The organism is Bradyrhizobium oropedii, from assembly GCF_020889685.1.
In the GTDB taxonomy this organism is placed as follows: domain Bacteria; phylum Pseudomonadota; class Alphaproteobacteria; order Rhizobiales; family Xanthobacteraceae; genus Bradyrhizobium; species Bradyrhizobium oropedii.
This window is the reverse complement of the sequence record NZ_JACMYO010000020.1, coordinates 1-57,671: the sequence shown is the minus strand read 5'-3', so window position 1 is coordinate 57,671 and position 57,671 is coordinate 1. Positions and strand designations below refer to the sequence as shown.

The 57,671-nt window shown below is 64.5% G+C and carries 50 protein-coding genes and 1 pseudogene (1 of these 51 running past the window's edge); 34 read left to right on the top strand and 17 right to left on the bottom strand.

What is annotated here, in order from left to right; all coding sequences use genetic code 11:
* Positions 1–460: the 5' portion of a creatininase family protein gene (locus tag H8A95_RS08445; RefSeq protein WP_229182750.1), read on the bottom strand. It extends 347 nt beyond the left edge of the window; only the first 460 of its 807 coding nucleotides appear in the window; its start codon is at positions 458–460; its stop codon lies beyond the left edge, outside the window.
* A 145-nt stretch (positions 461–605) separates the two neighbouring features.
* Here H8A95_RS08445 and H8A95_RS08440 point away from each other — a divergent pair, with 145 nt between their 5' ends.
* From H8A95_RS08440 to H8A95_RS08410, 7 genes are all read left to right on the top strand, one after another.
* Positions 606–1,649, top strand: coding sequence for an ABC transporter substrate-binding protein (locus tag H8A95_RS08440; protein WP_229182749.1), 1,044 nt, complete (start codon positions 606–608; stop codon positions 1,647–1,649).
* A gap of 16 nt (positions 1,650–1,665) precedes the next feature.
* Entirely contained in the window at positions 1,666–2,469 is an 804-nt protein-coding gene (locus H8A95_RS08435) for an ABC transporter ATP-binding protein (protein WP_229182748.1), read from the top strand.
* The gene (locus H8A95_RS08430) at positions 2,466–3,254 is read left to right on the top strand and encodes an ABC transporter permease (protein ID WP_229182747.1); all 789 of its coding nucleotides are present in this window, start codon (positions 2,466–2,468) and stop codon (positions 3,252–3,254) included. Before H8A95_RS08435 ends, H8A95_RS08430 begins: the two co-directional genes overlap by 4 nt.
* Complete coding sequence (locus H8A95_RS08425; RefSeq protein WP_229182746.1) at positions 3,254–4,237, top strand: 2-hydroxyacid dehydrogenase; 984 nt, start codon at positions 3,254–3,256, stop codon at positions 4,235–4,237. The genes H8A95_RS08430 and H8A95_RS08425 overlap by 1 nt, the downstream gene beginning before the upstream one ends.
* Entirely contained in the window at positions 4,237–4,932 is a 696-nt protein-coding gene (locus H8A95_RS08420; RefSeq protein WP_229182745.1) for an AprI/Inh family metalloprotease inhibitor, read from the top strand. The genes H8A95_RS08425 and H8A95_RS08420 overlap by 1 nt, the downstream gene beginning before the upstream one ends.
* 202 nt (positions 4,933–5,134) lie before the next feature.
* Complete coding sequence (locus tag H8A95_RS08415) at positions 5,135–5,521, top strand: YciI family protein (RefSeq protein ID WP_229182744.1); 387 nt, start codon at positions 5,135–5,137, stop codon at positions 5,519–5,521.
* Between the two features lie 84 nt (positions 5,522–5,605).
* Positions 5,606–6,889, top strand: a complete 1,284-nt coding sequence (locus H8A95_RS08410) for an RNA polymerase sigma factor (RefSeq protein ID WP_229182743.1) — start codon at positions 5,606–5,608, stop codon at positions 6,887–6,889.
* 17 nt (positions 6,890–6,906) lie between these two features.
* Here the strand turns inward: H8A95_RS08410 and H8A95_RS08405 are convergent, their stop codons facing one another.
* Entirely contained in the window at positions 6,907–7,347 is a 441-nt protein-coding gene (locus H8A95_RS08405) for a styrene oxide isomerase (protein WP_229182742.1), read from the bottom strand.
* A 250-nt stretch (positions 7,348–7,597) separates the two neighbouring features.
* Here H8A95_RS08405 and H8A95_RS08400 point away from each other — a divergent pair, with 250 nt between their 5' ends.
* Positions 7,598–8,626, top strand: a complete 1,029-nt coding sequence (locus H8A95_RS08400; RefSeq protein WP_229182741.1) for a putative zinc-binding metallopeptidase — start codon at positions 7,598–7,600, stop codon at positions 8,624–8,626.
* Entirely contained in the window at positions 8,623–9,657 is a 1,035-nt protein-coding gene (locus H8A95_RS08395) for a D-alanine--D-alanine ligase family protein (protein WP_229182740.1), read from the top strand. Before H8A95_RS08400 ends, H8A95_RS08395 begins: the two co-directional genes overlap by 4 nt.
* A 9-nt stretch (positions 9,658–9,666) precedes the next feature.
* Here H8A95_RS08395 and H8A95_RS08390 read toward each other — a convergent pair whose 3' ends face one another.
* The gene (locus H8A95_RS08390; protein ID WP_229182739.1) at positions 9,667–9,981 is read right to left on the bottom strand and encodes a hypothetical protein; all 315 of its coding nucleotides are present in this window, start codon (positions 9,979–9,981) and stop codon (positions 9,667–9,669) included.
* Between the two features lie 609 nt (positions 9,982–10,590).
* Here H8A95_RS08390 and H8A95_RS08385 point away from each other — a divergent pair.
* A complete protein-coding gene (locus H8A95_RS08385; protein WP_229182738.1) occupies positions 10,591–11,541 on the top strand; it encodes a L,D-transpeptidase family protein in 951 nt (316 codons plus the stop codon).
* Positions 11,542–11,565: 24 nt separating this feature from the next.
* On the opposite strand, the gene H8A95_RS08380 is transcribed toward H8A95_RS08385, so the two are convergent.
* Both H8A95_RS08380 and H8A95_RS08375 read right to left on the bottom strand, forming a co-directional pair.
* The gene (locus H8A95_RS08380; RefSeq protein WP_163154281.1) at positions 11,566–11,793 is read right to left on the bottom strand and encodes a hypothetical protein; all 228 of its coding nucleotides are present in this window, start codon (positions 11,791–11,793) and stop codon (positions 11,566–11,568) included.
* Between the two features lie 656 nt (positions 11,794–12,449).
* On the bottom strand, positions 12,450–12,626 hold the full coding sequence (locus tag H8A95_RS08375; protein ID WP_229182737.1) for a hypothetical protein: 177 nt from the start codon (positions 12,624–12,626) through the stop codon (positions 12,450–12,452).
* Positions 12,627–13,023: 397 nt separating this feature from the next.
* Here H8A95_RS08375 and H8A95_RS43750 point away from each other — a divergent pair, with 397 nt between their 5' ends.
* Positions 13,024–13,152, top strand: coding sequence for a hypothetical protein (locus tag H8A95_RS43750; protein ID WP_274617391.1), 129 nt, complete (start codon positions 13,024–13,026; stop codon positions 13,150–13,152).
* 16 nt (positions 13,153–13,168) lie between these two features.
* Here the strand turns inward: H8A95_RS43750 and H8A95_RS08370 are convergent, their stop codons facing one another.
* The 4 genes from H8A95_RS08370 to H8A95_RS08355 are packed head-to-tail and all read right to left on the bottom strand — an operon-like array spanning position 13,169 to position 16,774.
* Positions 13,169–13,924 carry a GntR family transcriptional regulator gene (locus H8A95_RS08370; protein ID WP_163154279.1) on the bottom strand — a complete coding sequence of 252 codons (756 nt, stop codon included), beginning with the start codon at positions 13,922–13,924 and terminating at the stop codon, positions 13,169–13,171.
* Between the two features lie 6 nt (positions 13,925–13,930).
* On the bottom strand, positions 13,931–14,911 hold the full coding sequence (locus tag H8A95_RS08365) for a Gfo/Idh/MocA family protein (protein ID WP_229182736.1): 981 nt from the start codon (positions 14,909–14,911) through the stop codon (positions 13,931–13,933).
* On the bottom strand, positions 14,908–15,795 hold the full coding sequence (locus H8A95_RS08360) for an NAD(P)-dependent oxidoreductase (protein ID WP_229182735.1): 888 nt from the start codon (positions 15,793–15,795) through the stop codon (positions 14,908–14,910). Before H8A95_RS08360 ends, H8A95_RS08365 begins: the two co-directional genes overlap by 4 nt.
* Positions 15,796–15,814: 19 nt before the next feature.
* Positions 15,815–16,774 (bottom strand): Bug family tripartite tricarboxylate transporter substrate binding protein, encoded by a 960-nt coding sequence (locus H8A95_RS08355; protein ID WP_229182734.1) that lies wholly within the window; start codon positions 16,772–16,774, stop codon positions 15,815–15,817.
* 136 nt (positions 16,775–16,910) lie between these two features.
* Here H8A95_RS08355 and H8A95_RS08350 point away from each other — a divergent pair, with 136 nt between their 5' ends.
* From H8A95_RS08350 to H8A95_RS08340, 3 genes are all read left to right on the top strand, one after another.
* Entirely contained in the window at positions 16,911–17,300 is a 390-nt protein-coding gene (locus H8A95_RS08350; RefSeq protein ID WP_229182733.1) for a carboxymuconolactone decarboxylase family protein, read from the top strand.
* A gap of 60 nt (positions 17,301–17,360) precedes the next feature.
* The gene (locus tag H8A95_RS08345; RefSeq protein WP_229182732.1) at positions 17,361–18,722 is read left to right on the top strand and encodes a class-II fumarase/aspartase family protein; all 1,362 of its coding nucleotides are present in this window, start codon (positions 17,361–17,363) and stop codon (positions 18,720–18,722) included.
* Positions 18,723–18,837: 115 nt separating this feature from the next.
* The gene (locus H8A95_RS08340; protein ID WP_229182731.1) at positions 18,838–20,094 is read left to right on the top strand and encodes an aminopeptidase; all 1,257 of its coding nucleotides are present in this window, start codon (positions 18,838–18,840) and stop codon (positions 20,092–20,094) included.
* Positions 20,095–20,269: 175 nt separating this feature from the next.
* Here H8A95_RS08340 and H8A95_RS08335 read toward each other — a convergent pair whose 3' ends face one another.
* The 3 genes from H8A95_RS08335 to H8A95_RS08325 are packed head-to-tail and all read right to left on the bottom strand — an operon-like array spanning position 20,270 to position 23,123.
* Positions 20,270–21,202 (bottom strand): GNAT family N-acetyltransferase, encoded by a 933-nt coding sequence (locus tag H8A95_RS08335; RefSeq protein WP_229182730.1) that lies wholly within the window; start codon positions 21,200–21,202, stop codon positions 20,270–20,272.
* Positions 21,203–21,213: 11 nt separating this feature from the next.
* A complete protein-coding gene (locus H8A95_RS08330; protein WP_229182729.1) occupies positions 21,214–22,263 on the bottom strand; it encodes an amidohydrolase family protein in 1,050 nt (349 codons plus the stop codon).
* Positions 22,264–22,307: 44 nt separating this feature from the next.
* Positions 22,308–23,123: an MBL fold metallo-hydrolase gene (locus tag H8A95_RS08325; protein WP_229182728.1), complete on the bottom strand. Its 816-nt coding sequence runs from the start codon at positions 23,121–23,123 to the stop codon at positions 22,308–22,310.
* Between the two features lie 164 nt (positions 23,124–23,287).
* On the opposite strand from H8A95_RS08325, the gene H8A95_RS08320 reads away from it, so the two are divergent.
* Positions 23,288–24,226 (top strand): alpha/beta fold hydrolase, encoded by a 939-nt coding sequence (locus tag H8A95_RS08320; RefSeq protein WP_229182727.1) that lies wholly within the window; start codon positions 23,288–23,290, stop codon positions 24,224–24,226.
* An 8-nt stretch (positions 24,227–24,234) separates the two neighbouring features.
* Here the strand turns inward: H8A95_RS08320 and H8A95_RS08315 are convergent, their stop codons facing one another.
* Together H8A95_RS08315 and H8A95_RS08310 are read right to left on the bottom strand one after the other, a co-directional pair.
* Entirely contained in the window at positions 24,235–25,755 is a 1,521-nt protein-coding gene (locus tag H8A95_RS08315; protein ID WP_229182726.1) for a permease, read from the bottom strand.
* Positions 25,752–26,504 carry an ABC transporter ATP-binding protein gene (locus H8A95_RS08310; protein ID WP_229182725.1) on the bottom strand — a complete coding sequence of 251 codons (753 nt, stop codon included), beginning with the start codon at positions 26,502–26,504 and terminating at the stop codon, positions 25,752–25,754. The genes H8A95_RS08315 and H8A95_RS08310 overlap by 4 nt, the downstream gene beginning before the upstream one ends.
* Positions 26,505–26,797: 293 nt before the next feature.
* Between H8A95_RS08310 and H8A95_RS08305 the strand changes: the two genes are divergently transcribed.
* The 6 genes from H8A95_RS08305 to H8A95_RS08280 all read left to right on the top strand — a co-directional run bounded on the left by H8A95_RS08305 (position 26,798) and on the right by H8A95_RS08280 (position 33,682).
* Positions 26,798–27,673, top strand: coding sequence for a branched-chain amino acid ABC transporter permease (locus H8A95_RS08305; RefSeq protein ID WP_021080282.1), 876 nt, complete (start codon positions 26,798–26,800; stop codon positions 27,671–27,673).
* 9 nt (positions 27,674–27,682) lie between these two features.
* Complete coding sequence (locus H8A95_RS08300; protein WP_229182724.1) at positions 27,683–28,834, top strand: branched-chain amino acid ABC transporter permease; 1,152 nt, start codon at positions 27,683–27,685, stop codon at positions 28,832–28,834.
* On the top strand, positions 28,831–29,589 hold the full coding sequence (locus H8A95_RS08295) for an ABC transporter ATP-binding protein (protein WP_092119690.1): 759 nt from the start codon (positions 28,831–28,833) through the stop codon (positions 29,587–29,589). The genes H8A95_RS08300 and H8A95_RS08295 overlap by 4 nt, the downstream gene beginning before the upstream one ends.
* Positions 29,590–29,599: 10 nt before the next feature.
* Positions 29,600–30,379 carry an ABC transporter ATP-binding protein gene (locus tag H8A95_RS08290; RefSeq protein WP_229182723.1) on the top strand — a complete coding sequence of 260 codons (780 nt, stop codon included), beginning with the start codon at positions 29,600–29,602 and terminating at the stop codon, positions 30,377–30,379.
* 129 nt (positions 30,380–30,508) lie between these two features.
* Positions 30,509–32,347 carry an AMP-dependent synthetase/ligase gene (locus H8A95_RS08285; protein ID WP_229182722.1) on the top strand — a complete coding sequence of 613 codons (1,839 nt, stop codon included), beginning with the start codon at positions 30,509–30,511 and terminating at the stop codon, positions 32,345–32,347.
* 135 nt (positions 32,348–32,482) lie between these two features.
* Positions 32,483–33,682 carry an ABC transporter substrate-binding protein gene (locus tag H8A95_RS08280; RefSeq protein WP_229182721.1) on the top strand — a complete coding sequence of 400 codons (1,200 nt, stop codon included), beginning with the start codon at positions 32,483–32,485 and terminating at the stop codon, positions 33,680–33,682.
* 151 nt (positions 33,683–33,833) lie between these two features.
* Here H8A95_RS08280 and H8A95_RS08275 read toward each other — a convergent pair whose 3' ends face one another.
* Positions 33,834–34,580, bottom strand: coding sequence for a transglutaminase-like cysteine peptidase (locus tag H8A95_RS08275; protein ID WP_229182720.1), 747 nt, complete (start codon positions 34,578–34,580; stop codon positions 33,834–33,836).
* A 595-nt stretch (positions 34,581–35,175) separates the two neighbouring features.
* On the opposite strand from H8A95_RS08275, the gene H8A95_RS08270 reads away from it, so the two are divergent.
* From H8A95_RS08270 to H8A95_RS08260, 3 genes are all read left to right on the top strand, one after another.
* Positions 35,176–39,333 carry a VCBS domain-containing protein gene (locus H8A95_RS08270; RefSeq protein ID WP_229182719.1) on the top strand — a complete coding sequence of 1,386 codons (4,158 nt, stop codon included), beginning with the start codon at positions 35,176–35,178 and terminating at the stop codon, positions 39,331–39,333.
* Between the two features lie 107 nt (positions 39,334–39,440).
* Entirely contained in the window at positions 39,441–41,675 is a 2,235-nt protein-coding gene (locus tag H8A95_RS08265; protein WP_229182718.1) for a CHASE2 domain-containing protein, read from the top strand.
* Between the two features lie 128 nt (positions 41,676–41,803).
* Positions 41,804–43,117 (top strand): IS701 family transposase, encoded by a 1,314-nt coding sequence (locus H8A95_RS08260; protein WP_229182717.1) that lies wholly within the window; start codon positions 41,804–41,806, stop codon positions 43,115–43,117.
* Positions 43,118–43,327: 210 nt separating this feature from the next.
* Here H8A95_RS08260 and H8A95_RS08255 read toward each other — a convergent pair whose 3' ends face one another.
* Entirely contained in the window at positions 43,328–44,935 is a 1,608-nt protein-coding gene (locus H8A95_RS08255) for an ABC transporter substrate-binding protein (protein ID WP_229182716.1), read from the bottom strand.
* Positions 44,936–45,178: 243 nt separating this feature from the next.
* Between H8A95_RS08255 and H8A95_RS08250 the strand changes: the two are divergent.
* The 7 genes and pseudogenes from H8A95_RS08250 to H8A95_RS08220 all read left to right on the top strand — a co-directional run bounded on the left by H8A95_RS08250 (position 45,179) and on the right by H8A95_RS08220 (position 52,588).
* A pseudogene (locus H8A95_RS08250) lies at positions 45,179–46,797 on the top strand (ABC transporter substrate-binding protein).
* A 203-nt stretch (positions 46,798–47,000) separates the two neighbouring features.
* Complete coding sequence (locus tag H8A95_RS08245; protein WP_229182715.1) at positions 47,001–47,954, top strand: ABC transporter permease; 954 nt, start codon at positions 47,001–47,003, stop codon at positions 47,952–47,954.
* A gap of 91 nt (positions 47,955–48,045) precedes the next feature.
* A complete protein-coding gene (locus H8A95_RS08240) occupies positions 48,046–48,933 on the top strand; it encodes an ABC transporter permease (protein ID WP_229182714.1) in 888 nt (295 codons plus the stop codon).
* A 4-nt stretch (positions 48,934–48,937) separates the two neighbouring features.
* A complete protein-coding gene (locus H8A95_RS08235) occupies positions 48,938–50,011 on the top strand; it encodes an ABC transporter ATP-binding protein (protein WP_229182713.1) in 1,074 nt (357 codons plus the stop codon).
* Complete coding sequence (locus H8A95_RS08230; RefSeq protein WP_229182712.1) at positions 50,008–50,205, top strand: hypothetical protein; 198 nt, start codon at positions 50,008–50,010, stop codon at positions 50,203–50,205. Before H8A95_RS08235 ends, H8A95_RS08230 begins: the two co-directional genes overlap by 4 nt.
* On the top strand, positions 50,202–51,614 hold the full coding sequence (locus H8A95_RS08225; protein ID WP_229182711.1) for an amidase: 1,413 nt from the start codon (positions 50,202–50,204) through the stop codon (positions 51,612–51,614). Before H8A95_RS08230 ends, H8A95_RS08225 begins: the two co-directional genes overlap by 4 nt.
* A complete protein-coding gene (locus H8A95_RS08220; RefSeq protein ID WP_229182710.1) occupies positions 51,611–52,588 on the top strand; it encodes an ABC transporter ATP-binding protein in 978 nt (325 codons plus the stop codon). Before H8A95_RS08225 ends, H8A95_RS08220 begins: the two co-directional genes overlap by 4 nt.
* On the opposite strand, the gene H8A95_RS08215 is transcribed toward H8A95_RS08220, so the two are convergent.
* Positions 52,585–53,493 (bottom strand): LysR substrate-binding domain-containing protein, encoded by a 909-nt coding sequence (locus H8A95_RS08215; protein WP_229182709.1) that lies wholly within the window; start codon positions 53,491–53,493, stop codon positions 52,585–52,587. The two genes, H8A95_RS08220 and H8A95_RS08215, sit on opposite strands and share 4 nt — an antisense overlap.
* A gap of 109 nt (positions 53,494–53,602) precedes the next feature.
* Between H8A95_RS08215 and H8A95_RS08210 the strand changes: the two genes are divergently transcribed.
* The 3 genes from H8A95_RS08210 to H8A95_RS08200 all read left to right on the top strand — a co-directional run bounded on the left by H8A95_RS08210 (position 53,603) and on the right by H8A95_RS08200 (position 57,626).
* Entirely contained in the window at positions 53,603–54,397 is a 795-nt protein-coding gene (locus H8A95_RS08210; protein WP_229182708.1) for an acyl-CoA thioesterase domain-containing protein, read from the top strand.
* 158 nt (positions 54,398–54,555) lie between these two features.
* A complete protein-coding gene (locus H8A95_RS08205; protein WP_229182707.1) occupies positions 54,556–56,307 on the top strand; it encodes a type I secretion system permease/ATPase in 1,752 nt (583 codons plus the stop codon).
* Positions 56,308–56,315: 8 nt separating this feature from the next.
* Positions 56,316–57,626, top strand: coding sequence for an HlyD family type I secretion periplasmic adaptor subunit (locus H8A95_RS08200; RefSeq protein ID WP_229182706.1), 1,311 nt, complete (start codon positions 56,316–56,318; stop codon positions 57,624–57,626).
* Positions 57,627–57,671 lie beyond the last annotated feature (45 nt).

Here is a 57,671-nt window from a genome sequence, read left to right as displayed (position 1 = left end):
GCGCACCGAAACGCGACCAGCTCGTGGTCACCACCAGCATCTTGTGTTGCGCGCGCAGATCCTGCGCCACCAGCGACATCGCGGCGGAATTGCCGCCATGGCTGGTCACGATCACGAGCTTCCTGACCCCGGCGCGCGCCACGCTCTCGCCGAGCGCCATCCAGCTCTTCAGCGCCACATTGGTCGGAAGCGTCAGCGTGCCTGGAAAATCGATGTGCTCGGTGGAGATGCCGACCGGTTGCAAGGGCAGGAAGGTCGCTGGGATGGCCGCCGGCAGTAGCTCCTGAACCCGCGCCAGATACGCTTCGCCGATCATGACGTCGGTTCCGAGCGGCAGATGCGGTCCGTGCTGCTCGGTCGCGGCCAGCGGCAACACCGCGATCCAGCGCGCAGCCGTTCCCTTGGCGAGGTCAGGCCAATGGATGGCGGTCCAGTCGCGGGGCGGAAGCTGAGAGGTCATCAAGCCGGTCGTTTCAATACAAGCGTTTCATTGGATGGATTTGCAGGCTAGTTTGTCTAACATCAGTGGGGCGTTCGCGTCTCCGGGCGCGGTCCACGTCGTCCCGCCTTCCATCATGGGCCATAATATCAGACGGAGTCCAACCATGATCCGGGCCTTTTTGCCGCGAGCGTTAACCATGGGGCTGCTGGCCGCCGCCCTCAGCGTTTCTGCGGCCGTTGCTCCCGCGCGGGCGCAGAGCCCGGACAAGACTTTGGACAAGGTCTCGTTCGGCACCAATTGGGTCGCCGAGGGCGAGCATGGCGGGTTCTTCCAGGCGCTCGCCGACGGCACCTACAAGAAATACGGCCTCGACGTCACCATCGTGCCCGGCGGTCCCAACGAGAACAACCGTATGCTGCTGATCGCGGGCAAGCTCGACTTCTTCATGAGCGCGAACTCGTTGCAGACCTTCGACGCCGTCACCAACAATGTGCCGTTGGTCGCGGTCGCCGCCATGTTCCAGAAGGACCCGCAGGTGTTCCTGACCCATCCCGAGGTCAAGGTCGGCAAGATCGAGGATCTGAAGCCGCTGACGCTGCTGATCTCGAAGGAGGGCATCACCAGCTACTTCCAGTGGCTGAAGTCGGAATACGGCTTCGACGAGAACAAGGTGAAGCCCTACACCTTCAACCCGCAGCCCTTCATCGTGAACAAGCAGACCGCGATGCAGGGTTACGTCACCTCGGAGCCCTTTGCGGTCGAGAAGGCCGCCGGCTTCAAGCCAAATGTTCTCCTGATTGCCGATTACGGCTTCAACTCCTATTCGACGCTGATCGAGACCCGCCGCGATCTGGTCGACAAGAAGCCCGACCTGGTGCAGCGCTTCGTCGATGCGTCTGTTGTCGGCTGGTACACGTACGTCTACGGCGATAACTCGGCCGGCAATGCGATGATCAAGAAGCTCAATCCCGACATTAACGACGAACTGCTCGCCTATTGCGTCGCCAAGATGCGCGAGCACGGCATCGTCGATTCCGGAGACTCCATCAAGAACGGAATCGGCGCCATGACCGACGAGCGGATGGCGAGCTTCTTCGACAAGATGGTGCGCGCCGGCGTGGTCAAGGGCACCATCGACTATCGCCAGGGCTACACGCTGCGCTTCGTCAACAAGGCGGTCGGCGTCGAGCTTCGGCCGAAGAACTGACGGCTGCGAAATCGCGATGGCGGAGCCTGCGTTGTCTGGGTCTGATGCCGAGTCAGCGGTGCGCCTGCGCGGCGTCGCCAAGACCTATGACAGCGGCGTAACGGCGCTCGGGCCGCTCGACCTCGACGTCGCCAGCGGCGAGTTCGTCTCGCTGCTCGGACCTTCCGGCTGCGGCAAATCCACCGCGCTGCGGCTGATTGCGGGCCTCGCCACGCCGAGCGCCGGCACGGTCGAGCTCTCGCATCACGGCACGGAGCAGCGCGGCAGCCACAGGATAGGCTTCGTGTTTCAGGAGCCGACCCTGATGCCGTGGGCCAATGTGCGCGACAATGTCCGCCTGCCGCTGAAGCTCGCCCATGCGCCGGCGGCCGATGCCGATGCGCGCATCGCGGCCGCGCTCGATCAGGTCGGGCTTGCGGATTTTGCCGGCGCCTATCCGCGCGAATTGTCCGGCGGCATGAAGATGCGGGTGTCGCTGGCGCGCGCGCTGGTCACCGATCCGGATATCTTGCTGATGGACGAGCCGTTCGCGGCGCTCGACGAGATCACGCGCTTTCGCCTCAACAACGACCTGCTGTCGCTGTGGCGCAACCTGCACAAGACCGTCATCTTCGTGACGCACTCGGTGTTCGAGTCGGTCTATCTCTCGCAGCGCGTGATCGTGATGACGGCGCGGCCGGGCCGGATCGGCGCCGAGTTTCGCATCACCTCGCCGGAGCCGCGCGGCGAGGAATTCCGCACCTCGGCCGAATATGCCGCGTTCTGCCGCGAGGTCTCGGGTGCGCTGGCGCCGTCTTACGCAGGGCAGGCGGGCGCATGAAGTCTCCGCAGGATCTGGTCCGCTTTCTGCTTCCGCTTGCGGTGTTTGCCGCGGGCCTCGTGCTCTGGGAAGCGATCGTCCGTGCCTATGGCATCCAGCCCTATGTGCTGCCGAGTCCGTTGTTGGTGCTGAAGACGCTGGTCGCGGACTGGCCGATTCTGTCGCAATCGCTCGGCGTCACGCTCCTGACCACGCTCGAAGGCTTCGTCGCCGCAGCGGTCGGCGGCGTCGTGCTGGCGCTGCTGTTCAACCAGTCGAAATGGCTGGAATACTCGCTGTTCCCTTATGCGGTGGTGCTGCAGGTGACGCCCGTCATCGCGATCGCGCCGCTGCTGCTGATCTATCTCCAACAGCAGACTGCCGTGATCGTCTGCGCCTGGATCGTGGCGTTCTTTCCGGTGCTCTCGAACACCACGCTCGGCCTCAATTCGGTCGATCGCAACCTCGCCGGATTGTTTCAACTTTATGGCGCATCAAAGCTGCAGGCGCTGCTGTTCCTGAAGCTGCCGGCGGCGCTGCCCTATATCCTTGGCGGCCTGCGCATCGCCGGCGGGCTGTCGCTGATCGGCGCCGTGGTCGCGGAGATCGCGGCAGGCAGCGCCGGCGCCGGCTCGGGCCTCGCGTTCCGGATCGCTGAATCAGGCTACCGGCTGAATATTCCCCGCATGTTCGCAGCCCTTCTGCTGCTATCGCTGGCCGGGATTGTCATCTATGGGGTGCTGGCGTTAGTTTCGCACCTGTTGTTGCGGCGTTGGCATGAAAGCGCGTTAGGAAAGGACAATTGATGGCCCCGATTTCTTCCGAAAAGATCGATCTGTTGGTTTATGGACCGATCCGGCCAATCCTCGAAAACGGCTTTTCCGATCAGTATGTGCTGCACCGTGCCGAAAGCCGCGGCGACCTCGAGCGCCTGACGCTCGACACGATGGGCAAGATCCGCGGCATCGCCGTCACCTATCACACGATGGCGACCGACAGGACCGCGATGGCGCTGTTTCCGAAGCTCGAGATCGTCGGCAGCTTCGGCGTCGGCTACGACCACGTCGATTCCGCCTATGCGCGCGATCACAATATCGTGGTCACCAACACGCCCGACGTGCTGACCGAGGAGGTCGCCGACGTCGCGATGGGGTTATTGATCGCGACGCTGCGTGAATTCGTCAAGGCCGACCGCTATGTGCGCTCCGGCCTGTGGCAGACCCAGAACTATCCGCTCAGCGTCGGCTCGCTGCGCGACCGCAAGATCGGCATCGTCGGCATGGGCCGGATCGGGCAGGCGATCGGGCGTCGGCTGGAAGCCTCGCGAGTCCCGGTGTCCTATCACTCGCGCAATCCGTCCAAGGACGTCGCCTACAAGCACTATCCCGATCTGATCGAGATGGCGAAGGCGGTCGATACCCTGATCGTCATCGTGCCGGGCGGCGCCTCGACGGCGAAGATGATCAATGCCGACGTCCTGAAGGCGCTCGGCCCGCGCGGCGTGCTGATCAATGTCGCGCGCGGCTCTGTCGTCGACGAGCCGGCGCTGGTTGCGGCGCTGAAGTCCGGCACCATCCTCGCCGCCGGCCTCGACGTGTTCGCGGCCGAGCCGAACGTTCCGGACGAATTGAAGGCGATGCAGAACGTCGTGCTGCTGCCGCATATCGGTTCGGCCTCGGTGGTGACGCGCAATGCGATGGACCAGCTCGTGGTCGACAACATCACGAACTGGTTCGCCGGCAAGCCGCCGCTGACCCCGGTTGCGGAAACGCCCGTCAGGGATCGCTGATGGCCTTGTCCCGCTTCAACGTCGTGCTGCTTGTGCTGCTGGCCGCGTGCGGTCCGGCAGCCGCGCAGGATGTCTCGACGTTGAAGAAGGACATGATCGGGCAGTGGGAGCTCGCCACCACCGAGCGCAGCAAGACCTGCGTCGTGACGCTGAAGAGCGATGCGACGCCGCAAGGCTTCAAGCTCGAGCTCGAGCCGGCCTGCGCCGCCGCGCTGCCCTTCACCAAGGACATCACGGGCTGGAGCATCAAGGGTCTCGGCGACATCGTGCGGCTGCACAACGCGGCCGGCGAGGGCGTGATCGATTTCACCGAAGTCGAGACCGGCATCTTCGAGGGGATGCGCACCAACGAGGGCGTCTACATCCTGCAAAACCTCGCCGCCGCCCGCTCGCTCGCCAAGTCGATGGACCAGATGATCGGCGACTGGTCGATGGTTCGCGGCAACGGCCAGGCGATCTGCGTCCTGGTGCTGACCAATACCGATGCCGGCAACGACAATTTCCAGGTGTTCCTGAAGGGCAAATGCGATCCGGTGGTCGCGGCCTTCAACCCGACGCAGTGGCGGCTCGACCATGGCCAGATGGTCCTGATGTCGGCCAAGGGCGAGACCTGGCAGTTCGAGGCCGACGACAACGCCCAATGGCGCCGCGTCCCGGACAGCGCCGACCCGCTGATCATGCTGCGGGAGCAGTAGGGGGCGTCCTGCCACAGACTCCGTGTCGTCCCTTGCTTTCGCAGGGACGACGGTGGGGCGGGTACGCCCCGCTTCTCGATGGCAAAATAATTCCCGACCCCATGTCGATCCGGCGGCCACTGGATCGTCGTCTCCCATAGCGAGCCGATTTTGCGGCGATCGACGCCGCTTCTCGCCCAACAGGAGTTTTCCGATGCGGTTCATGTATATCGTCACCTCGTCCCAGCCCCCGCGCCCGCCGACGCCGGCCCTGATGGAGGCGATGGGCAAGCTCGCCGAGAGGGAAATCAAGGCGGGCCGCATGATCGACACCGGCGGTCTGCTGCCGGTCGCGATGGGCGCCCAGGTACGCATTACCGACGGCAAGCTCAACGTCATCGACGGGCCGTTCGTCGAGACCAAGGAGATGATCGGCGGCTACGCGATCTTCGAGCTGCGCAGCAAGGAGGAGGCCGTCGCGGCCGCCGTCGAGTTCATGCAACTGCACAAGGAGCATATGCCAGGCTGGGACGGCACCTGCGAGGTGCGCCCCTTCGCGACCCTGGGCGTCGACGGCGCCTGCCAGGTCGATGTATCCGCCCTAGCCTGATGCGCGGACCGGAGCGCTTCAAGCGAGGTGGACATCGCTTCGCGTGAAGAAAACGCGACGAGCAGAGACCTCAGGTCGGCGGCGATGACGGCCGCCGACATCCAGGCAACCATCCTTGCGGTGTGGCGCATCGAGCAACCGCGGCTGATCACCAGCCTGTCGCGGATGCTGCGTGACGTGCCGCTGGCCGAAGATCTGACCCAGGAAGCGCTGGTCGCCGCGCTCGAACATTGGCCCGCCGACGGCGTGCCGGAAAAGCCCGGCGCCTGGCTGATGGCGGTCGCCAAGCGCCGTGCGCTTGATCATCTGCGCCGTGCTCGGATGCTCGTCGAGCGGCACGGTATTCTGGCGCACGATCTGGCGCGGGAGCAGGACACCATGCCCGATCTTGATTCCGCGCTCGACGACGATATCGGTGACGAATTGCTGCGGCTGATCTTCACCGCTTGTCATCCGCTGTTGTCGCGGGAAGCCCGTGCGGCACTGGCGCTTCGGATGATCTGCGGCCTCACCACCGAGGAGATCGCGCGCGCCTTTCTGCAGGCCGAGGCAACCATCGCCCAGCGCATCGTGCGCGCCAAGCGCACGCTGTCGGATTCCGGTCTGGTCTACGAGACGCCGCGCGGCGAGGAGCTGTCCGAACGGCTCGCCTCCGTGCTCGAGGTCGTCTACCTGATTTTCAACGAGGGCTATACCGCGGCCCGCGGTGACGAATGGTTGCGCCCGCAGCTCTGCAACGAGGCGCTGCGCATCGGCCGCGTGCTGACCTCGATCGCACCATCGGAGCCGGAGGCGCACGGGCTGCTGGCGCTGATGGAGTTCAACGCCTCGCGGCTGGCGGCGCGCACCGATGCGGCCGGCGAGCCGATCCTGCTGATGAACCAGAATCGCGCGCAGTGGGACCACCTGCAGATCCGCCGCGGGCGCCTGGCGCTGGCGCGCGCCCGCGAGCTCGGCGGCGCCGGCGGCTTCTATGCGCTGCAAGCCGCGATCGCCGCCTGCCACGCCGAGGCTGACACATCAGATGCGACCGACTGGAGCCGCATCGCCGCGTTCTACGGCGATCTCGCTGCGCTGCTGGACTCGCCGGTGATCGAGCTCAATCGTGCGGTCGCGATCGGCATGGCCGAGGGGCCGCAGGCAGCGCTTGCGATCGTCGACGGTCTCGCGGACGAACCGGCGCTGAGGTCCTATCATCTGCTGCCGAGCGTGCGCGGCGATCTGTTGCACAAGCTCAGCCGCTTCGCCGAGGCGCACGCCGCGTTCGAGGCCGCCGCCGCATTGGCCGGCAACGCGCGCGAGCGCGGGTTCCTGAAGCGCCGCGCCGCAGCCGCTGCGCGCGCCGCGCAGAACCACGGCGGCCGCTAAGTTCGGGCCACAGAACGCTACTTCGCGTCATCGCCAATGAGCGCTGCCTTGCCGCGCAGCCCCCATAACAGCAAGACCGACGCTGCGATGATCGCAAGCCCGATCGAGACGAACCCGGCGGTCACCAGCGTTTCCTGCCACTGCACGGCACTCCGCCCGGCGGCCGTGACCGGCGAGAGTGCACCGGTTCCGAGAACGGCGGCGAGTGTCGTCACGGCCCAGTTGCCGTACGTTCCGCAGAGCAGCGCCCAATAGGCTGCGACGCTCGCGCGGTGCGACAGTCTCACCTCGCTCCAGATTGCGCCGACCGCGAGCAGGAACGTGCCGTTCATCACGCCTTCGAGATGCGCCGCGAGCGCCATCCGCACGTTGGTGAAGTGCTGCTCGATGAGACCGGTCAACAGCCCGATCAGGAACAGGGCCATGCCGTGAAACAGCAGCCGTCGTCTGTAATCCATTCTCGCCCCTCTGGTAGCCTTGCCCCAATAATGGCTGACCCTAGCAGAAAGCGCGAAGGCGCTGGCCGCGCGACCTGGACCCGTGACCCGGGCTCTCCGCGCTGTCCGCCAGGCCCTTTGTGGACAGGGCCCGGGGGGCGGCGCAACGCCGCCGCGGACCTGGCCCTGTCCGCAAAGGTCCGGCGGTTGTTGCCGGCGGCAACCTATGACACCATCCCGATTCCGGTTTGTTTTTTGACTTTGGAAGCCTATGCCGCGTCGCAAATATGCCTGGGAGAAGCTCACGGATGCGCAGTTGCTCGAGCAGCGCCTCAGCAGTCTGAGGGTTGCGGTCGAAGGCACCTGGCTCGCGGATTGTGTCAGTACGCTCTACGAAGAGCTCGAAGAGCGCGGCATCCGGCTGAGGCCGCACACATGGATCTCGAGCGAATGGTTCAGCCCGGCCGATGTGCCCGGCATCGCCATTCCCTTCTATCTCGCCCATCCCCGCCTGATGAAGCTCGAGAAGAAGATGATGCTCGACGTCGAGGGCGCCTCGTGGTCCGAGTGCATGGCCATTCTCCGCCACGAGGCGGGGCATGCCATACAGCACGGCTACCAGCTGCAGCGCCGCCGGCGCTGGCAGCAGCTGTTCGGTCCGTCGTCGCAACACTATCCGCGCTACTACCGGCCCAATCCGGCCAGCCGCAATTATGTCCAGCATCTCAGGCTGTGGTATGCGCAGAGCCATCCGGACGAGGATTTCGCCGAGACCTTCGCGGTGTGGCTGCGGCCGCGCTCGAACTGGCGGACGCGGTATGCCGGATGGCCGGCGCTGAAGAAGCTCGAATACGTCGACGAGCTGATGGGCGAGATTGCCGGCGAGCGGCCGCTGCTGACGACGCGCGAGCGGGTCGATCCGCTGCATACGCTCAAGCAGACGCTCGGCGAGCACTACAAGAAGAAGCAGGCGTTCTACGCCTTCACGCCGCCGAAGACCTACGACCGCGATCTGTCCAAGCTGTTCTCTGCCGATCCGCGGCATCACCGGCATCCGCCGGCTGCGTCCTTCATCAGGCGGCACCGCGCCCAGATCAGGCAGCTGGTCGCACGGTGGACGGGCGAGAACCAGTTGACGCTCGATGCCGTGCTCGACGACATGATCTCGCGCTGCCGCGAGCTCAACCTGCGTGCCGTCGGCCCCGAGCAGAAGCTGGTGACCAATTTCACCATCCTGCTGACAGCCAAGACCATGCACGCGCTGTTCGGCCCGTCGCGCCGCAAATGGATCGCGCTATGAAACACTTTCGCATTCTGGTGCTGATGCACCCGGACTGTGTGCCGCCCGACTCCAGCGATGGCTACTCGGCGCGGGAAATCAACGAGTGGAAAACCGAATACGACGTCGTGAGCACCCTGCGCGCGGCCGGCCATGAGGTTCGTCCGCTCGGCGTGCAGGAAGAAATCAAGCCGGTGCGCGACGAGATCGAAGGCTTCAAGCCGCACGTGGTGTTCACGCTGCTGGAGGAGTTTCACTACAACGTCGTGTACGACCAGCATATCGCGAGCTATCTCGAGCTGATGAAGATCCCGTATACCGGGTGCAACCCGCGCGGCCTGATCCTGGCGCGCGGCAAGGATCTGTCCAAGACACTGGTGCATCACCGCCGCATCCCGGTGCCGGCCTTCGCCGTGTTCCCGATGCGCCGCAAGGTCAAGCGGCCGCCGCGTCTTGAGCTGCCGCTGATCGTCAAGAGCCTGAGCAGCGATGGATCGCTCGGAATCTCGCAGGCATCGATCGTCGATACCGACGAGAAGCTCGTGGAGCGCGTCGCCTTCATCCATGAGCGGATCGGAACGGCTGCCATCGCCGAGCAGTTCATCGAGGGACGCGAGCTCTATGTCGGCGTGCTCGGCAATAACCGGCTACGGGTCTTGCCGGTTTGGGAATTGAAATTCGGCAGCATGGGCGGTCCCGGTGCGCGGCATATCGCCACCGAAAAGGCCAAGCACGACACCAGCTATCAGGAGCGCATCGGGATTGCCGATGGCCCGGCCGAGGACCTCACGCCGGAACTATCCGCCCATATTCAACGACTGGCGAAACGTATCTACCGGACGCTGGGGCTCGATGGATATGCGCGCATCGACTTCCGCCTGTCCACCAATGGCGTTCCGTTTTTCATTGAGGCCAATCCCAACCCCGAAATCGCGAAGAGCCAGGAGTTCGCGACCGCAGCCGGGCATGATGGACTGGACTACCCGGGTCTGTTGAATCGCATCCTGACGCTCGGAATCAGCCGTGCCAAGGCAGGCGTATCCCTGGGTTGAACCAAGCCGTCAAAGGCTGCGCTGCATCAGATGGCGCCGTGCGTCCCTCGGGATGAACATCGCAAACGTTTCCCTAACGCGCGCCGCCGGCGTCGCGTTCGCAGTGGCGACGGGAGCGGACGCCATGGTCGGATGAAACGCATCCGGTTCCGGCCACCGTCGTGCAAGGATTTCGTTTACCGACCCCGGCATGGCGAGCACATTGCGGCGGTAGGTATCGTAGACGTACAAACCGGCAAGAGAAATCGATACGACAACAAGGATCGTCCTGAAAATCGGCATTGTGTTTGCGCCTTCTTGATTGAGGCGAACAATGCCCGGCAAGGGTGAACCGCGCGTTGAGCGGGCCGGTCGATCGGCCGATACGGTTCCCAACTGATGAACGGGGCTGCGTAAAGAGCTCGCTTACCAATGCCTTCAAGGTTGCGGCAACCAGCTTTCCTCACCGGCGGGAAAGAAGTCTCTGGCATTGAGAGACCAAGAAAAACACTGAGGAGGCACCATGTTCGTCGCCATTCGAGTCATGATCCTGATCGCCAGTGCGTATGCCGGCTCGGCCATCGCAGAGATGCAGTTTGCGCCGTTGCCGAGTCTTGCGACTTCGTCCGCGCCGTAGGCGAGTTGCGGAGGCGTCGAGTGAGCTTGGCGAACGATCGACGTCGAGCATCAAGACAAGAAACGCGGCAAGCGCCGCGATGACGAATCGCATTTGCTTCGTGAGACCTGAATTGTGATGTGAGCTGCGCGCAAGTGCACTTCGGATAACGACTTTTTGGCGGGTCATTGCGGCAAAGCGGCGATCTCTGCCGTTCCACCGCAGCTTTCCGCATTGGAACTTCGGCGCTTGCCGTAACTTTACGGAAGGTAGCCACGTTGGGATAAACGATGTTCCGACATTTTTTCGTTGGGCGTTTTGCCATTGTATTTTTGCTCATGCCGGCCGTGCCCGCGATGGCAGCCGGTCTCGATGCTGCCGCGATCAACGACGCGGCGGCGCCACCGGCAAAATTGCCGGGCCGCCATCAGGTCAGCGCCTCCATTGCCAGGCTGGAGATCCTGCTCGATCGCGCGCATTTCTCCCCCGGCGAGATCGACGGCGAGCTTGGCGAGAACGCGCAGAAAGCACTCACTGCGTTCGCCACGGCGAACGGATTGTCGTTCGACAAGGCCGTGACGCCGGATCTCTGGACCAGGCTCACTTCTGCCAGCGAAGGGGCCGCGATCGTCAATTACACGATCGTCGATGCTGATGTGAAAGGCCCGTTCCTGGCGAAGGTTCCCGCAAAGATGGAGAGCATGAAGAGTCTGCCGGCGCTGAACTACACCAGCCCGCGCGAGGCGCTCGCCGAGAAATTCCATATGAGCGAGCCGCTGCTTCAGGCGCTCAATCCCGGACGGAAGTTCGACAAGGCCGGGGAGACTATCGCGGTTGCGAACGTGCTCGACGTCGGAAAGCCTCCGGCGATTGCGCGCATGGAAGTCGACAAGACGCGACAGACTCTCAGCGCATTCGACGCGGCGGGGAAGCTGCTCGCCTTCTATCCCGCGACGGTCGGCAGCACGGAGAAGCCGACGCCGACCGGCACGTTGAAGGTGACGGCGATCAACAAGAACCCGACCTATCGCTACAATCCCAAATACAAGTTCAAGGGCGTCAAATCAAACAAGCCGTTCACGATCAAGCCCGGCCCTAACAATCCGGTCGGCGTGGTGTGGATCAACCTCTCGGGGGAAGGCTACGGCATTCACGGCACCGGCAATCCCGGCCTGGTCTCCAAGGCGGCATCCCATGGCTGCGTCCGGCTCACGAACTGGGATGCGCTGCGCGTTGCGGCCGGTGTTGCGAAAGGGACGCCGGTTACGTTCGTCGAGGGCGCGCGATAATGCGGTGACCGCAGGAGACGACGGCTATTGGTCGGTCGGACGCTTTCTGCTCAGGAATTCCGGCATCGCATCGTGACTCGCAGGTAGGCTGTCGTCCAGCAACAGGAAGTGCACGCAGCCCTCGACGGTTTGCGATGTGCGAGCAAATTGTTCGGCGAGGCTTAGAATGATTGCGCGCTTGTCCGGCTCCATGATGCAATAGAACGCCAGCGTCAGTCTGAGGGCTTCCTTGTCGTCGGGGCGGCCGAGCATTCAAGTCTCCGAGAATTCGCAGCAGGCCGCAGCGCGCGTGAGGCCGCTAGTCCCGTTCGGCATCTTGACATCGGCAGCAACGGCTTCCGAGCGGAGATTCTCCGCGATCGCCGATGAGGCTTCGCGGACAAATCCTGCGGCGCGAATCGCTTCGGCGACGAAGCGCAAGTCGATGCGGAAGTGCAGGGCGCGCAGTAGATCCTGTCTGTTTTGTTTTCGGGGCGCGCTCGCTTCGTCATTCGGGGCGTGCGAAGCACGAGCCCGGAATCCATTTCACCACCAACGCTGAGGCGCGATGGATTTCGGGCTCAGCCCTTTGGGCCGCCCCGGAATGACGAGCGAGGGCAGGCGCGGGCCCATGCAACCGATTGCCCGACGGCGCAAGCTCCCTGCGCCCGCTGCAAGAGAGGGCGGAACGAAGAGTAAAGCTCGGGCAATCATGTCGCGAGAATGCGAAGCCATCGCCCACCGACCGCGCAACACATTTGGTGTCGTCCCTGCGAAAGCAGGGACCCATAACCACAGATGTCTGACGTTGAAGGACGGTGGAACGACGAGTCCCGCTCACTACATCCGCCGCGGAGTACGGGTCCCTGCTTTCGCAGGGACGACCGCCGGAAGGAGCGCGGCCTCTCAGCTTTAGCGCGGCGGCGGCCTTATTGATCCACCTTCGGCGACTTGGCTGCAATGTCGAAGCCGAGCCGCAGCGCACGTTCCTGGCGCTCTTCCGACAAGAACCTCAGCTCCCGTTCCAGCGACCGCGCAACCTCGTCCTGCGTTTCCTTGGAGTGGCGGCGGGAGCCGCCTTGCGGTTTGGCCGGTTGGGCAGTCACGGGAGAACCCTTGTCATCGCAGTGTCATACGCCCTGATGCCACGGCCAGCGTCGGCACGACAATCAAAAAGAATTCAGCTGACACCGTTTGGAATGTTTGTTGTGCAACTGACTCAAATTTGAGCAGGAAATTCTCTCGGACCTCGTCTGAGCCTCGCCGCGAACACAACCGTATTCAGGCGGGACCTGCGATCTCATCAATTCGGATGAGAGCGCTCGGTTCCCACGAAATCATTTCCGGAATCGCACGAAGACGTCCTGAAACCGACAAGGTCTAACCTTAGTAGCGTTGTGAACGACGGAGCCTGGTGAGACGCTGACAACCGTGGTCGTGAGATTCACGATCTGGGTCGTGAGGTCCGCCGGTCCTCCTGAGACGTTGGGGTTGATCTCGGAAATGAAGAAGCCGAACGCTGTGCCATATGTCTGGGCGGCCGCGCTGATCGCGGTCGTGATCTGGGGCGTGAGCGGCACCCCGCAGATGGCACACACCTCCGCCAACACGCATCTGGCCCGGGCGCGGTAGAGCCCGAGAGGCCCGGCTAGAGCTTCGGGCGCAGCGAGCGCTGCATATCCATCGTGTAGGTGTAGCGCCCTTCGGGGTGCGTTGTGATAGTCACCTCGAACAGTTCCTCGCGTACGCCGTAGTAGCGGCGGACCACGGTGAGCGCCGGCGAGCCGGTCTTAACGCCGAGCGACTTGGCGATCGGCGCGGGCATGCCCCGGACGAAGATCTCCATCTGCGCGCGCTCGGTGACCTGGCCGTACATCTTGGCGATCTGCTCGTGCACCGGGGTGCGGCCGTGGTCGCTGCGTGTCACCACATCGGCGAACCGGCGCAGCACATAGATCTCGGTCCAGCCGAGCGGCGCGGCGAACTGGTCCGAGCGGCGCACCGCCTCGATCAGGAACCAGCTCCTGCCGGGCTCGCATTTCAGAAGTCCCGCCAGCTTGCGGTCGGCCACGATGTCGCTGCTGGCAACGACGTCGCGGTAGGTTTCGTTGGAATAGCGCAGCCACTCGCCGAGCGACTTGACGCTGTGGGTAAACAGCACCGGCGGCTCGGAGGCGATCACCACCGAACCGAGGCCGGCGCGGCGCACGATCAGGCCCTGGTCGATCAGGATACGCAGCGCCTCGCGCACGGTCTGGCGGCTCGCCTGGTAGCTCGCCATCAACTCGGTTTCGGTCGGCAGCAGATTGCCGACTGCGTAGGTGCCGAGCCGGATGTCCTTCTGCAGTCCGGTGGCGATGTCGCGGTAGCGGGACGATCTCGCTCGGTCCGGTTGTTCAGACATGGCGGATCACTGGTATGCTGTATGGCAGGCGACCGGATGTCCTGTCTGCATCGATTGCAGCGCGGCCTCGAATGCGGCGAGCGTCGCGAGCACATCTGCCTCCGGTACCGGGAACGGCTGTCTGCCTTCGACCGCGTCGGCAAAGGCGGCGAGTTCCGCGGTGAGCGTGTTGACGGCCGGATAACGCCTCGTCGCAGGTGCTTCGCCGGATGTCCGTAGCACCATCGTCCCCTCGTCGAGCACCTCTGCCGATCCCTTCGTTCCGAACACATGCACGCGCCAATAGAACGGTGTTGCGCGGATCGTCGCAAGGGTTGCATTGACGCCATTCACAAATTCAATCGCTAAAGTTGCAGTGTCGAGCGGCGGCGGTCCCGCCTCGCGTTCGCTCAACCGGGCATAGACCCGGCGTGCCGGACCAAGCAGGCTGACGAAGCCGTCGAGCACATGCAGCCCCGCGCCGGTCAGTCCGCCGCCGGGTGACTCCTCCGGCGACAGCCGCCAGCCCTGCGTGATGGCCTGCGAGTTCTCGTTGCTGTTGTGGCCCTCGACATGCAGGATTGTGCCGAGTTCGCCGGAGGCTGCGATCGCGCGCAGCGCCTGCATCGAGGGCCAGAACCGGCGGTTATGCCCGACTGCGAGCAGCACGCCGGCGTCGCGGCAGGCCGCGAACATCTCGGCTGCATCGTCGCGCCGGAGCGCCAACGGCTTCTCGCAAAACACCTGCTTACCGGCTCTGGCGGCCGCGATCACCTGGCCCTTGTGCAGCGAATGCGGCGTTGCCAGCAGCACGGCATCGATGCCTGGCTGGGCGAGCACGGCCTCCAGGCTTGGCGCAGGCGACAGGCCGTGCGCCGCGCAGAAGCTCGCGGCGCCGGCGATGTCGGGTTCCACCGCGCTGACGATCCTGAGCCGGGGCTCGCTCTGCGCAGCCTCGACCAGCGCGCGGCCCCAGCGGCCGAGGCCCGCGATCGCACAATTGATCATGAGTGGTCCTTGTCCTGATCGCGTCCGGCACGGATCGCCTCGATGATTGCGGCGCTGTCGCTGTCCGGACCCTGACGCGCGATCGCTGCGCGCAGCAGTTCGGCTTGCACGGAGGTCAGCGGCAGAGGCAGGCCGTGGCGGCCAGCCTCCTGCAGGATCAGTTCGGCGTCCTTCAAGGTCTGCGCGATGTGCGATTGCGGCGAGAAATCCCGCGCCAGCATCTTCGGTCCCTTGTTGTCCATCACTCTGGAATATGCCGCCGATTGCCGCGCCGTCGCAAGGAAGGTCGCGCCGTCGAGGCCGAGCGCCTCGGCAAGTGCGATGCCTTCGGCCAGCGCGGCGCGGTTGTTCTGCAGGATCAGGTTGATGGCGAGCTTGGTGCGGCTGGCATTGCCGATCGCGCCGACATTGATCCGCTGCGGGCAGAGGATGTCGAGCGTTGCCGCGGCGGCCGCGATGATGTCGGCGTCACCGGCGACCAGCGCGGTGGCCGTGCCGGCGCGCACCTCGGCGCTGGTGCCCGAGATCGGCGCTTCGATGAAGCCAACGCGCGCGTGCGCCGCGAATTCGGCGATCGCCGTGATCTCGCCCGGCGCGCAGGTGGTGGTGCAGATCACGACCGGCGGCAGCCTGGCGTTGGCAAGGTCCGGCAGCAATCCCTTGACCTGGGCCGCGTCGTACACCGCGATCACGATGGTCCGGCAGCGTGCCGCGACGTCGGCGGCGAAGGCCGCGAACTCGGCGCCGCTCGACCTCAGCCCATCGGTCTTCGCCGAATCGATATCGAAGCCGATTACGCCTACGCCGGCATCGATCAGTCGCGCGGAAAGCGCCGATCCCATCAGCCCCAATCCGATCATGCCGACTGGTGTCTCGCGAGACATGATGCGACGCCGCTTCGCGCTATTGCGGCTGGATGCCGGCCGCCTTCACCTCCGCCGACCAGCGCACGACCTCGCTCTTGACGAAGGCGCCGAACTCGGCCGGCGCCAGCGGCGCCACGATCACGCCGACATCGGCGAGTTTTTTCCTGGTTTCCGGCATCGCGAGGTATTTGGCGCACTCGGCGTAGATCCTGTTGACGATCGGTTCCGGCGTGCCGGCCGGCGCGAACAGCCCGTACCAGATGGTGGCCTCGAAGCCGGGCATCGCTTCGGAGAGGGCGGGCAGGCCGGGCGTGAGCTCGTTGCGCGCCGCGGATGTGACGGCGATGCCGCGCAAGGTGCCGCCCTGCATCTGCGGGATCGCAACCGAGAAATCGCCGAAGGTCAGGTCGATCACGCCCGCCATCACGTCGGTCATCGCCTGCGGCACGCCGCGGTAGGAGGCCGCGATCAGCGACAGGCCGCCGCGCGACTGCAGCTGCGCGATCGAGATCTGCGATGCGCCGGAGCCGTAGCCGGCCGTCAGATTGGGAGTGGCCTTGGCGTAGCTGAGGAACTGCGGCAGGTCCTTGGTCGCGAGCTTCGGGTTGACCAGCAGCACCATCGCCGTCGTGGTGGTGCGGATCACGGGCGCGAAATCCTTCACCGGGTCGTAGGGCAGGCTCTTGAGCGTCGCGACGTTGCTGGCATGGGTGGTGTTGGTGCCCATCAACAGCGTGTAGCCGTCGGGCGCGCTGCGGGCGACTTCCTGGGCGCCGATGCTGCCGAGCGCGCCGGCGCGATTCTCGATCAGCACGGTCTGACCGAATGCGTCCTGCAGATGCTGGCCGACCAGCCGCGCGACATTGTCGGGGCCGGCGCCGGCCGGGAAGGGCACGATGATCTTGAGCGGCCGTTGCGGGAAATCGTCCGCGGCGAGTGCCGGCAGGCCCGGAAGTGCCGCGAGCAGGACGACGAGCAGCCCCAGCCGTAACTTCATCCCGGTCCCCTCCGCGTCCGCTTTTGCAGATTTATACGGACAAATGCATCCGAATGGCAAGCGCCCGGCCCTTCGGAATATTGAGGTGCGCAGTATTTATCCGTATAAATAGCCCATACAGGGGAGCCAGACGACGATGGTGGACATCAGTGATCTCCATGCGCGCGGGCTGCGCCGGCGCCAGAAGATGTTCGGCGAGGGCGATGTCGCCAAGCGGATGGCGGCCGCGGGCGATTTCGGCACGCCGCTGCAAAACATCATCAATGCCTATGTCTATGGCGACGTCTGGGAGCGCAGCGGGCTGTCCGACCAGATCCGCAGCCTGGTGATGCTCGGCATCACCGCGGCGAGCAGCAAGCCGACCGAGTTCCGCGTGCATGCCAAGGGCGCGCTCGCCAATGGCTGCACCGCCGCGCAGGTGCAGGACGTGCTGTTGCTGGTCGCGATGTATTGCGGCATTCCGGCCGCGATCGAGACCAGCAAGATTGCAGCCGAGGTGTTCGGCGAGGTGCCTGCGGAGGGGTAGGGCACAGGCCCGTGCCGTGATAGGGACGTTGCCGACTGCGACCGGCAACAGGATCTGCCCATGTCCGCCTTCCCGACCTCGACCACTGTGCTCGATTCCGTGCTGTTTCGCGATGCCTTCGGCACGCGCGCGATGCGCGAGGTGTTTTCCGATCTGCGGCTGATCGAACGCTATGCCGAGGTCGAAGTCGCGCTGGCGAAGGCCGAAGCGCGCTGCGGCGTGATTCCGGTTGACGCGGCCGAGCAGATTGCGGAGCGGACCAATGTCGCCGCGTTCGATTTCGATCTGCTGCGGCAGGAGACCGATGTGGTCGGCTACCCGATCCTGCCGCTGGTGCATCAGATGGCAAAGCAGTGCGGCGAGGCCGGCCGCTATGTCCATTGGGGCGCGACCACCCAGGACATCATGGACACCGCGGTGGTGCTGCAACTGCGCGATGGCCTGGAGATCATCGAGGATGACATCGCTGCGTTGCGCGGCATCCTCGTCGATCTCTCGAAGAAATACCGCGACACGCCGATGGCCGGCCGCACCCATTTGCAGCAGGCGCTGCCGGTGACCTTCGGCTACAAGACCGCAATCTGGCTCGCCGCGTTCGATCGGCACGCCGTGCGACTGGCAGAGCTGAAGCCGCGCGCACTGGTCGGCCAGTTCGCCGGCGCCGCCGGCACGCTGGCCTCGCTGGGCGACAAGGGCTTCGAGGTCCAGAAGGCGCTGTGCGAGGAACTCGGGCTCGGCGTTCCTGTCTCGACCTGGCATGTCGCGCGCGACGGTCTGGCGGAAGCGGTAAATTACCTCGCGCTGGTCACCGGAACACTCGGCAAGATCGCGCTCGACATCATGATCATGGCCTCGACCGAATTGGGCGAGGTCTACGAACCCTTCGTGATGGGACGCGGCGCGTCCTCGACCATGCCGCAGAAGCGCAACCCGATCTCGTCGGAGCTGATGCTCGCGGCCGCCAAGGCGGTGCGTCAGCATGCCGGCCTGATGCTGGACGCGATGGTGCAGGATTTCGAACGCGCCACCGGTCCGTGGCACGCCGAATGGATGGCGATCCCGGAAAGCTTTGTGCTGACAGCAGGCGCCTTACACCAGGCCAGGTTCGCGCTTGGCGGCCTGATCGTCAACGAGAAGCGGATGGCCGACAATCTCGACATCAGCCGCGGGCTGATCGTTGCTGAAGCCGTGATGATGGGCCTTGCGCCCGCGATCGGCCGGCAGGAGGCGCATGACGTCGTTTATGACGCCTGCCGTGTCGCCAACGACAAGGGCCTGACGCTGGCCGAGGCGCTGGCCGCGGATGATCGCGTCGCGAGCCGGATCGATCGGGCGACGATCGACCGCCTCACCGCGCCGAAAAACTATCTCGGCCTTGCGCCCGAGATGGTCGACCGGGTGCTGACGTCTGTGAAGCGGTAAAATTCGACGCAATTGCTCGCTGTGGCGTGATCGGGCGCAGCGGGCGGGAACCTTGCGGATGCGGATCGAATTGGACTACGAATCGTGAAGAGACCCTCAAACGACACGGCGCTTCATGACCGCACATCAACGCAATCTTTCCGCCTCGATCGATCCGGTGAAACTCGATCGGCTCGCCGAAGTCGCAATCAAGGTCGGCCTGCAGCTGCAGCCGGGGCAGGATTTGCTGCTGACGGCGCCTGCGGCGGCAATGCCGCTGGTGCGGCGGGTCGTGGAGCATGCCTACAAGGCCGGTGCGGGTCTCGTGACCCCGTTCTTCTCCGACGAAGAACTGACGCTGGCGCGCTACCGCTGCGCCAACGACGCGAGCTTCGATCGCGCCGCAGGCTGGCTCTATGAGGGCATGGCGAAGGCGTTCGGCGCCAACACCGCGCGGCTCGCGATCGTCGGCGACAATCCGATGCTGCTGTCGGGCGAAGACCCGACCAAGGTCGCGCGCGCCAGCAAGGCCAATTCGATCGCCTACCAGCCGGCGCTGGAGAAGATCGTCAATTTCGACACCAACTGGAACATCATCGCCTATCCGAGCACGTCCTGGGCCAAGCAGGTGTTCCCCGATGATGCCGAAGACGTCGCGGTGGCCAAGCTTGCCGACGCGATCTTCGCCGCGTCCCGGGTCGATCAGGACGGCGCCGTCGCCGCCTGGGACAAGCACAATGCCCGGCTGCGCGAGCGCACCGAATGGCTGAACGGCCAGCGCTTCCACGCACTGAAATATTCCGGTCCGGGAATGGACCTCACGATCGGGCTCGCCGACGGTCATGAATGGGAAGGCGGCGCGTCGACCGCCAAGAACGGCATTGTCTGCAATGCCAACATCCCGACCGAAGAGGTCTTCACGACGCCGCACTGCCGCCGCGTCAGCGGCCATGTCGTCAGTTCCAAGCCGCTGTCCTACCAGGGCACGCTGATCGACAACATCTCGGTCAAGTTCGAGGAAGGCCGCATCGTCGAGGCGAAGGCCTCGCGCGGCGAGGAAGTGCTGAACAAGGTGCTCGACACCGACGAGGGCGCGCGCCGGCTCGGTGAAGTCGCGCTGGTGCCGCACTCCTCGCCGATCTCGAAGAGCGGGCTGTTGTTCTTCAACACGCTGTTCGACGAGAACGCCGCCTCGCACATCGCGCTCGGCCAGTGCTACTCGAAATGCTTCGTCAACGGCGACAAGCTGACGCCGCAGCAGATCGCCGAGCAGGGCGGCAACAAGAGCCTGATCCACATCGACTGGATGATCGGTTCCGCCCACACCGACATCGACGGCATCCATGCCGACGGTCGCAGCGTGCCGGTATTCCGCAAGGGCGAGTGGGCGTAAGAGCTATGTCCGCTTCACCTCGCCCCGCTTGCGGGGAGAGGTCGGAACGCGTCGCTAGATACGTTCCGGGTGAGGGGGAGCCTTGGCGAATGCAGCTACCAACGAATATGCGGAGGCGGCCCCTCACCCCAACCCTCTCCCCGTAAGAACGGGGCGAGGGAGCGCAGTTCGCACGTTATTGAAACCGCCGCTCGCGCGCGGCGATCAGTTCGCCTCGCATCGCCAAGAAGCGACAGGTCTCGTGCTGTGGCCGGAAGCCGAGGCGGCGATAGATCTTCAGCGCGGCGGCGTTGCGGCTCGAGACATTGAGCCAGCAGGGATGTTCGATCGACACGTCGTGTGCGCTCAGCACCCGATAGACCAAGAGCTGGCCGAGCCCGCGTCCCTGCCGCGCCGGGTCGACGGCGACCGACTCGATCCACATCGAGTTCCGCTCCGGTTCGGTCAGGCAGAAGCCCGACATCTGTCCGTCCTCCGAGGCGATCCAGACCTCGCTCTCGGTCAGGACCTGCGCCATCTCCTCCGGCGAATACAGCCGGAACGCGGCGTCCGAGGCATAGGCGGCGTTGTGGATGCGCGCGACCTCGCCCGCGCAGGCGGTGACGTCTGAGACCTGCTCGATGGTGGCGCGGGCGGCCGCGAGCGTTCGCGCCGGCTGCAACGGCTCGACGCACTTCATCCCGATCTCGGACTCGACATGAACAAAGCCGAAAGCAGCGACGAAGGCCATTCCCGCCGGCCAGTCGCTGCTCACCAGCGTCTGCACGGTAAGATCGGCGTCGGTGTCGATCGCAAGGACGTCGTCGACCAGCGCCAGGCCGATCCGGCGGCGCCGCATCTCGGGCGCCACGACGATCTTGAGGAACCTGGAATGGTGCGCGCCCTGGTCGCGCAGCGAGGACTCGGCGAGCCCGACAAGCCGGCCATTCAGCTCGGCAATACGAAAGTCGCGCCCGCCACGGTTCTGCGGCAGCTTCAGGAACTGGTCCCATTGCGGCAGCGTGACAGGTCCTAGCCGCGGTTCCACCGCAGCTGCCTTTGCGTAAAGTGCGACCACCGCTTCCGCATCAGCCTCTCGAAGCGGCCGGATGGTGATGCTGTCATCCATGAGTCGGAAGTTTACCCGATATCGAGCCGATAGACATCCTTTGCCGTCTTCAAGAACAACGCCGTCTTCTCGGCTTCGCTATATTGTGATGCAAGCCGTTTAAAGGTGTTGAAGATCACCTGATAGCTGCACTGTCCCTTATCAGGTGGGAAGTTGCTCTCGAACATGCAACGGTTCGGGCCGAAAGCCTCGATGCAGGTCTCCACATAGGGCCGCCAGGCGGCGGCGAGTTCCTCCGACGAGGGCGGCCGGGGGCGCAGGTGGAAGTCATAGCCGAGCAGGCACATCGCCAGCCCGCCGAGCTTGACCACGACGTTCGGGCATCTGGCGATCTCCTGGATCGACGCCTTCCAGAGCGGAAAGGTCTCCGCGCGCTTGCCGGCGAAGCGGCCGGTGCCGACCGGGCCGCCGCAATGGTCGAGCACGATCCGTGTGTCGGGGAAGGCGCGGGCGAGGTCGGTAAGCTCGCCGATCTGCGGGTGGAACAACCAGGCATCGAAGCTCAGGCCGAGCGGCGCCAGGCAGGCAAACCCCTTGCGGAAGGTGGCATCGAGCAGGATTCCCTTCGGCCGGTTTGCATACATGTGGGCGACATTGGGGTCCTCGTCCCAGGCCGAGGAGTGGCGGATGCCGCGGAACCGGCCGTTGCCGGCGGCAATCTCGGCCTCCAGGACCGCCTTGGCCTGGTCGCCGATCAGAAGGTTAACGTGGCTGACGATGCCGGCGCAGATCGCCGCCTTGCCGTAGCCTCCGCTCGCCGCCATCGCCGCGACGCCGTTGGCGAACTCGACCTCGCCGACGGGGCGGAACGCCTCCGGGCCATCGGCGCGGTACATCGACCGGCAATCGACATAGACCGTCGCCACGATGTTGTGACCTGAGGCAATGTCGTCGCGCATGTCCTCGATCAGGTAGCGCAAGCCCCCGCGATCCCAGAGGTGGTGATGCGGATCGACGATCGGCCGGTCAGGATCGATGATCTCCTCGGTGTATTGGGCGAGCCAGTCTTCGCGCGGATCGGCATAGAGTCCGCTGGCGGAGGCGGGTAACGTGCTGGCCATCGATTTTCACTCCCGTTGGTTTTGCTTCTTCTTGAACAGAGTCATTACACGCCGTCGAGAATGATCACCGTCGGCGTCGCAGGCAGGGTGTCGCGCGAAATCCGTAAGGTACGCTCGCCGCCGCGGCGGTCGATGTCGAATTGCTGGCCGATCAGGCGCATGAACTCATCGAGCGGGGTGGCGAAGCGGTGCATCGGCAGCACCACCGATGCACGCAGCCGCTTGGTGATCTCGGAGATGCCGTCGAGCGACATCGTATAGGTGCCGTCGATCGGCACCATCACGATGTCGAGCCGGCCGATCGCTGCGAAATGGCTGTCGTCCAGCTTGACGTGGAGGTGGCCGAGATGGCCGATGCAGAGGCCGGCGACCTCGAAGATGAAGATCGAGTTGCCGTCCTTGATCATCTCGCCGCCGGAGTCTTCGCCCCAATAGCGGCGGATGTCGGTGGTGACGTTGCGGATATAGACGTCGCCGATGCGGTCAGCGTAATGCGCGGCCTGGCCGTTCTCACCCCAGCCGTGCAGCACATGGGGGATCCTCGGGTCGGGAAACAGCGTGTAATGCGTCGCGTGAGCCCGGTTCATTGTCGCGACGTCGGGCAATCGCCCGGTCCGATAGACGCCGTTGTAGTCGGTCGCGATCCGGACGCCGCCGGGCGTGTCGATATAATAGGTCGAATGGCCGGCATAGGTGATCGCGACCTCGTCGGCCTTGGCAGCGACGCGCCGGAAGTTCACCGGAATGGCACGTGGCGGCGCGTTGGCCATCGCCAAGCACTCGCTGCGCTGGGCATCTTGCGCGACGGCATGGCTGGTCAAGGTTCCCAGCAAGACGAGCGCGGCGAGCAATCTCAGCATGACCTGTTCCGTCTTTGGCGGCGCAAGCCTACCGCGCAATTGCCTTGCCGTCATGATGAGACCAGCGCATCGCTCCATGGCGCTGATTGCAACATGATCCAGGCGATTATTGTGCCGGGACGCGCTACCATGCCGTGCAGATCTTGGAGATCAGGGAGTTCTGCGTGACCGACACCGCCTCTTCGCCACGTGCATCACCGACCAAACGGCTTGAGCCATTGCGCCATGTCGACGCAGGTGTGCTCAACATCGCCTATTACGAGGCCGGCCCGGCGGACGGTCCGGTCGTGCTGCTGATGCACGGCTTCCCCTACGACATCCACTCCTTTGTCGACGTTGCGCCGATACTGGCGGCGGAGGGCTGCCGGGTCATCGTGCCCTATCTGCGCGGTTACGGGCCGACGGTATTCCGCGACAAGGCGACGCCGCGCTCGGGCGAGCAGGCCGCGGTCGGGGCCGACATGATGGCGCTGATGGATGCGCTCGGCATCAAGCGCGCAGTGTTCGCCGGCTATGACTGGGGCGGCCGTGCCGCGTCGATCGGTGCGGCGTTGTGGCCGGAACGCTGCATCGGGCTGGTCTGCACCAATGGCTACATGATCCAGGACATCGCGCATGCGATGGTGCCGGCGCCGCCGGATCGCGAGGTGCCGCTGTGGTATCAGTACTACTTCCAGCTCGAGCGGGGGCGCGCAGGGCTTGCCGCCAACCGGCGCGGCATCGCGAAAATTCTGTGGTCGCAATGGTCACCCACCTGGGCGTTCGACGAGGCCTGCTTCGAGCGGACTGCGGTCGCATTCGACAATCCTGATTATGTCGACGTCGTGATCCACAGTTATCGGCATCGTTACGGCGTTGTCGAAGGAGACCCGCAATATGCGGATCTGCAGCGGCGGCTCGACACATTGCCTGTGATCAAGGTCCCGGCCATCTCGCTCGACGGCGCCGACGACGGCGTGACGTTCGTGTCCGACGGCAGTCGCACCGCGGCAAAGTACACGCGCCGCCTGGCCCATCGCGCAATTCCGGGCGTCGGCCACAATGTGCCGCAGGAAGCGCCGGAGGCATTTGCCGTGGCGGTGATCGAGGTGATGAAGGCTTAAGCGCGGTCTCACGCTTGCCGCGGGCTGATCTTCCAGGCGATGGCGAGCGTCATCAGCGTCAGAATGCCGCTGACCAGCGCAGCTCCCGGAATCGTCAGCGCCAATGCCGCGGTTGCGGCCCAGCCGATCGAGGAGAAGGCCTCCGCGAAGGTGGCGATCCGGGAGGAGGTCTGGCGCCGGCGGAACTGGCTGCGCTTGGCCTGCGCGCGGAACCAGAGCTGGACGGCGGCGGCGGATGCGGTCGCGATAATGATCGCGATTGCCGTCACCGCAGCCTGCTGCGGCGAGGCGAATACCAATGCGGCCACCAGCGGCGCGAAGACCACGGCGATTGCGATCAGCACGACCTCGATCTTGGCGCGGGTCACGCGCGACGGCGGCAGCGGCGCGGTCGCCACCAGATCGGGAGCGTCTTCGCCGGAGATGGTTAGCCAGGCAAGCCCGCCGGCGAGCTGGCCCGCGGCCATCACGATGACAGGCGTAATCAGCACGATCGCGGTCGACGTGCCGGAGAAGCTGCGCCACAGCATCAGCGCCGGCGGCAACAGATAGAGCATCTGCATCAGGCTCTGCGACAGCAGCCACGGATCGCGGCGCAGCAGCAAGATCTCCTTGCGTCGCAACGCCTGCTGCCGCGAGCCGGGGCGGAACGCGCGGGCGCGCCCCTGCGTGACCGCGGCCGGATTGGCGGCGACGCTTGCGACCGTGTCGGCAAACCGCGGTGCGAACACCGCCATCACGACGCCGAGCAACACGAGGCTTGCTGCGAGCAGCAGCATCATGATCTCGAGATCGCCGAGTGAGGCGCGCGCCGGCCACCAGAGCAGGCTGTCGAGGGCGGGAGCAATTCGTGCCGCGGTATCCGAGGTCAGAAAGGCAAACCGCGACAGGGTGCCATAGGACAGCACGGCGACGATCTGCAGCGCGATGACGAAGCCTGCGCCGATGACGGCGGAGACGATCTGCGCCACAAGCCGGGTCCGGCTCGGCCCGATCAGGCGAAACAGGAAGGCGGTGACGGCGATCGCCGTGGCGGCCGCCGACAGCCCGATCGCAAGCACGACGCCGAAGCCGGCGAGCCAACGCGGGCCGCCGAGATACACCAGCACGTCGATGAAGGGCGTCGACAGCAGCAGCGCCATGCTGCTCACCGTCAGCGCGATGGCGGCGATCCGGATCGAGAAGATGTTGGTGAGCTTCGCCGGCGAGGACATGATCAAATCGAGATCGGCGCGGGCATAGAACACGCGCGTCACCGACTCGATCGCCTGCGAGAGCATCAGCGCCCAGGCCAGGAGGATCGTCGCGGTCAGCACGATCAGCGAGGACGGATCGAGCGGAAACCGCAGATCGGCATAGCGGCTGACCACGGCATAGGCCGGCAGATGCAGGATCGCCGCGAAGATCAGGAGGCCGATCACCGCGCGATTGCGCCGGCGCCGGCCGCCGGTCATCATCGCCAGCCATTCGCGCCATGCCAGACGGAATTCGTGGCGGGCGAACCAGGAGAGATGGGCGACCGAGCTCACGCGGCCGCCGCTTCGGTATCGACCAGCGCGATGAACATGTCCTCGAGCGTGGTGTCGTTGCGGCCGTTCTGCTCGCGCAGTTCGGCCAGCGTGCCCTCGGCGATCAGCCTGCCTGCCGCGATCACGCCGATGCGGTCGGCCATGCGCTCGGCGACTTCGAGAATGTGGGTGGTCATGATCACGGTGCAGCCGGTGCGGACGCGCTCCTGCAACAGCCCCTTAACGTGACGCGCCGACAGCGCGTCGAGGCCGGTCAGCGGTTCATCGAGAATGATCAGGCGCGGATCGTGCACCAGCGCACCGGCGAGCGCCACCTTCTGGCGCATGCCCTTGGAGAAACCTTCGCAGCGCTCGTTGAGATGCGGCTCGAGCCCGAGTGACACCAGGAGGTCGCGCGCCGACCGCTCCGACGTGCGGGGATCGATGCCCCACAGGCCGGCGACGAATTCGAGATATTCCAGCGGCGTCAGCTTGTCGTAGATCATCGGCTCGTCGGACACCCAGGCCATGATCTGCTTGGCGGCGACCGGATCGGCCAGCGCGTCGATGCCGAGGATCGACACCGAGCCGGCATCGGGCCGCAGCAGTCCTGCCACCATGCGCAGCGTCGTGGTCTTGCCTGCGCCGTTCGGTCCGAGCAGCGCATAGAACTCGCCGACCCGGATGGTGAGATCGAGCGCGTCGACCGCCGGGCGGTCAAAACGCTTGGTTAACCCTCGCACGGCGAGTGCGGACAGTTGCGATGTCATGGTGCGTGGCGATCCGGGATTTCGCTCGTCGGTTGCGCAAACTTGGACAAAAACCGTTTCGGTGCAGTGAATCTCACGGGGCAAATCGAATGCGATATCCGTATTAGTCCGTGCTGCGGTATATCTCCGCAAATGTGATGATATAGCCCGATCAGCGGTTTGTTGACAGGGATCGGGCGTTTTGGCTCAATCGGGGCGGACATAGGCGGCTTTCAGCGCTCCCGACACAAGGGCGCGAAGGCGGGATGCAACGAGCGATCGGATAAGAATCGCCGGGCATCGGGGAGGGAACGATGCTGGACTTTGTTCAGCAGCTCGTCAGCGGCATTGCGCTCGGCTGCGTTTACGGCCTGATCGCGCTCGGCTTCGTGCTGGTCTACAAGGCAACCGAGGTCGTCAATTTCGCGCAAGGCGATTTGATGATGCTGGGCGGCTTTTTCGCCTTCACCTTCATCGGCATGCTCGGGCTGAATTACTGGGTCGGCTTCGCCGGCGCGGTGATCTGCATGGCGCTGTTCGGCATGCTGGCCGAGCGGCTCGTGGTGCGGCCGATCCTCGGCTATCCGCAGTTCTCCATCATCATGGCGACGATCGGGCTCGGCTATTTCCTGCGTTCCGTCGCCGGCATGATCTGGGGCACCGACGACTTCAAGATCGAAACGCCGTTCAGCCAGGGCGTGCTGCGAATTGGCAGCCTCGTGCTCGCCTACGACAAGCTGTCGGTGATCGCGGCGACCATCATCCTGTGCGCGCTGCTCTATCTGTTCTTCAACCGCACCACGCTCGGCACCGCGATGCGCGCCAGCTCCGAGAACATGCTGGCTGCCTATTACATGGGCATCCCGGTCAAGCGCGTGGTCTCGATCGTCTGGGCGATCTCGGCGGCGGTGGCGACCTGCGCCGGCGTGCTGCTGGCGCCGATCACCTTCATCCATTCCAACGTCGGCTTGGTGCTGGGACTGAAGGCGTTTCCGGCCGCGGTGCTCGGCGGCTTCGGCTCGATCCCGGGTGCGGTGGTCGGCGGCGTCCTGATCGGCGTGATCGAGAGCATGGCCGGCTTCTATCTGCCGCAGGGATGGAAGGACGTCGCACCCTACATCGTGCTGCTCGCAGTGCTGCTGCTCAAGCCTGAGGGCCTGTTCGGCCTTCATGTCCGCAAGAAGGTTTGAGGAGGAAGCATGCGGTTTCTCTTCAAGACCGACTATGAAGACGACATCAGGCTGTTTCCGCATTCCGGCTACGTCTATTCTTACGGCCTGCTGCTGGCGGTGCTGCTGATCGCGCCCTATGTGCTCTCGAGCTATCTGATGAGCCAGCTGGTCTTCGTCTGCATCTACGCGACGGTCGGCGTCGGGCTCTTGATCCTGACCGGCTTCACCGGACAGGCCTCGCTCGGCCATGCCGCGTTTCTGGCGATCGGCGCCTACACCGCGGCCTATCTGCAGCAATTCAACGTGCCGTTTCCAGTGTACTTCCTCGCTGCCGGGCTGTTGACCGGCGTCGTCGGCGCACTGGTCGGATTTCCGGCGCTGCGGCTGCAGGGCATCTATCTCGTGATTGCCACGATCTCGTTTGCCTTCATTGTCGAAGAAATCATGGCGCGCTGGGAAAGCGTAACCAACGGCAATGAGGGCATGCGGGTCAAGACCATGCAGCTCTTCGGCACCACGGTGTCGCGCGACGGCCCGACCTTCTATTATCTCTGCCTTGCGGTGCTGGTGCTGACCATCGTCGGCACGCTCAATCTGCTGCGCTCGCCGACCGGGCGCGCCTTTGTCGCGATCCGCGACAGCGAGACCGCGGCGCGCAGCATGGGCATCAATGTCGCGCTCTACAAGGTGAAGTCGTTCGCGATCTCGGCTGGTATCACCGGCTTTGCCGGCGTGCTGTTCGCCCACAAGCTGTCCTTCATCTCGCCCGAGATGTTCACGCTGCAGCTCTCGATCGAGTTCATCATCGTGATCCTGATCGGCGGCACGTTCAGCCTGCACGGTGCGGTGCTGGGCGCGATCTTCCTGGTCATGATCGATCCGTTCCTGACCTATCTGAAGGACGACATGCCCGGCGTGATCGCGGGCGCTGCGGCCACGCTGGGCGCCGGCGCCGAGCGCGCGGGCCACATCCAGGATGCGGTCGCAGCCTTTGCCTCCGCCAACGGGCTGAAGGGCGCGATCTACGGCGTCATCATCGTGGTGTTCGTACTCTTCGAGCCCTTGGGACTTTATGGCCGCTGGCTCAAGATCAAGCTCTTCTTCCAGTTGTTCCCGCTCTACAAGCGCGCGACCTTCAAGCGGCAGAAGATCTACGTGAAATCGGAGCGGAACCGATGAGCTATTTCCGCGCCGAGAACCTGTCCCTGCATTTCGGCGGCCTCAAAGCGGTCGATGCTGTCAGCTTCGCGGTCGAGAAGGGCGAGATCCTCTCGATCATAGGGCCGAATGGCGCCGGCAAGAGCTCGATCTTCAACCTGATCTCGCGCATCTATCCGCCGACCTCGGGCAAGATCTTCTTCGAGGATCAGGACATCACCCAGCAGCCGGCCTACGATATCGCGCGGCTCGGCATCGCGCGCACCTTCCAGAACATCGAGCTGTTCGAGAATGCGACCGTGCTGAGCAATCTCCTGGTCGGCCGCCATCGTCATTCCACCACGCAGCTCTGGCAGGAGCTGTTGTTCCTGCCGAGCGTCCGCGCCGGCGAGAAGGCGCATCGCCGCCGGGTCGAGCAGGTGATCGAATTCCTCGATCTCGAGCCCTACCGCGACAAGTTGATCTCGGGCCTGCCCTACGGCGTGCGCAAGGTGATCGAGCTGGCGCGGGCGCTGTGCTCGGAGCCGAAGCTGATCCTGCTCGACGAGCCGTCGTCCGGCCTCAATGTCGAAGAGACCGACGACATGTCGTTCTGGATCCGTGACATGAAGAGCGAGCTCGGCATCACCGTGTTGATGGTCGAGCACGACATGACGCTGGTCAATCGGGTCTCCGACCGCGTGATCGCGCTGAACTACGGCCGGGTGCTGGCGATGGGCTCGCCCTCGGAAGTACAGCACCATCCCGACGTCGTCGCAGCCTATCTCGGCGCATGAGGATGATGGCATGAGCACATCGGAGATCATCCTGAGGCTCTCCAACATCGAAAGCTATTACGGGCCGATCATGGCCATCCGCGGCATCAGCCTCGAGGTGCCGCGCGGCCGGATCGTGACGCTGCTCGGCGCCAACGGCGCCGGCAAGACCACGGTGCTGAAGACGATCTCCGGCATTCTCGACCCGCAGAAGGGATCGATCGAATTTTTGGGCAAGCCGATCCAGCGCATGGAGGCCGACCGGATCGTGCGGCTCGGCCTTAGCCATGTGCCGGAGGGACGCGAGGTGTTTCCGTTCCTGTCGGTGCGCGAGAACCTGATGATGGGCGCCTATCTGCGCAAGGACCGCGACGGTGTGGCGCAGGACCTCGAGCGCGTCTACGGCTATTTTCCACGGCTGAGGGAGCGGCTCGGCCAGCCGGCCGGCCAGCTTTCGGGCGGCGAGCAGCAGATGCTGGCGATCGGACGCGCGCTGATGAACCGGCCGACGCTGCTGCTGCTCGATGAGCCGTCGCTTGGGCTGTCGCCGATCCTGGTGAAGGAGATATTCACCATCATCCGCCGCGTCAACGAGGAGCAGGGCATGTCGATCCTGTTGGTCGAGCAGAATGCCAAGATCGCGCTGGAGACGGCGCATTACGGCTATGTGCTGGAGATCGGCCGCGTCGTCATGAACGACACCTGCGAGCGGCTGATGAATTCACCAGATATCCAGGAGTTCTATCTCGGCGCCAAGGAAGCCGGCGCCCGGGGCGAGCGGCGCTGGAAAAAGAAGAAAACCTGGCGCTGAGGAAGGTTGGCGTCGACGAAAGTCGACGCTGCGTTGCGGGAGAGTTGGAGCTAGATTTCAGGCCTGTTTCGCAAACAAGACCGGTACCCGAGCCGGCGCGTGAAACAAGCGGCAGAGGAGGGAGCGCGCATGGCAGGACCAGCGGTGCTGACGGTTGCCGACACGATCGCGCGGAGCTTTCTGCTCGCGGTGCAAACGCGTGGCGACAGGCCCGCGATCCGCGAGAAGAAGTTCGGTATCTGGCAGCCGACCAGCTGGCGCGAATGGCTGCAGATATCCAAGGACATCGCCTTCGGCCTGCATGCGACCGGCTTCCGCCCCGGCGACGTCGCCTCGATCATCGCCAATGCGGTGCCGGAATGGGTCTATGCCGACATGGGCATCCTGTGCGCCGGCGGCGTGTCGTCCGGCATCTATCCGACCGATTCCGCAGCGCAGGTCGAATATCTCATCAATGATTCCCACACCCGGGTGATCTTCGTCGAGGACGAGGAGCAGCTCGACAAGGTGCTGGCCTGCCGGTCGCGCTGTCCGACGCTGGACAAGATCGTCGTGTTCGACATGGAGGGCCTCTCCGGCTTCTCCGACCCGATGGTGCTGTCGCTCGCCGAATTCGCGGCACTCGGCCGCAATCATGCACAAGGCAATGACGCCTTGTGGGATGAGATGACCGGCAGCCGCACCGCCTCCGATCTCGCGATCCTGGTCTACACCTCAGGCACCACAGGCCCGCCCAAGGGCGCGATGCATTCCAACCGCAGCGTGACGCACCAGATGCGCCATGCCAACGATCTCTATCCCTCGACCGACAGCGAGGAGCGGCTGGTGTTCCTGCCGCTCTGCCACGTCGCCGAGCGGGTCGGCGGCTATTACATCTCGCTCGCGCTCGGCTCGGTGATGAATTTCGCAGAGAGCCCGGAGACGGTGCCGGACAATCTGCGCGAGGTGCAGCCGACCGCGTTCCTTGCGGTGCCCCGGATCTGGGAGAAGTTCTATTCCGGCATCACCATCGCGCTGAAGGACGCGACCCCGTTCCAGAACTGGATGTACGCCCGCGCGCTCGCGATCGGCAACCGGATGACCGAGTATCGCCTGGACGGCGAGATGCCGCCGCTGTCGCTGCGGCTCGCCAACCACGCTGCCTATTGGCTGGTGTTCCGCAACATCCGTCGCATGCTCGGGCTCGACCGCTGCCGGATCGCATTGACCGGCGCTGCGCCTATCTCGCCAGATCTGATCCGCTGGTATCTCGCGCTCGGCATCGACATGCGCGAGGTCTACGGCCAGACCGAGAATTGCGGCGTCGCGACCATGATGCCGGCCGACCGCATCAAGCTCGGCTCGGTCGGCAAGGCCGCGCCCTGGGGCGAGGTGATGATCTGTCCGAAGGGCGAAATCCTGATCAAGGGCGACTTCCTGTTCATGGGTTATCTCAACCAGCCGGAGAAGACCGCCGAGACGATCGACGCCAAAGGCTGGCTGCACACCGGCGACGTCGGCGCGATCGACAATGAAGGCTATGTCAAGATCACCGACCGGATGAAGGACATCATCATCACCTCCGGCGGCAAGAACGTCACGCCGTCCGAGATCGAGAACCAGCTCAAATTCTCGCCCTATGTCTCGGACGCGGTCGTGATCGGCGACAAGCGGCCGTATCTCACCTGCCTGATCATGATCGATCAGGAGAATGTCGAGAAATACGCCCAGGACCAGGACATTCCCTTCACCAATTACGCGAGCCTGTGCCGGGCCCGCGAGATCCAGGACCTGATCCACCGCGAGGTCGAGGCGGTCAACGCGAAATTCGCGCGCGTCGAGACCATCAAGAAATTCTATTTGATCGAGCGCCAGCTGACGCCCGAGGACGAGGAACTGACGCCGACCATGAAGCTGAAGCGTAGCTTCGTGAACAAGCGCTACGCGGCCGAGATCGACGCCATGTATGGCGCGCGGGCGGTGGCATAGAGCATGATCCGGAAAAGTGTGAAGCGGTTTTCCGAAAAGATCATGCTCAAGGAGAGAGCCGATAAGGGAATTGGCGAGGGAGCGAGCAGGCCCGACCCTTCGCTCAGCATGGGCCACTGTAAGGAGGAGACTGCAATGTCGAAATCGCTGAAGGCGCTGGGCCTTGCGGTGAGCGCGTTGGCGCTGACCTGTCTGCCGGCCGCAGCCCAGACCAAGGTCACCAATGAAGGCATCTCACCGACCGAGATCGTGATCGGAACGCATCAGGATTTGTCCGGCCCGATCAAGGTCTGGGGCGTTCCGGTGTCGAACGGCATGAAGATGGCGGTTGAGGAGATCAACGCCAGCGGCGGCATCAACGGCCGCAAGATCAAGATGATTCTGGAGGACAACGGCTACGACCCGAAGAAGGCCGTGCTGGCCTCGCAGAAGATGGTCGAGCGCGACAAGGTGTTCGCGATGATCGGCCCGATGGGGTCGCCGACCGTGCTTGCGGCGCAGGATATCCTGTTCGATGCGGGCGTGCTGCAGCTGTTCCCGCTGACCGCCGCCGAATTCACCTTCAAGTTCGATCCCGCCAAGCCGCAGGAGCGGCTGAAGTTCAACAACCTCCTGCCTTATGTCGAGAGCACGCGCGCCGCGCTCAAATACATGATGGAGTGGAAGAACTTCAAGAAGCCCTGCATCATGCACCAGGACGACGAGTACGGTAAGAACGTGCTCGACGGCTTCACCCAGCAGCTCGGCGCGATGAAGGTGCCGCCGGCCTCGGTCACGAGCTACAAGCGCGGCGCTTCCGACTTCTCGGCGCAGGTTGCCAAGATGAAGTCCGACGGCTGCGATCTCGTCGTGCTCGGCACCGTGATCCGCGAAACCATCGGCGCGATGAACGAGGCCAGAAAGCTCGGCTGGGACGTGACCTTCCTCGGCGCCACCCCGACCAACGTGCTCGAAGTGCCGGCGCTCGGCAAGGAGGCCGTCGAAGGGCTCTACGCCGCCTCGGGCTTCGAGATTCCCTATGAGGACACCGCCAAGGGCAAGGTGAAGGACTGGCTGGTCAACTACAAGAAGATGTTCAACAGCGAGGCGAACACGCAGGCGATCATCGGCTACAACGCGGTGATGACCTTCGCCTTCTACGCGCAGAAGGCGGGCAAGGATCTCACCGGCCAGAAGATGCTGGACGCGCTGGAGTCAGGCGACAAGTTCCTCGACATCTTCAGCTCGCCGCCGACCAGGTTCTCCAAGACCGATCATCTCGCCAACACCATCACCCAGGTGCAGCAGGTCAAGGGTGGCCGCTGGGTTCTGGTGAAGGACAATCTGATGTTCTGAGCGGCACAGAACTCGAACCGGTCGTCATTGCGAGGGCAGCGAAGCAATCCATGCCGCCACAAAAGGAAACATGGATTGCTTGGTTGCTTCGCTCCTCGCAACGACGCCGGGGCAGCGGCCCACGCCATGATCGTTCAGTCGAACGCGTCATTCACCGAGTGGCAGGCCGCCACGCGGCCTCGGTGACCAGCGGCGCATCGACGTAGCGGCTGACGCCATTCTGGTCGATCACGAAGGTCGGCCGGAAACTCCTGATGTCGCTGTCCTCGATCATCGCCATGCGGCGGTTGTCGAGCATCAGCCAGTGGCCGTCGAGCCGCGCTGCGACCACGGCATGGTCCTCGCCGCCGAGCAGGTCATGCATGACGACGATGCGCAAATCGTCCGGCGCGACGCCGGCCTTGCGCAGCGCCACGAATTTCGCGATCGCATAGTCCTCGCAATCGCCGCTGCCGCGCGCGAAGGTGGCGAGCGGCGTGGCCCAGACGTCGGGCTCGCCGTAGGTCGCAAGATCGCTACCCGGACGGATCGCAAGGTTGATCGCGCGGTTGATTTCGCCGAGCCGCGCGCGGCCCTGGCGTGCCCGTCCGGCATCGACGATCGCCAGGAACCGCAGCGCCTCCGGCGACGCGCAGCCGGCGCGATCGCTCTCGCAGCCTGCGAGTTGCACCAACTCGCCGGCGAGCTGGCGCTGCACGCCGAGCCATTTATCGTAAAGGCCGCCGCCGGCAAGCAGGCTGGTGGCCAGACCGAACGGCTCGGTCGATTTTCTGATCAGCGACGACGGGCCGGGCGAAAGTAACGAGGCGGCATTGAGCTCGGCGACCGGCGCGGCGAGCACCAAGCCGAAGCCCAACATGACGGAACGCAGCGCAAACGAGCGAAGCGAGAATCTCATGTGACACCCCCTGTCCGCTCATCGGCGGGTGGACACTACACCGCACACGCGACCGGATCGTTTCATGCCGTGAGCATGGCCAACGATCCCTTCGAATCGACTTAATATGTGGGCAATCCGGACGGCAGGCTAAAGGGCGCCTGCTCGGGGTCCCGAAAACTTTACCGGTTTGTGAAATGAACCCAGCGAACCTTTTTCCACCGCGTTGCGCCTCATCCTTGCCTTCTGGTTAATCCGGCCAGTCCGCGCGCGGGGTAGCTGCGATTTGTAAGCCAGGTCACAGCTTTAGCCGGAAAATTGGGGTCAAATGCCCTCTCGGGGCTGTGGGGAAATAAAGGCAAGTACAGAAATGCCAATCAATACCACGAATACGTGGCTCACTACGTATCTTGGCGCGAATCCCATCTCATGGTACCGTCAGGCAAGTCTGAACTACACGACTCCTGACAGAGTGAGCCAAGTCACACCCGCTCAAATGGCGCGACCAGAGCATCCCGCGAAAGCAAAGGATGGTTTCGCCAAGCTTTATCCGATGATATGCAGGCGTAATCATTCGGATATTTTACCAATATTAACCCTCGTGCGGTGATCCGCAGTGAACTTTGTCGAGAAATTCGACGGCCATTTGCCGAACACGGACGCTTATGCCCGTGGATCGGTGCATGTCGACAGCGTTTCCACGCACGCTCCGTCCGGCGCGATCACCGTCGACGACGGGCAATTGCTGTTCACCGGCGACTTCAAGCGGACCGGGCTCGATCTCGTCATCTCGAAGGACGATCGGGAACTCGTCCTGCGCGACTACTTCAAGGGCGAGAAGCACGCCGCCCTGGCATCGCCTGAAGGCGCGCATCTCACCGGCGACCTCGTCAACGCGCTCACCGGCTACACCCAATATGCGCAGGCCGGCGGTGCCGCCGAACCGGCCAAGGTCATCGGCCATGTCACCAAGCTGGCGGGCAGCGCCACCGCGATTCGCAACGGCGTTGCGATCGTCCTGAACCAGGGTGACAACGTCAACAAGGGTGACGTGGTACAGTCCGGCGGCGACTCGACGCTCGGCATCACCTTCATCGACGGCACCGTGTTCGGTCTCGGACCGAACGCCAAGATGGTGCTGAACGAGATGATCTATGACCCGAACGGGTCGAGCAATTCGTCGTTGATGAGCCTCGTTTCGGGCACGATCTCGTTCGTGGCCGGCGCCACCGCCAAGCATGGCGACATGAAGGTCGATACGCCGGTCGCGACCATGGGCATCCGCGGCACTGCAGTGCTGGTCGAGATCGATTTCGACGTCCAGGGCACCGGTGGCGTACCGCCCGCCAAATTCCAGGTGCTGGTCGAGCCCGATGGCACCACCGGCTCCTACATCCTGTTCGACAAGACGACGCTCAATCCGATCGCAACCGTCGATCAGGCCGGCACCCAGACCATCGTCAACGGCCAGGGAAGCGTCAGCTTCGTCTCGTCGGCGCAACTGTCGACCGACGCGCAGAAGCTGATCTCCGATGTCTTCGCGCTGAAGTTCACCGACAATTCCAATCCCAACACCAAGCTGACGACGAACTTCACGGACAGCATCGTCCCGTTCACGACCATCCTCAAGCTCGCTACCGGCGACGCTGTCGTGCCGACAAGCTTTCTGCTGGGTTTGACCAACGATACCCAGTCACAGACCGCGCCCAGCAAGTCCGACCATATCCCCGGGGCGCCGCATGTCGTGACACAGGATGGCGCGTTCACCGAACTGCCCGGGCAGACCCATAGCGGGCAGCCCGACACAGTGACCGGCCAGATCACATGGGTGGACGTCAATCTCGGCGACAAGCCGACTGCGACGGTCAATTTCAATTCGTTCAGCTACCGGGACGCCAGCGGCAACGACGTGACTTCGTCGCTGACGGCGGCGGAGCGGGCGGCCATCAACGCGGTTGAGATCCCGCTGCTGCTCGACCCCAATCCGCAGAACACCAACATCGGCTCGGCGACCTGGACCTACAGCCTTGCCGACGGCGCGTTCGACTTTCTGGCCGCCGGCGAGACGCTGACGCTGACCTATCTCGTGCGCGTCGATAACAACTACCAGCTGAGCAACGAGACCGGCTTCAAGACCATCACCATCACGATCACCGGCACCAACGACACGCCGGTCGTGACGTCTGCGGCGCAGGTCGGCTCGATCACTGAACTCCCGTGGACGACGAATTCCGCCGCGCCGGATGCGGCGCACGGCACCGTGACGTTTACCGATGCTGACCTGACCGACACGCACTCGGTCACCATCACCGGCGTCACCGAGGCCGGCGTTACCAGCGGACTTGCCAACCAGGCCACCGTGCTGAGCTGGCTGTCGCTGGGCGCACTGACCGATTCGACCGATGGCGTGACCGGATCGCGCTCCTGGACGTTCTCGGCCGCCGACAAGAGTTTCGACTATCTCGCCGCGGGCGAGACGCTGACGCTGATCTACACGATCCAGATCGACGATCATCATGGCGGCGTCGTCACGGTCCCCGTCACGATCACGATCGTCGGCACCGACGACAAGCCGGTGATCACGTCGCCGACCCAGGCGGCTGCCATCACCGAGACCGAAGGGGTGACCGGTTCGACGAAGCCGGATACCGCGTCCGGTACGGTGACCTTCACCGACGTCGATCTCAGCGACACCCACAGCGTCACCGTGGCCGGGGTCACCGAAACGGGCGTGACCAAGGGGCTTCCCGATCAGGCGACGATACTGAGCTGGATATCGCTCGGCATCCTGAAGGATTCGACCGGCGGCGTGACCGGATCGAGCGGCTGGACGTTCTCGGCCGCCGACAAGAATTTCGACTATCTCGCTGCCGGCGAGAAGCTGACGCTGACCTACCTGATCCAGGTCGACGACCATCATGGCGGCGTCGTCACCCAGCCCGTGACGATCACCATCACCGGCACCAACGACGTCCCGACGTTCACATCGGAGCCGCCGACGGCGACCATCGCCGAGCAACCCGACACGACGGGTTCATCGAAGCCGGACGTCGCCCAGGGCGTGGTGGCGTTTGCCGACGTCGATCTCAGCGACACTCACACCGTATCGATCACCGGCGTGGCGGAAACCGGAACGACCACGGGCCTGCCCGAGGACGAGTCGACGGTCCTGAACTGGCTCTCGCTGGGGACGCTGACCGATTCGACCGGCGGGGTGGCCGGATCGCAGGCCTGGACCTTCTCGGCTGCCGACAAGAATTTCGATTATCTCGCCGCCGGCGAGACGCTGACGCTGACCTACACCGTCAAGATCGACGACCATCATGGCGGCGTGATCAGCGAACCGGTGACGATCACGATTACCGGCAGCAACGATGCGCCAATTGTCACCTCGGCACCGCAGGCGGCCACCATCGCCGAGCAGCCCGACACGACCGGTTCATCCAAGCCGGACAGCGCATCGGGCGCGGTGACGTTTGCCGATGTGGACCTCAGCGACATCCACTCCGTCACCATCATCGGCGTGGCGGAAACCGGGGCTACCACGGGTCTGCCCAAGGACACGTCCACCGTCCTGAACTGGCTGTCGCTGGGCACGTTGACGGATGCCACCAATGGCGCGACGGGATCGTCCACCTGGACCTTCTCGGCCGCGGACAAGAATTTCGACTATCTCGCCGTCGGCGAGACGCTGACGCTGACCTACACGATCCAGATCGATGATCATCATGGCGGCGTCATCACCACGCCTGTGACCATCACGATCAACGGCGCCAACGACGCGCCGACGCTCGCCGACGTCAATGCCGGCACGCTCACCGATACCGCGGCCTATGACACGTTCAGCCCGCTGACCGGCACGTTGCACGGCCATGACGTCGACGATGGTGAGACCGCGACGCTGACCTACGCCGGCCTCAATTCGGACCACGTTGCCGTCAATTCGGCCATCACGGGCCTCTACGGCTCGCTCACGGTCAACAAAGACGGCACCTACAGCTATGTTCCCAATGATGCCGCGATCAACGCGTTGGCCAAGGGGACCTATGCCGATACGTTTACTGTCGAGACGATCGACGCGCACGGCGCGGCCGGGACCGCGACGCTGACGGTCGATGTCGTCGGCGCCAATGACGCGCCCGTGATTCATACCGATAACGTCACCATCGTCGAAAATGCCAACGGGACCGAGACAATCTCCGGCCTGACCGTGACGGACGTCGATGCAACCGCTGTCGAGAATTTCACCTTGGCGGCCACGACGGCCGGTTCAGGCAGCAGCGTGACGCCACCAGCGCAGGCCGGCCACCCGGCGGATATCAACGCAGCCCTCGCATCGTCGGTCCTCACCTATCACCCGGGCACCGCGCCGACCGACACGGTCACGCTCTCCGTGACCGACGGCAATGGCGCGAGCGATACGGTCAACCTGATCTTCAACGTTCAGCAAAATCCGACCGCGCCGGTGACGCTCACGAGCACCGCCGGCAAGGACGTGCTGTTCGGGACGGCGGGTTACCAGGACCAGTTTGTGTTCGCGGCGAACTTCAGCCACGACACGATCATGAACTTCAAGCCCGGCCTCGACCATATCGACCTCACCGCGGTCGTCTCGACCAGCAGTGTCGATACCTGGATCAGCCAGCACGTCGCGCAATCGCCGACCAACGCGGCGGATACGCTGATCACCATCGATAGCGCGGACACCATTACGCTTCGCAACGTCACCCCCGCAGAGCTCAACCACAACGACTTCCTGCTTCACGTCAACTGATGGACGGGCGGCCGTGCCGCCATAGGCGGTGCATTTGGTTGGGCTGATTGTGCATTGCGCTTGCTTGCTCGATTGGAACAACCCTGCGCGCGTGATATCCAGACAGCATGAAACGGCTGAAGGCGATACGAAGGTGGTTCGGACGGCGCTTCGGTTATGCGCGGCTCGCCTGCGTCGGGCTGCTGATCGGCATCGCCGCGCTGCGGGTCGTGGATCCGGCTCCGGTGCAGGAGCTTCGCGTCAGGACGTTCGACACGTTCCAGGTGATCGAACCGCGCCGGAAGACCGCGCGGCCGGTCACCATCGTCGATATCGACGAGAAGAGCCTCGCCGATACCCGGCTCGGGCAATGGCCCTGGCCGCGAACGCGGCTCGCTGACATCGTCACCAATCTCACCCGGCTCGGCGCCGTGGTGATCGCGTTCGACGCGGTGTTCTCCGAGCCGGATCGCCTCAACCCCGATATCGCGGCCGATACGTTCAGTAATCTCGACGAGGAAATGCGGGCCAGGCTGCGGCAGTTGCCGAGCAACGACAGCATCTTCGCCGAGGCCATCAAAAGCTCGCGCGTGGTGCTCGGCGAATCCGGTGGCCCCAACGTGCGCGCCGACCTCAACGAAAAGCTTCCGGTCACCGGGCTTGCGACGCTCGGCGAGGAGCCGCAGCCCTTTATGTTCATGTTTCCGGGGTTGCTGCGCAACGTGCCGGTGCTGGAGGAGGCCGCCGCCGGCCGCGGCCTGTTCACGATCAGGCCGGAACGCGACGGCATCGTGCGCCGCGTGCCGATGATCATGGTGGCGCAGGGCGTCACCATGCCGTCGCTGAGCTTCGAGATGCTGCGGGTGGCGAGTGGTTCGGGCACCATCCTGATCAAGGCCGACAAGGCCGGTATCCAGAGTCTCGGCCTCAAGGGCTTTGCGATCCCGACCGATCTCCACGGCCAGCTCTGGATTCATTACGCGCGCCGCGACCCCTCGATCTATGTCTCGGCCGTCGACGTGCTGGATGGGCGCGTCCCGCCGGACCGCATCGCCGGCAAGCTGATCCTGATCGGCACCTCCGCAGTCGGGCTGAACGACATCAAGACGACGCCGGTGACGCCCGCGATGCCCGGTGTCGAGGTTCATGCCCAGGTGCTGGAGAGCGCGCTGACCGGCGACGTCGTTTCGCAGCCGAACTACGGCATCGGCATTGAGTTCTTCGCCGCGATGATCATGGGACTCCTGGTCATCGCCTTCGCGCCGAAGTTCGGTCCGATCACGCTCGTCGTGGTCGGCGGGATGTTCGCCTCGGTGCTGACCGGCACGTCCTGGTATTTCTATTCCCAGCACCGGCTCCTGATCGATTTTACCTATCCGCTGATGTCGACCACGGCGATCTACCTGACGCTGATCTTCTCCGCCTTCGTGCGCGAGCAGCAGCAGCGCCGGCAGATCAGGTCGCAGTTCGTGCAGTACATGTCGCCGGCGCTGGTCGAGCAGCTTGCCAACGCGCCGGAACGGCTCGTGCTCGGCGGCGAGGAGCGCGAGATGACCATCATGTTCTCGGACATGCGCGGCTTCACCTCGATCTCGGAAACCTACAAGAGGGATCCGCAGGGCCTCACGGCGCTGATGAACCGTTTCCTCACCCCGCTCACCAACGCGATCCTCGCGCGCAAAGGCTATATCGACAAATATATGGGCGACGCCATCATGGCGTTCTGGAATGCGCCGCTCGACGACAAGCAACACCACCTCAACGCCTGCGAGGCCGCGCTCGACATGCTCGAGCGCGTCGACCAGCTCAACGAGACGCGCGAGCAGGAGGCCAAGGACGGCGGTCACGTCTATGTGCCGCTCAACATCGGCGTCGGCCTCAACACAGGCACCTGCGTGGTCGGCAATATGGGATCCGATCTGAAGTTCAATTATTCGGTGCTTGGCGACAGCGTCAATCTAGCGGCTCGACTCGAGGGTCAGTCCAAGGAGTACGGCTTCCCGATCATCGTGGGATCGAAGACCGCGCTCGCGGTGAAGGAGAGGTTCGCGATCCTCGAACTCGACTTCATCATGGTCAAGGGCAAGAAGGAGCCCGAGGTGATCTATGCGATCGCCGGCCGCGAGGACGTTGCGCAATCGGGCCGTTTCCAGCGGCTGCGCAACCTGACCATCGAGATGCTCGCCTGCTACCGCGGCCGTGATTGGGACGGTGCGCTGGCCACGATCGAGCGTGGCCGCAAGACCGACGAGGCGCAGTCGTTGCAATACCTCTACCGCCTCTATGAGGCGCGCATCCGCGCCTTCCAGAAAGAGCCGCCGCCGGACGATTGGGACGGCGCCTTTGCGTTGACGACGAAATAGGCGCCGCAAACTTCGTGTTGTCCCGGCCTAGCACTACTTTGGCAGATTGTTGAATTTGCCGTGCGTTATAGGATTCCCGAATCAATTTTTCAATGATTCATGGGTGGTAGGCTCTTGGAGGGCTGACCATGCCGGGATGGGAAGACGAACTCGAGCGTTGGCTGAAGCCGTTCTTGGACCGGCTGGGTCACAAGACCCGGCAGCGGATGTGTCCGCTGTACGTTGCGGGGTTGATCGGCCCTGGCGATCGCAAGAGCGTTCAGCCGATGGCAGAACGCCTTGCCACAGGCAACTACGATCAGCTGCACCATTTCATCGCCGATGGTGTCTGGGACGCATCACCACTGGAATCTGAGCTGCTCAACCAGGCGGACCGACTTGTCGGCGGCAAGGATGCGGTGCTGGTTATTGATGACACCTCACTGCCGAAGAAGGGCGAACGCTCGGTTGGTGTTGCGGCTCAATACGCGTCGGCTCTCGGCAAAACGGCAAATTGCCAAACGCTGGTGTCTTTGACGCTTGCGCGCGGCGAAGTGCCAGTGATGGTCGCGTTACGTCTCTTTCTGCCTGACAGTTGGACAAGCGACGTGTCTCGTTTGAAGCGCGCTCGCGTGCCTGTCGAACACCAGGCACCACGGTCCAAGCCGGAGATTGCTTTGGCCGAGATTGACCGCGCCATGGCAGCCAACGTGCGCTTTGGATGTGTGCTGGCGGATGCAGGATACGGACTTAGCGCACCGTTTCGACAAGGGCTAACAGAGCGTGGGCTGGTCTGGGCTGTCGGCATCCCCCGGCACCTGAAGGTGTATCCGGTCGACGTGAAGCTCATTTGGCCGATTACCAAAGTCCGCGGGAAACCACGAAAGCACCACGTGCCCGATATCTTATCGATTGCGGCAGAACAGATGCTGGCCAGCGCCAAGTGGAAAGCCGTGAGTTGGCGGAGCGGGACGAAAGGTCGGCTGAAAGCCCGATTTGCTGCTGTCCGTATCCGCATCGCCGATGGGCCTCCGCAGCGGATATGGGATAAGGGTCAGCAGCATCTTCCGGGCGAGGAAGCCTGGCTCATTGGCGAGCAACGTGCCTCAGGGGAGAAGAAATACTATCTTGCTAATCTCCCTGCGGCGACGGATCTGCGCACACTGGCCGCCACCATCAAGGCACGATGGATTTGTGAGCAGGCGCATCAGCAGTTGAAGGAAGAGCTTGGACTTGATCACTTCGAAGGGCGATCATGGCAGGGCCTGCATCGCCACGCCCTGATGACAATGATTGCCTACGCCTTCCTGCAGCATCGGCGCCTCGCATACGCGGGGCGGAAAAAAAAGAATCAACGGGCCTCCGCCTCAACCAACCATGCCCGCCGTACGTCACGCCATCGTCGATCTCATCCTGCGGCCACCGGCTCCGTGGTGTCCGTACTGCCGAAAGCAAATCCTTGAAAAACAGTGGCGCAAACACATTCTGCTAAAGTAGTGCTAGTGCGCAGTTGCGCACGGGGGCCGGGATCCATACGCCGCGGCCGACGTAAAGGGCAAGCGGCCGGACGGCTTTCTCACAACACCCACTCGTGGTTATGGGGCCCGGCTCCCGTGCGCAATTGCGCACTAGGCCAGGACGACGGTGGAGAAGTTTACGCGGCGACAGCCAACTTACTCCAGCCCGATCTGCGTCAGATCCTGGAACCAGTGCTGCGCTTGCACGAAGGTTTTGACCTTCGGCGACAGCGCGTGCGGATTGGTGTCGTGCACGACCCACACCAGCGCGGCATCGTCGACGATCAGCGCGTGCGCCTGCGCCAGCAAGGCATCCTGTTTGGCGCTATCGAAGGTCTGTTTGGCCTCGTCGATCAGCGCGTCGACCTTCGGATTCTTGTAGCCGCCCCAGTTGACGCCTGTCGGCGCCACCTGGCCGGAATGGAAGAACCGCACAATGGCGTAGAGCGGATCCGAGGTGACATAGGCGATGTTGTTGGCGGTGATGCCGGCGTTCATCTCGTCGGCCGCGCCCTTGCGCCAGTGCGAATAGAGTGTCTCGAGCTCGACGACCTTGAAGTCGATATCGATGCCGATCTCCTTGAAGCTCTGCTGCAGGAATTCGTTCATCGGCAGCGACAGCATCTGCCCGGTGCCACCCTGGGCGATGATGAAGGTGGTCTTCAGCGGCTTGTCCTTTGAATAGCCGGCTTCCTCCACCAGCTTTTTGGCGGCCGCGAGGTCGTATTTCAGTTCGAAGCTCGGCTTGCCGAACCACGGGCTCGACGGGTCGACCTGGCCCTTGGCCGGCTTGGCCAGGCCGTTCATCAGGCCAACCACCGCATCGCGGTCGATCGCGAGGTTGAGCGCCTTGCGCAGGCGGATATCGGTCCAGGGCGAACCCGGCAGCACGCTCAGGTGATAATTCCAGACATGCGGCGTCACGTTGTCGATGATCCTCATGCCGGCGGCCTTGAGCTGCGGTACGGCATCGGGCGCCGGCGTTTCGATCAGGTCGACCTGGCCGGCCAGCAGCGCGTTGGTGCGGGTGAGCGCTTCCGGCATCGGGATCAGGATCATCTTGTCGACCTTCGCAAGCCGCTTCTTGTCCCAATAGTCCGGGTTCTTGGTCAGCTCGGCGAGCTCGCGCGGCACCAGCTTGGTCAGCTTGAACGGGCCGGTGCCGGAGGGCTGGCTGGCGAACTTGTCCCAGTCCCTGCCGAGCTTCTCATATTGCGCGGGGCTCGAGACCAGGAACCAAAGCATCTGGTAGGGGAAGAAGGAGTCGACCGTCTTGGTGGTGATCTCGATGGTCTGGTCGTCGATCTTGGCGTAGCTCGCGACCGAGGGCAGCCGGGTCTTGACCTGCGCGCTTTGCCGCTTGTCGAATTGCGGTGCCTTGTCGTTCAACACCTTGTCGAGATTCCAGATCACCGCGTCGGCGTTGAAGTCGCTGCCGTCGTGGAATTTCACGCCCTTGCGCAGGGTGAAGCGCCACTTGGTCTTGTCGCTGTCGTCGACCTTCCACTCGGTCGCAAGCCCGGGCACCAGTTTTCCCGGCCGGTCGGCCACGTCCATCTCCCAGGCCACCAGCGGATCGTAGATCGTGTAGGCCGTGAACTGATAGGCGCCGGCGCCGCGATCGGGCTGGCCGGTCGTCAGCGGAATGTCGGCCATCGAAATGCCGTAGCGCACAATGGACTCTGCTCGCGCCGAGGTGGCCGGCCAGCCCGCGGTCAGGGCGAGCGCCATTGCCGCCGTCAGGATCGAATTGCGCGCGCGCATATGAAGGCTCCGTTGGTGGGAAGTCGGGGCCAAATCTTGCAAGCATGATGCCAGAATAGGCATCTTCGCACGGTTCAGGCGCGAGGTGGGAAGAAATGACGCGCCCAGCGGTTATTTGCTGAAGAACTATTCCCCTTGGCACAGGCATTGCATACGCTTGCCCAAGAAATAATCACTAAAACGTCACCAGACTTCGAAGGGGTTGCTCAGATGCGTAACAGGAAGACCAATGCGACGGCGATCATGCTGGCGCTTGCGATCGCCAATTGTGTGCCGGCGATCGCGCGCGCCGAGACCGTGCTGCGCATTGGCATGACGGCTGCCGATATTCCGCGCACGCTTGGGCAGCCCGACCAGGGGTTCGAGGGCAATCGCTTCACCGGGCTCACGATGTACGACGCGCTGACGATGTGGGACCTGTCGTCGTCGGACAAGGCGAGCGCGCTGATCCCTGGCCTGGCGACCGAATGGAAGGTCGATGATGCCGACAAGACCAAGTGGGTCTTCAAGTTGCGTCCCGGCGTCACCTTTCACGACGGCTCGCCGTTCAATGCCGACGCCGTGGTCTGGAATGTCGACAAGGTGCTGAAGCAGGACGCCCCGCAATTCGATCCGAGCCAGGTCGGCGTCACCGCCTCGCGCATGCCTACGCTGGTTTCGGCGCGCAAGATCGACGATATGACGGTGGAGCTGACCACCAAGGAGCCGGACAGCTTCCTGCCGATCAACCTCACCAATCTGTTCATGGCGAGCCCGGTCAAGTGGCAGCAATTCTACGACAAGGCCGAGGGTGCCGATGCCAAGGCGAAGTCGCAGGCCGCGTGGGCCGCGTTCGCCAAGGACGCGTCGGGCACCGGTCCCTGGAAGATGTCGAGCTTCACCCCGCGCGAGCGGCTTGAGCTGGTGAAGAACGACAACTACTGGGACAAGGCGCGCGTGCCGAAGACCGACAAGATGGTGCTGCTGCCGATGCCGGAGGCCAATGCCCGCACCGCGGCGCTGCTGTCCGGGCAGGTCAACTGGATCGAGGCGCGGCGCCGGACGCATTGCCCGAGATCAAGCAGCGCGGCTTCAATCTCTATTCCAACGAGGAGCCGCATGTCTGGCCCTGGCAGTTCTCGCGCGTCGAGGGCTCGCCGTGGAACGACATCCGCGTCCGCAAGGCCGCCAATCTCTGCGTCGATCGCGAAGGGCTGCGCGACGGGCTGCTCGCGGGCCTGATGGTGCCGGCGACCGGCACGTTCGAGCCCGGCCATCCCTGGCGCGGCAACCCGACCTTCCAGATCAAATACGACAAGCCGGCTGCGCAGAAGCTGATGCAGGAGGCGGGCTTCGGTCCGAACAAGAAGCTGACGGTCAAGATTCAGACCTCGGCGTCTGGCTCGGGCCAGATGCTGCCGCTGCCGATGAACGAGTATCTGCAACAGGCTTTGGCCGAGTGCTACTTCGATGTGCAGCTCGACGTCATCGAGTGGAATACGCTGTTCACCAACTGGCGGCGCGGCGCCAAGGATCCGTCGGCCAACGGATCGAATGCGACCAACGTCACCTATGCCGCGATGGATCCGTTCTTCGCACTGGTGCGCTTCCTGCAATCGGGCATGGCGCCGCCGGTCTCGAACAATTGGGGCTTCATCAACAATCCGAAGTTCGACGAACTGGTGAAGAAGGCTCGCCAGACCTTCGAACCGGCGGCGCGTGACGCGGCGCTTGCCGAGCTGCACGCCGCCTCGGTCGACGATGCGGCGTTCCTCTACGTCGCTCACGACGTCGCGCCGCGCGCGATGAGCCCGAAGGTCAAGGGCTTCGTGCAACCGAAGAGCTGGTTCGTCGACTTCTCGCCGGTCACTGTCGTGCCGTGATGCTGACGGCGTAGATCGGTGCACCCTCTCCCTTGTGGGAGAGGGTGGCTTCGCGAGAGCGAAGCCGGGTGAGGGGTCGTCTCCGCGGATGCTCCTCGCCGTTTCGAAATCAACTGTAGTCGCGGATGGAACCCCTCATCCGGCGCGCATGTCATGCGCGCCACCTTCTCCCACAAGGGCGAAGGGAAGAAGCGAGTAAGCTCGTGTTCGCCTATACATCCAGACGAATCGTCTACGTCATTCCGATCGTGCTCAGCGTGGCGCTGGTGTGCTTCCTGCTGGTGCACATCACGCCGGGCGACCCGCTGGTCGCGGTGCTGCCGGCCGATGCCTCGCAGGAGCTCGCCGCGCAACTGCGCAGCGCCTACGGCTTCGATCGCCCGTTGCCGGTGCAATTCGGCCTGTGGCTGTGGCGCGCGATCCATGGCGATCTCGGCAATTCGATCGCCACCGGGCGCCCCGTCCTGAGCGAGGTGATGCGCGCGGTCGGCAACACCGTGATGCTGGCGATCGCGGCGGCGATGATCGGCTTCACGCTCGGCCTGCTGTTCGGCCTGATCGCCGGCTACTTCCGCGATACCTGGGTCGACAAAGTCGCGACCTCGATTGCGATCGCCGGCGTCTCGCTGCCGCATTACTGGCTCGGCATGGTGCTGGTCATCATCTTCTCGGTGCAGCTCAACTGGCTGCCCGCGGTCGGCGCCGGTCCCGGCGGCTCCGGCGCCTGGGCGTGGGACTGGGAGCATCTGCGCTATCTGGTGCTGCCGGCGATCACCACTTCGGTGATCCCGATGGGCATCGTCACCCGCACGGTCCGCGCGCTGACCGGTGATATCCTGAGCCAGGATTTCGTCGAGGCGCTGCGCGCAAAAGGCCTGCGCGAGACCGAGGTGTTTCGCCACGTCATCAAGAATGCCGCGCCGACCGCGCTCGCGGTGATGGGACTCCAGCTTGGTTACATGCTCGGCGGCTCGATCCTGATCGAGACCGTGTTCTCCTGGCCAGGCTCGGGGCTGTTGCTGAACTCGGCGATCTTCCAGCGCGATCTGCCGCTGCTGCAGGGAACGATCCTGGTGCTGGCGCTGTTTTTCGTGCTCCTCAATCTCCTGGTCGACATCGCGCAGGCCGCGATCGATCCGCGTATCAAGCGGGGCTAGAGCATGATCCGGAAAAGTGGGGACCGGTTTTCCGACGCGACAAACGCGGAACGCGTTTGCGCGGAGATCATGCTCCAAAAAGAGCCAGTTCATGAGTGCGATGTCAGATACCGCATTGCAGGCCGCCCCCGCGAGCAAGGCACGCGGCTACTGGGCGACCGTTGCCCGCCGCATCAGGCGCGACAAGGTCAGTATGGCCTGCGCCGTCATCCTGCTACTGATCTTTGCCTCGGCGCTGCTGGCGCCGTGGCTGCATCTCGCCGATCCCTATCAGGGCTCGATGATCCGCCGTCTCCGCCACATCGGCACACCGGGCTATCCGCTCGGCACCGACGAGCTCGGCCGCGACATGCTGGCGCGGCTGATCTATGGCGGACGGCTCTCGCTGGTGATCGGCATCCTGCCCGTGATCCTCGCCTTCATGGTCGGCACCTCGCTCGGCCTCGTCGCCGGCTATGTCGGCGGCAAGCTCAACACCGCAATCATGCGCACCGTCGACGTGTTCTATGCTTTCCCCTCGGTGCTGCTGGCGATCGCGATCTCGGGTGCGCTCGGCGCCGGCATCACCAATTCGATCGTGTCGCTGACCATCGTGTTCGTGCCGCAGATTACCCGGGTCGCCGAGAGCGTCACCACCGGCGTCCGCAACATGGATTTCGTCGAGGCGGCCCGCGCCTCCGGCGCCGGTCCCTTCACCATCATGCGCGTGCACATGCTCGGCAATGTGCTCGGCCCGATCTTCGTCTACGCCACCGGCCTGATCTCGGTGTCGATGATCCTCGCCGCCGGTCTGTCCTTCCTCGGGCTCGGCACCAAGCCGCCGGAGCCGGAATGGGGCCTGATGCTGAACACGCTGCGCACCGCGATCTATGTCAATCCGTGGGTCGCGGCGCTGCCGGGCGCGATGATCTTCGCGGTCTCGATCTGCTTCAATCTGCTCAGCGACGGCATGCGCAGCGCCATGGACATCAGGAACTAGTTCGATGAGCGACGCCAATCTTCCCACCGACATGCTGGAGCCGGTCGCCGACATCGGCGGTGCAGCGCAGCCCCTTTTGCAGGTCAATGGCCTGACCAAGCACTTCCCGGTGCGCGGCGGGCTGTTCAGCCCGCGCAAGACTGTACGTGCCGTCGACGACGTCAGCTTCGCAGTCATGAAGGGCGAGACCGTCGGCATCGTCGGCGAATCCGGCTGCGGCAAGTCGACCACGGCGCGGCTGCTGATGCATCTGATGACGCGCGATGCAGGCGACATCATCTATGATGGAAGGCAGGTCGGCCCGGCGCTCTCGCTGCGCGATCTGCGGCGCGGCGTGCAGATGGTGTTCCAGGACAGCTACGCCTCGCTCAACCCGCGCCTCACCATCGAGGAATCGATCGCCTTCGGGCCGAAAGTCCACGGCATGGCCGATGACACGGCGCGGACGTTGGCGCGCGAGCTGCTCGGCAAGGTGGGCTTGCGGCCGGAGATCTTCGCCAACCGCTATCCGCATGAAGTGTCCGGCGGCCAGCGCCAGCGCGTCAACATCGCCCGCGCGCTGGCGCTGTCGCCGCGGCTCGTGATCCTCGATGAAGCGGTGTCCGCGCTCGACAAATCGGTCGAGGCACAGGTACTCAATCTGCTCGCCGATCTGAAGCGCGAGTTCGGCCTGACCTATCTCTTCATCAGCCACGATCTCAACGTCGTCCGCTACATCTCCGACCGCGTGCTGGTGATGTATCTCGGCGAAGTCGTCGAGCTCGGCCCGGTCGATGCGGTCTGGGACGCGCCGGCGCATCCCTATACCCGCGCGCTGCTGGCAGCGATGCCGTCATCCGATCCCGACAAGCGCACCGAAGTGCCGCCGATCTCGGGCGATCCGCCCAATCCGATCGATCCGCCGTCGGGTTGCCGGTTTCACACCCGTTGTCCGTTTGCGGAGCCGCTCTGCGCAAACGACACGCCAAAACTCAGCGATCTCGATACAATGGGCCATCAGGCGGCGTGCTACATGGCCATCTCTGGCTCGGGGCACAGCCGCGCGCCGGCAAAAGCAAAAGGAGAAAACGCGGCATGACCAGACCAACTCCCAAGGACGTCAAAGTGATCGCGCACGTCGCCGACGTGCCCGCCGATGACGATGTCGCCGCCCGTATCGCCAATTCGATCGGACCCGCATTCGACGGCTTCGCGCCGATCTCCGGCACGCTGCCGTTCGATCTCGAACCCGCGAGCTTCCTGCTGGCGCAGATCGCAAAGGTGTCGAAATGAGCTCTGATCTGGCCCTGATGACGCTGGCCGCGGTCGCCAAGGCGATTGCCGACAAGAAGGTCTCCTCGCATGAGGTGACGCGCGCCGTACTGCATCGCATCGCGGAATGGCAACCGCGCCTCAACGCCTATATGGCGGTCGAATCCGAACAGGCGCTGGCTGCCGCGACCGAAGCCGATGCCGCGCTCGCCAAGGGCAACAGCCGCGGCGCATTGCACGGCGTGCCGCTGGCGCACAAGGACATGTATTACGATGCCGGCAAGGTCGTGACCTGCGGCTCGCTGATCCGCCGCGACTTCGTGCCGAAAACGACCGCGACGGCGTTGCAGCGGCTGAAGGATGCCGGGCAGGTCCGGCTCGGCTCGTTGCAGATGGTCGAGTTCGCGTATGGGCCGACCGGCCACAACGTGCATTACGGTGCGGTGCGCAATCCCTGGAACACCGAGCACATCACCGGCGGCTCGTCGTCGGGCTCGGGCTCGGCGGTCGCCGCGCGGCTCACCTTCGCAGCGCTCGGCTCAGATACCGGCGGTTCGGTGCGTATGCCCGCGCATTTCTGTGGCGTCACCGGCCTGAAGACGACGGTCGGCCGTGTCAGCCGTGCCGGCGCAATGCCGCTGTCGCAGTCGCTCGATACCGTCGGTCCGCTGGCGCAGACCGCAGAGGATTGCGCGCTGCTGCTCGGCCTGATGGCCGGCGCCGACCCCGAGGATCTCACCGCCTCGACGCAGCCGGTGCCGGACTACATGGCTGCGACCAGGCAGTCGCTGAAGGGGATCAAGATCGGCGTGCCGACCGCGTTCTATGTCGACGACCTCGATGGCGAGGTGGCGCGCATCCTCGACGAGACGGTGGCAACCCTGAAGCAGGAAGGTGCCGAGATCGTCAAGGTCGAGTTGCCCGATCAGCGCCAACTCAGCGCCGCGTCGCAACTGGTGCTGGCGGTCGAGGCCGCCGCCTTCCACAAGCGCTGGATGATCGAGCGGCCGCAGGATTACGGCGCGCAGGTCCTGATGCGGTTGCAGAACGGCCTGACCATACCGGCGGTCACCTATCTCGAGGCGATGCGCTGGCGTGGCCCTGCGCTCGCTGCGCACAACGCGGCGGTCAGCGGCGTCGATGCGGTGATCGCGCCGTCGGCTCCGGTGCCGGCACCGACGATCGCCGAGAGCGATGTCGGCAACGGTCCGGGCGCGGAAGCTGTGATCCAGCGGCTGACGCGGTTCACCCGTCCGGTCAACTATCTCGGCCTGCCGTCGCTGTCGATTCCGAGCGGGTTCACGAAGACAGGCCTGCCGGTCGGCATGCAGCTGATCGGGCGCTCGTTCGAGGAAGCCAGCTTGCTTCGGATCGGCGCTGCTTTCCAGCGCGCGACCGATTTCCACGCCAGGGTACCCAGGCTCGCATGACCAATCTCGTCGAGATCAACAACCTCAACATCCGCTTCACCGGCGATCGCACGGTCCATGCCGTGAACGATCTCAGCCTGTCGCTCGGCGAGGGCGAGGTGTTGGGGCTGCTCGGCGAATCCGGCTCGGGCAAGAGCGTGACGCTGCGCGCGCTGATGCGGCTGTTGCCGCGGAAGCGCACGCAAATCTCCGGCAGCGTCAAGGTGCTGGGCCAGGAGGTGCTGGCGATGGACGACGAGGCGCTGTCCGCATTCCGCGGCCAGACCGTCTCGATGATCTTCCAGGAGCCGGCACTGGCGCTCGATCCGGTCTACACCATCGGCCGCCAGATCGCGGAGACGGTGATGCGCCACGAGGGCAAGAGCGAGCGCGACGCCACCGCGCGGGCGCTCGAAATGCTCGAAGTGGTGCGGATCCCCTCCGCGAAACGGCGGCTGGACTCCTATCCGCACGAGATGTCGGGCGGCATGCGCCAGCGCGCGATGATCGCGCTGGCGCTGGCCTGCAAGCCGAAAATCCTGCTCGCGGACGAGCCGACCACGGCGCTCGATGCCACCGTGCAGATCCAGATCCTGCTGCTGCTGCGCGAGCTGCAGCGCGAGTTCGGCATGTCCGTCATCTTCGTCACCCACGACATCGGCGTCGCCATCGAGATCTGCGACCGCGTCGCGGTGATGTATGCCGGCCAGATCGTGGAGCAGGGCGCCTTGCGCGACATCGTGCGCACGCCGGTGCATCCCTATGCGAAGGGCTTGCTCGCGTCGACCATCCACGGTGCGCTGCGCGGCCAGCGGCTGGAGACCATCCCGGGCACGCCGCCGTCGCTCGACCAGGCGCCGGCGAGCTGCTCCTTTGCGCCGCGTTGCAAGTTTGCCGAGCCGCGCTGTAGCGAAAGCCTGCCGCCGAATGTGCCGGTCGCGCCCGGCCACCAGGCGCGCTGCGTTCTGGCGGAACCCAGCGTCGCGACGGCCTAGCTCGCCCGCGCGACCGCGTCGGTGATCCAGCGCCGCACCGCTGATATGCGCCGGTCCCGCGCCTGCTCGGTCCGCGAGACCAGGTAGATCGTCTCGCTCTGCGCAGGCTCGAACGCAAACGGCGCCACCAGCCGCTTGCCGAAGCCCGGCCGCGCCTTGATCAGGGGTGCCAACGCCAGCCCCACGCCGAGCCCGTGCTCGGCGGCCTCCAGCATCGCCGGCACGCTGTCGAGCCACAGATGCCCGCGCGGGGCGAGATGCGGCAGGCCGGCCTCCCTCAGCCAGGCCGGCCACGCGCGCGGCTGCGTCGTGACATGGATCAGCACCTCGCGCGACAGGTCCGCGGGTGTTCGAAGACCCGCTTTGAGCAGCGCGGGCGTACAGACCGGCAATCCCTTGACCTTGACCAGCGGCTCGACCTTCAACCCGGCGGCATGTTCCCGCCCGTAGCGGATCGCGACATCGACGCGCGATCCGGTGAAGTCAGCATATTGATGGGTGGCCTCGATCCGCAGCGTCAGTTGCGGATGGCGCCGCTTGAACTCCGGCAGCGCCGGCAGCAGCACGGCGCTGGTGAAGAACGGCAGTGAGCTGATCCAGAGTTCGCCGCTGGCCTCGCCGCGCTGCCGCAGCATGTCACGGCTTGCCTCCTGCAGCGCCGCCAGCGCGGCCGACACTTTTGCAAGGTAGCGCTCGCCGTCCGCGGTCAGCCGCACCGCGCGCGCGCCGCGGACGAACAGCCTGGTGCCGAACTGCTGCTCCAGCCCGCGGATCTGGTGGCTGATCGCGGACGGGCTCAGCGACAGGTCGCGCGCGGCGCGCCGGAAGCTCAGCTGGGTGGCCGCGCGCTCGAAGGCCAGCAGCGCCGTCAGCGGCGGGATGACCCGCGGGTCGGGGGCGTCCAACGGGTGAATCCTGTTCACCTCGAGTGATGAATAGCCTTTTGTCATGGTCGATATTCATGGATCAGATTGCGCAAACGCTCAATCCTGCGCACCTCAGGGATTCCCCGTCTTGGCCATCTTCGAACCTTCAGCCACGCCCCATCACTGGAAACCTGCCGCGCTGGCGGCGGGGCCGTTCGCCGGTCTCCAGGGCGGGGCGGTTGCCAGCCTCTTGACCGCCGAGGTCGAGGCCATGGCGGGCGCGCGCAACTGGGGCACGGCGATATCGGCGGCGGCCTGGTTCCTGCGGCCGACGCCGATGGCGGAATTGCGTACGCAAATCTCTGTCGTGACCGAGGGCGGCCGGGTCAGCGTCGTCGACAACACGCTATGGCCGGCAGGCGAGGAGCAGCCCTGCGCGACGGTCCGCGTGACGCTGTCGCGCGAACGTGCGGTCAAGATCCCCGGTTTTCATGGCAGCGCCGCCGCCCGCGTCGATCCGACGGTGTTTCCGCTGCGCAGCCCGCACGCCGTCCATGGCCGCAGCTGGTTCATGGACGCGATGGAAGCCCGTGCCGGGGACGATGTCGCGTGGTTTCGGATGCACCATAGCGTGATTACGGACGCCGGCCCGTTGGCGCGCGTGCTCGGTCCTGCCGATTGGACCCACGGCATCGCACGCCCGGTGCAGAATGTGGTGGCCGACCCCAACCCGAACCTTGCGGTGCAACTGTTCAGGCCGCCGCGCGGAGCGTGGATCGGCGTTCGCGCCGAGGCGCGCTGGCGGGCAGAGGCCGGGCTTGGCGTTGGCAGCGGGGTACTGTTCGATGTCGATGGCGAGATCGGCCGGGTCTCGATGTCGGTCATTCTCGTGCCCTTTCCGAGAAGCGCGCCCGCCTCAGGCGAGGGTTCCGCGGCCGGTTAACCCTAATTATTCCGTCAACTGTCTGAGGGGTCACAGAAATACGGCGCGAACCATGCTCTGCTTGGCGCGACTTGAAATGGACGATGATCGCAAACGCCTGTACAACGTGGTGATCACGTAACTCTTTTGTTTTGTTTGTTTTGCAGAGATCGGTTTTTATGGCAGTCGCGCCCGCTGTCCGGCGTTCCGAACTGGCTGAGGCGCTGCGCGCATGCCGCAGTGCCTTCATCGGCGTTGGCCTCATCAGTTGCATGATCAACCTGCTGTATCTGACGGGTTCGATGTTCATGCTCCAGGTCTACGACCGCGTGCTGCCGAGCCGCAGCGTTGCGACCCTGGTCGGGCTCGTGGTCATCGCCGCGGTCCTCTACATCGCCCAGGGTGTGCTCGATCTCCTGCGCGGACGAATCCTCGGCCGTGTCGGCACCTCGCTCGACGAAGCGCTCAATGCGCGCGTGTTCGACACCATCGTGCGGCTGCCGCTGATGGCCGGCAATCGCAGTGAGGGCCTGCAGCCGCTGCGCGATCTCGACAATGTGCGCTCCTTCCTCGGCAGCATGGGCCCCGGTGCATTCTTCGATCTGCCCTGGCTGCCGTTCTACATGTTGATCTGCTTCGCATTCCATTGGCTGCTCGGCGTTACCGCGCTGGTCGGCGCCATCATTCTGGTGACGCTGACGCTGATCACCGAATACATGTCGCGCGCGCCGGCCAAGGAAGCGATGTCGCTCGCCGCGCGGCGTAACGATCTCGCCGCTTCGAGCCGCCGCAACGCCGAGGTGCTCGTGGCCATGGGCATGGCCGGGCGGATGAACAAGCGGTGGAACGAGGCCAACGAGGAATATCTGTCGGGCAACCAGCGTGCGAGCGACGTGACCGGCGGGCTCGGTGCGGTCGCCAAGGTGCTGCGCATGATGTTGCAGTCGGCCGTGCTCGCGGTCGGTGCCTATCTCGTGATCCACCAGGAGGCCACCGGCGGCATCATCATCGCCGGGTCGATCCTGAGCGCGCGGGCGCTGGCGCCGGTCGATCTCGCGATCGCGCATTGGAAGGGCTTCGTCGCCGCGCGGCAGAGCTGGCAGCGTCTCAACCGCCTGCTGCAACAGATGCCCGCACGCCCCGCGCAGACGCTGTTGCAGGCGCCGGAGAAGAAGCTCTCGGTCGAGGCCGTGACCATGGTCGCGCCGGGTGACCAGCGCGCCATCGTGCAAGACGTCACCTTCGCCGTCGAAGCCGGCAGCGGCGTCGGCGTGATCGGCCCGAGCGGTTCCGGCAAGTCGTCGCTGATCCGAGCGCTGGTCGGCGTCTGGGTGCCGGCGCGCGGCAAGGTGCGGCTCGACGGCGCCGCGCTCGATCAGTGGTCCTCGGACGAGCTCGGTCGCCATGTCGGCTATTTGCCGCAGGACGTCGAACTGTTCGCCGGCACCGTCGCGCAGAACATCTGCCGGTTCGATCCCGAGGCGAAATCCGACGGCATCATCGCGGCGGCCAAGGAAGCCGGCGTGCATGAGATGATCATCAAGATGCGCGAGGGCTACGACACCCAGGTCGGCGAGCAGGGCACGGCGCTCTCTGCCGGCCAGGCGCAGCGCGTCGCGCTGGCCCGTGCGCTCTACGGCAATCCGTTCCTGATCGTGCTGGATGAGCCGAACTCCAACCTCGACAGTGAGGGCGACGAGGCGCTGACCCGCGCGGTGCGTGGCGCCCGCGAGCGCGGTGCCGTTGTCATCGTGGTTGCGCACCGGCCGATCGGCATCGAGGGCGTCGACCAGCTGCTGGTGCTCAAGGACGGCCGTATGCAGACCTTCGGGCCGAAGGAAACCGTGCTCGCGCAGGTGCTGCAGCGTGCCGCGCCGCCGGTGCCCACGCCGATCAAGATCGTCGCCGATGCGGGGGCGGCCAAGTCATGAGCGACCGCATGACCGATCAACCGCGTAACGCGCATGCTTCGATCAGAAAACACCTCGTGGTCGGCCTCGCCGTGGTCCTGGTTCTCGGCGGCGGCGTCGGCGGCTGGGCCGCGACGGTGCCGATCTCGGGCGCGCTGATCGCGCCGGGCTCGGTGGTGGTCGATACCAACGTCAAGAAGGTGCAGCATCCGACCGGCGGTGTCGTCGGCGAGATCCTGGCGCGTGACGGCGACACGGTCAAAGCGGGCGACATCGTCGTGCGTCTCGACGAGACCGTCGTCAAGGCGAGCCTTGCGATCGTGGTCAAGACGCTGAACGGTCTCTACGCGCGCGCGGCCCGGCTCGAGGCCGAGCAGCAGGGCCGCGACAAGATCGTGTTTCCGCCGCAACTCCTCGAGCAGGCCAAGGATCCCGACGTGCGGGACATCATGACGAGCGAAACCAAGCTGTTCGAAGTGCGCGTCAACGGCCGTACCGGCCAGAAGGCGCAGCTGCGCGAGCGCGTCACCCAGCTCAACGAGGAAATCTCCGGCCTGCAGGCGCAGGAGAAGTCCAAGGACAAGGAAATCGAGCTCGTGAACACCGAACTGGTCGGCGTTCGTCAGCTCTATGATCAGCACCTGGTGCAACTGACCCGCCTGACCACGCTGGAGCGCGATGCGGCCCGGCTGTCCGGCGAGCGCGCGCAATACATTGCCTCGCGCGCCCAGGCCAAGGGCAAGATCACCGAGACCGAGTTGCAGATCATTCAGGTCGACAAGGACATGCTCGCGGAGGTTTCCAAGGACTTGCGCGAGGCCAACGACAAGATCGGCGAGTTCGTCGAGCGCAAGGTTACCGCTGAAGACCAGCTTCGCCGTGTCGACATCCGCGCGCCGCAGGACGGCGTGGTGCTGCAGTCGACCGTCCATACCGTCGGCGGCGTCATCACCGCGGGCGACGCGATCATGATGATCGTTCCGAAGGCCGACGATCTGTCGGTCGAGGCCAAGGTCAACCCGCAGGACATCGACAAGCTGCAGGTCGGACAGAAGACCATGCTGCGTCTCTCCGCCTTCAACCAGCGCACCACACCCGAGCTGAACGGCGTTGTCACGCGGGTCTCCGCCGACACCACAACTGACCAGCGCACCGGTCAGAGCTACTACACGATCCGCGTCTCGATGCCACCGGGCGAGGTCGCGCGTCTCGGCAGCGAGGTGAAGATCATCCCGGGCATGCCGGTGGAGGCCTTCGTCCAGACCGGCGACCGCACCATGATGTCATACCTGATGAAGCCCTTGCACGACCAGTTCATGCGGTCGTTCCGCGAGAAGTGAGCTTTCGCGCGGGGCTCTCTCCCCGGGTCGTCCCGGCGAAAGCCG

Bases quoted from the DNA above. Each gene is read 5' to 3' on its own strand.
- H8A95_RS08305 (WP_021080282.1), top strand. From the start codon at position 26,798: ATGCTGGACTTTGTTCAGCAGCTCGTCAGCGGCATTGCGCTCGGCTGC.
- H8A95_RS08370 (WP_163154279.1), bottom strand. From the start codon at position 13,924: ATGTCTGAACAACCGGACCGAGCGAGATCGTCCCGCTACCGCGACATC.
- H8A95_RS08350 (WP_229182733.1), top strand. From the start codon at position 16,911: ATGGTGGACATCAGTGATCTCCATGCGCGCGGGCTGCGCCGGCGCCAG.
- H8A95_RS08385 (WP_229182738.1), top strand. From the start codon at position 10,591: ATGCCGGCCGTGCCCGCGATGGCAGCCGGTCTCGATGCTGCCGCGATC.
- H8A95_RS08240 (WP_229182714.1), top strand. From the start codon at position 48,046: ATGAGTGCGATGTCAGATACCGCATTGCAGGCCGCCCCCGCGAGCAAG.
- H8A95_RS08225 (WP_229182711.1), top strand. From the start codon at position 50,202: ATGAGCTCTGATCTGGCCCTGATGACGCTGGCCGCGGTCGCCAAGGCG.
- H8A95_RS08300 (WP_229182724.1), top strand. From the start codon at position 27,683: ATGCGGTTTCTCTTCAAGACCGACTATGAAGACGACATCAGGCTGTTT.
- H8A95_RS43750 (WP_274617391.1), top strand. From the start codon at position 13,024: ATGAAGAAGCCGAACGCTGTGCCATATGTCTGGGCGGCCGCGCTGATC.
- H8A95_RS08275 (WP_229182720.1), bottom strand. From the start codon at position 34,580: ATGAGATTCTCGCTTCGCTCGTTTGCGCTGCGTTCCGTCATGTTGGGC.
- H8A95_RS08285 (WP_229182722.1), top strand. From the start codon at position 30,509: ATGGCAGGACCAGCGGTGCTGACGGTTGCCGACACGATCGCGCGGAGC.
- H8A95_RS08235 (WP_229182713.1), top strand. From the start codon at position 48,938: ATGAGCGACGCCAATCTTCCCACCGACATGCTGGAGCCGGTCGCCGAC.
- H8A95_RS08335 (WP_229182730.1), bottom strand. From the start codon at position 21,202: ATGGATGACAGCATCACCATCCGGCCGCTTCGAGAGGCTGATGCGGAA.
- H8A95_RS08260 (WP_229182717.1), top strand. From the start codon at position 41,804: ATGCCGGGATGGGAAGACGAACTCGAGCGTTGGCTGAAGCCGTTCTTG.
- H8A95_RS08200 (WP_229182706.1), top strand. From the start codon at position 56,316: ATGACCGATCAACCGCGTAACGCGCATGCTTCGATCAGAAAACACCTC.
- H8A95_RS08425 (WP_229182746.1), top strand. From the start codon at position 3,254: ATGGCCCCGATTTCTTCCGAAAAGATCGATCTGTTGGTTTATGGACCG.
- H8A95_RS08310 (WP_229182725.1), bottom strand. From the start codon at position 26,504: ATGACATCGCAACTGTCCGCACTCGCCGTGCGAGGGTTAACCAAGCGT.
- H8A95_RS08435 (WP_229182748.1), top strand. From the start codon at position 1,666: ATGGCGGAGCCTGCGTTGTCTGGGTCTGATGCCGAGTCAGCGGTGCGC.
- H8A95_RS08345 (WP_229182732.1), top strand. From the start codon at position 17,361: ATGTCCGCCTTCCCGACCTCGACCACTGTGCTCGATTCCGTGCTGTTT.
- H8A95_RS08415 (WP_229182744.1), top strand. From the start codon at position 5,135: ATGTATATCGTCACCTCGTCCCAGCCCCCGCGCCCGCCGACGCCGGCC.
- H8A95_RS08410 (WP_229182743.1), top strand. From the start codon at position 5,606: ATGACGGCCGCCGACATCCAGGCAACCATCCTTGCGGTGTGGCGCATC.
- H8A95_RS08330 (WP_229182729.1), bottom strand. From the start codon at position 22,263: ATGGCCAGCACGTTACCCGCCTCCGCCAGCGGACTCTATGCCGATCCG.
- H8A95_RS08255 (WP_229182716.1), bottom strand. From the start codon at position 44,935: ATGCGCGCGCGCAATTCGATCCTGACGGCGGCAATGGCGCTCGCCCTG.
- H8A95_RS08355 (WP_229182734.1), bottom strand. From the start codon at position 16,774: ATGAAGTTACGGCTGGGGCTGCTCGTCGTCCTGCTCGCGGCACTTCCG.
- H8A95_RS08395 (WP_229182740.1), top strand. From the start codon at position 8,623: ATGAAACACTTTCGCATTCTGGTGCTGATGCACCCGGACTGTGTGCCG.
- H8A95_RS08325 (WP_229182728.1), bottom strand. From the start codon at position 23,123: ATGCTGAGATTGCTCGCCGCGCTCGTCTTGCTGGGAACCTTGACCAGC.
- H8A95_RS08290 (WP_229182723.1), top strand. From the start codon at position 29,600: ATGAGCACATCGGAGATCATCCTGAGGCTCTCCAACATCGAAAGCTAT.
- H8A95_RS08365 (WP_229182736.1), bottom strand. From the start codon at position 14,911: ATGATCAATTGTGCGATCGCGGGCCTCGGCCGCTGGGGCCGCGCGCTG.
- H8A95_RS08440 (WP_229182749.1), top strand. From the start codon at position 606: ATGATCCGGGCCTTTTTGCCGCGAGCGTTAACCATGGGGCTGCTGGCC.
- H8A95_RS08280 (WP_229182721.1), top strand. From the start codon at position 32,483: ATGTCGAAATCGCTGAAGGCGCTGGGCCTTGCGGTGAGCGCGTTGGCG.
- H8A95_RS08340 (WP_229182731.1), top strand. From the start codon at position 18,838: ATGACCGCACATCAACGCAATCTTTCCGCCTCGATCGATCCGGTGAAA.
- H8A95_RS08295 (WP_092119690.1), top strand. From the start codon at position 28,831: ATGAGCTATTTCCGCGCCGAGAACCTGTCCCTGCATTTCGGCGGCCTC.
- H8A95_RS08430 (WP_229182747.1), top strand. From the start codon at position 2,466: ATGAAGTCTCCGCAGGATCTGGTCCGCTTTCTGCTTCCGCTTGCGGTG.
- H8A95_RS08220 (WP_229182710.1), top strand. From the start codon at position 51,611: ATGACCAATCTCGTCGAGATCAACAACCTCAACATCCGCTTCACCGGC.
- H8A95_RS08380 (WP_163154281.1), bottom strand. From the start codon at position 11,793: ATGCTCGGCCGCCCCGACGACAAGGAAGCCCTCAGACTGACGCTGGCG.
- H8A95_RS08205 (WP_229182707.1), top strand. From the start codon at position 54,556: ATGGCAGTCGCGCCCGCTGTCCGGCGTTCCGAACTGGCTGAGGCGCTG.
- H8A95_RS08360 (WP_229182735.1), bottom strand. From the start codon at position 15,795: ATGTCTCGCGAGACACCAGTCGGCATGATCGGATTGGGGCTGATGGGA.
- H8A95_RS08230 (WP_229182712.1), top strand. From the start codon at position 50,008: ATGACCAGACCAACTCCCAAGGACGTCAAAGTGATCGCGCACGTCGCC.
- H8A95_RS08420 (WP_229182745.1), top strand. From the start codon at position 4,237: ATGGCCTTGTCCCGCTTCAACGTCGTGCTGCTTGTGCTGCTGGCCGCG.
- H8A95_RS08265 (WP_229182718.1), top strand. From the start codon at position 39,441: ATGAAACGGCTGAAGGCGATACGAAGGTGGTTCGGACGGCGCTTCGGT.
- H8A95_RS08400 (WP_229182741.1), top strand. From the start codon at position 7,598: ATGCCGCGTCGCAAATATGCCTGGGAGAAGCTCACGGATGCGCAGTTG.
- H8A95_RS08405 (WP_229182742.1), bottom strand. From the start codon at position 7,347: ATGGATTACAGACGACGGCTGCTGTTTCACGGCATGGCCCTGTTCCTG.